Source organism: Actinoplanes sp. GCM10030250 (assembly GCF_042666575.1).
Taxonomy (GTDB): domain Bacteria; phylum Actinomycetota; class Actinomycetes; order Mycobacteriales; family Micromonosporaceae; genus Actinoplanes.
The window spans coordinates 56318-112655 of the sequence record NZ_JBHTDO010000019.1 but is presented as its reverse complement, the minus strand read 5'-3'; the positions used below and the strand labels follow the sequence as shown (position 1 = coordinate 112655).

Below are 56338 nucleotides of genomic sequence, written 5' to 3'. Positions count from 1 at the left end.
GGTTCCAGCCGATCGCCGAGTACCAGCCGTTCACGCCCGCCATCGAGACCCTCCGGGGTCTGCTGCTCGGCAGCGGGATCGGCCACAGCGGGTGGCTGGCGGTCGCCTGGTGCGCCGGCCTCGCGGTGCTGGGCTACTTCTGGTCGACCGCCAGGTTCAACGGCGACCCGTCGTAGCGGTGGGGCGAGGCCGGCCCCAAATGCCGGCCTCGCCCCGGTGCAGGGTCATTCAACAACGCAGGCAGCGCCGTTCAGGGTGAACGCGGCCGGCCGCGGGTTGGTGCCCGGGTGTGAGCCGTTGAAGCCGAAGCTGACCGTCGCACCCGCGGCGAGCGTGGCGCTCCAGGTCTCACCGGTCGCGGTGACCGCCGGGCCGCTCTGGGTGACCCGAGCGGACCACGCCTGGGTGACGGTCTGACCGCCGGTGAAACTCCAGGTCAGCGTCCACGGGGTGATGGCCGTCGTGCCGGTGTTGGTGAGTGCGACAGTGCCGGTGAAGCCCGACGTCCAGTCGTTCGTGGTGTAGCGCACCCGGCACGACGCGGCGGGTGTGCCGCCGGTCGCGGTGGTCACCGCCAGGGCCGGTGAGCGGGCGGAGCGGTTGCCGGCCGTGTCGCGGGCCGCCACGGAGAACTCGTACCGCGTGGCGGAGCTCAGGCCGGTGACGGCGTAGGTGGCGGCGCTGGTGGAGCCGATCAGGGTGCCGTCACGGTAGACGTCGTAACCGGCGAGCCCGCTGCCGCCGGTGTCGGTCGACGGCGGCCAGGTGAGGGTCAGGCCGGTGGCTGTCACCGCGGTCGCGGTGGGGGCGGCGGGCACGGTGGGTGCGGTGGTGTCGGTCGGGGTGGTGTCCGAATATGTCAGCCCGTAGCCGTACCCGAAAAGGGGTGTCTTGCCGTCACCGTCGTTGATCGGTTGCTGTGCGGCAGACTGCATCCACGTCACCGGCAGCTTGCCGGTCGGCGCGTGGTCACCGAAGAGCACGTCGGCGACGCCGGCGCCCTCGCTGCCGGGCAGCCAGGCCGCGACCAGGGCGTTCCAGTTGCCGATCTCGGCGGCGACGTCCAGCGGGCGACCGGACACGAGCACAACGATCACGGGTACGCCTGTCGCGCGCAGCCGCGACAGAGTCGCCAGATCCGCCGAGTCCAGGCTCATCGAACCGGGCCGGTCGCCCTCCCCCTCGGCATAGGGCGTCTCGCCGACGACCGCGATTGCCGCCCGGTAGGTGTTGTCGACCCCAGTGCCGTCACGGTTGTAGGTCACCGTGGTGCCGCTGCCAGCGACAGCGCGGATGCCCGCCAGGATCGACGTGCCCGGCACCGTGTTGCCGCTCGCGCCCTGCCAGGAGAGTGTCCAGCCGCCGCTCTGGTTACCGATGTCGTCGGCGCTCTTGCCGGCCACGAAGATCTTGCCACCGGTCTTGGCGAGCGGCAGGATCCCGCCGGCGTTCTTCAGCAGCACCTGCGACTGGCGGACGGCCTGCCGGGCCAGCGTGCGGTGCTCGGCGCTGCCGATCGTGGAGGCATAGCTGCGGTCCGCGTACGGATGCTCGAAGAGCCCCATCTCGAATTTCTTGGTGAGGATGCGGCGGTTGGCGTCGTCGATCCGCGCCTGCGGGATCTGCCCGGCCTGCACGGCGGCGCGCAGATATCCGACGAAGACCTTCCAGTCGGTCGGGACCATGATCATGTCGAGCCCGGCGTTGACCGCGGTGGCGACCTCGGCCTGGGTGAAGCCGCGCTGGCCGTCGAGCTGGTCGATGGCCGCCCAGTCCGAGACGACGAAGCCGGTGAACCCCAGCTCGCCCTTGAGCAGGTCGGTGATGAGGTATTTGTGGCCGTGCAGCTTGGCGCCGTTGAAGCTGCTGTAGGAGATCATCACCGAGCCCACGCCACGCTGGATCGCGGCGGCGAACGGCGGAAGGTGAACGGCACGCAGCTCGGCCTCGGTGATCTGCGTGTTGCCCTGGTCCGTGCCGCCGGTGGTGCCGCCGTCGCCGATGTAGTGCTTGGCGGTGGCCAGTACGGAGGCGGGCCCGTCCAGCCGGGTGCCCTGGAGACCGTCCACGATCGTCGTCATCGAGGTGGCGATCTCCGGCTTCTCACCGAACGACTCGTAGGTGCGGCCCCACCTGTCGTTGCGGGCGACGCACAGGCACGGCGCGAAGGTCCAGTCCTGGCCGGCGCCGGTGACCTCCTCGGCCGTGGCGCGCCCGATCCGCTCCACCAGGGCGGGGTCGCGGGTGGCGCCGAGGCCGATGTTGTGCGGGAAGATGGTCGAGCCGGGCACGTTGTTGTTGCCGTGCACGGCGTCGATGCCGTAAAGGATCGGGATCTGCAGCGGTGTGGCGAGGGCGCCCCGCTGGTAACTGTCGTACATGTCGGCCCAGCCGGCCGGTGTGTTCGGCGACGGCGCGGAGCCGCCGCCGGAGAGCACCGAACCGACCCGGAAGGACGTGATGTCCGCGGCGGTGGTGGTGCCCCGCTCGGACTGCGTCATCTGGCCGATCTTGTCGTCGAGGCTCATCCGGCCGAGCAGGTCGGTGACCCGGGTGGCGACCGGTAACGACGGGTCCTGGTAGGGCAGCACCGCGGCGGCCGCGGGACCGGTCAGCGGTGGCACGACGCCGGCGAGCAGCCCGGCCAATCCTGAAAGCACAACGGCCGTCCTTGAGCGCATGACTCATCGTCACATGGGAGCGCTCCCATTACAACGCCGTGTCCGGCGTGTGAACAATGCCCGGTCTACGGTGGCTCCTATGACGACTCCGGCTGACGACGCCGCACGCTGCGCCCTCGCGCTGGTGGCCACACTGGACAGTGATCAGCTCGCGCTGGTTCGCGGTGGCCTCGCCGATGCGGGCCTGCGGCGCTGGACCTACCTGCCGGGCGACCGGCCCGGACTGCCGATGGAGCATCTCACCGCGGCCCAGCACGATCTCGCCGTCGAGTTGCTCCGCTCCGCCCACTCCCCCGGCGGCGGTGATCTCGCCGTCGGTGCCATCGAGGTCGAGCGGGTCCGGCGGGGCTTGACGAGCGGCTCCCCGCCGGACGGTGACCGTTACTGGTTACGGGTGCTCGGTGATCCGGAGTCCGGCGAGCCGTGGGGCTGGCGGATCAACGGGCACCACCTCGCGGTGCACGTCGTGGTGGCGCCGGACGGCACCACCACTTTCACGCCGCACTTCGTGGGCTCCGAGCCCGCCGTCGTCCGTCACGGGCCGGCGGCCGGGCGCCGCATTCTCGGTCCCGAGGAGGACCTGGCCCGGGAGCTCGCCGGGAGCCTCGACGCTGACCAGCGCACGCTGGGCATCAGCGCCGAGGTGGCTCCCGACGACATCCTCACCCGGTACGACCCGGTGGCCGACCCGGCGGTGCTGCCCGAGGGCATCGGCCGGGACCTGCTGCGGCCGGACCAGCGGAACACCCTGGACCGGCTAGTGCGCCGCTACCTCGACCGGGCGCCTCGGGCATATGCCGGGGCCTGCTGGCGTGAGGCCGAGGCCGCCGGGCTCGATCGGATCCGGTTCGCGTGGGCCGGGCCGACCGATCCCGGTCAGGGTCACTACTACTGCGTACGCGGCACGGACTTCCTGATCGAGTACGACAACACCCAGGACAACGCGAACCACGCGCACTCCGTGTGGCGGCATCTGCGTGACGACTTCGGCGGGGATCCGCTCCGCGGCCATTACGCACGGCACCACTGATCACTGAGCCTTTTTCAACGTGGCGAGGGCCTCGGCCGCCGGCGCTGGACAACGGCCCGGCAGCTTCAGGCCCGATGTCAGGTTGAAAATTGCTCACTGGAGGCTCACGGCGTACACCAGGATGCGTTGATCGTTGGGCAGCGTGACCGATCGGATCTCCCTGTTCCGGTCGGCGGCGACGGTGTAGCCGAAGAGGCTCACCCCGGGCCCGTCGACGCCCTGGCCGGCCTTGATCCGGTGCGGCATGGTCAGCACCGCGGGGCTGGTGGCCGACGGTGTCGCGCACCAGTCCGCCACCGAGATCGGTGCCGAGGTGACGCTGCCGTCGGCGTAGGTGACGGTGACGGTCCCGGACACCGGCCCGTGGTGGGCGGTCGCCACCAGCCGCACCGCCTCCCGGCGGCCGGCGGGCACCCGGATCTCCTGGCCGCGGGCCCGGACGAAGGTGAGTGCGGTCCCGCCGGGGTCGGGGGCGCTGTAGGTGATGCCGCCCCACGAGACCGGCCCGGCCGGGGGTAGCAGCGCCGCGTCGTAGCTCCAGCCGCCGCCGTCGAAGTTGCCGGCGCTGCTGGCCGCGGTGGTGGCGGTGCCGTCGGTGGTGCGGGCCGCGCCGATGTCGACAGCGCACTGTCCGCTGGTGGTCGCGGCACAGGGCAGCGGGGCCGGGGTGTTCACCGAGGGCGGCTGGTCCGCGGCGGCCGTACCCCAGCCGGAGGGTTCGGTGCCGAGGGTGTGCTCGATCGTGCCGCCCCGGGCGATCGCCGGCCAGTCGAGCCAGTTGCGGGTGTGGTCCGCCCCGTTGAGCCGGACCTGCCGCACGTAGCGGTTGGTGTCGCTCGCGTCCGGTGCGGTGATCGTCAGGGTTCCGCCCTGCCGGTCGGCGTACCCGCCGATGCGCACGGTGGCCGACGGGAACTGCGGGCTGGACAGCGCCAGGAAACCGGCACCGCTCATCGTCGGATAGACGCCCAGCGAGGACAGCACGTACCAGGCGCTCATCGTGCCGAGGTCGTCGTTGCCGGTCATGCCGTCCGGGCCGGTGGTGAACAGGGTCATCGCCGCTCGGACCACTGTCGCGGTCTTCGCCGGGGCACCGGCCCAATGGTACATGTACGGGGCGTGCAGGTCGGGTTCGTTGTTCGGGTTGTAGGTTGCCTTGCCGTAGTAGTCGTAGGGCTTGCTGATCCACGCGTTGCGGGCGGTGCCGGCCGGGTCGGTGAGCAGTTGGGCGTACGCAAAAAAGTCATCAAGTCTCTGTTGCGCCGCCGCCCGGCCGCCCATCAGGGTGACAAGACCCGCCGGGTCCTGCGGCACGAGCCATTGGTACTGGTAGGCGCCACCCTCGTGGAACTGCTTGCCGGCCTCCACCGGGTCGTAGGGGCTCACCCAGGCACCGGTCGTCGTGCGCGGCCGGAAGTGCTTGATCGACGGATCCCACAGCGCGCGGTACGACTGCCCGCGAGCGGCGAACATCCGGGCATCCTCGGTGTGCCCGAGCGCGGCGGCCATCAGTGCGAGCGACGCGTCAGCCGCGGCGTACTCCAGCGTCGACGAGGCCGGATGCTTGCAGTCGTTGTCACCGCCCTTGTGCCGGCAGGTCGTCCCCAGCACCAGCCCGGACGGGATGTAACCGCGATCGACGTAGTAGTCCACACCGGTACGGCCGTTGTACTGCGAACCGGCCGGCGGCTGGCTCGTCGCGTTCGCCCGCAGCAGGGCGTACGCCTCCTCCTCCTGCCCCGCGAGCAGCCCCTTGGAGAACGCCTCGACCAGGAACGGCGTCACCGGGTCACCGGTCATGATGTTCGTCTCGCTGTTCGCCAGCGCCCACCGGGGCAGCCAGCCACCGTCGCGGCCCACCGCCACCACCGATCGCGCGACATCCCGCGCCACCTGCGGCACGAGCATCTGCAACAGCTGGTTCTGCGGCCGGTAGGTGTCCCACAGGGAGAAGTTCTGGTACGGCGTGTACCCGTCAGCGGTGTGGACCCGGTCGTCGAAGCCCATGTACCGGCCGTCCACGTCGCCGGCCACGTTGGGATGCATCAGCGAGTGGTAGAGCGAGGTGTAGAAGGCACTCTGCCGGTCGGCCGTACCGCCGGTGATCCGGATCGCGTCCAGCTGCTGCGCCCACGTGGTGCGCAGCGAGGCGCGGGTGGCGTCGAAGTCGTACGACGTACCGGTCTCGGCGGTGAGGTTGCGCCGGGCGCCCTCGACGCCGGTGTAGGAGAGCGCCACCTTGGCCACCACGTCCCGGTCAGCGGTGGTGTCGAAGGTGACCCACGCGCCGTTGCCGCCGGTGCCCGCCGCGTCCCGGACGCCGGAGCTGCGGGTGGTACCGCGCCAGGTGCCGTAACCGGTGAACGGCCGGTCGAAGCTCGCGGTGAAGTAGACGGTGTGGTCGTCACGGCCGGCGCAGAAGTTCCCGGCGCGGACGCGGCCCTCCACGGTACGGTCGCCGACCACGTGGATCTCCGAGTCCAGGACGGTCTGGTTCGCCTTGCCGGTGTTGAACAGCAGGTTGGCGGCGGTGGTCGAGGGGAACGTGTGCCGCTGCCAGCCGGTGCGCGGCGTGGCGGTGAGCTCGGCACGCACGCCGTACTTGGACAGCCCGACCCGGTAGTAGCCGGGGGTCGCCTGCTCGTCGGTGTGCGCGTAAGCCGACCGGTAGACCGCCGGGTCGACGCTGGTCACCGCACCGGTGGTCGGCATGATCGGCAGCTCGCCGGCCACCTCGCACCCGACTCCGGACAGGTGGGTCTGGCTGAAGCCGTAGATGGTGTTCTGCAGGTAGTCGTAGCCGCCCTGGCCGCCGGTGTCCGGACTGACCTGGACCATCCCGAACGGCGCCGCCGCGCCGGGGAAGGTGTTACCGAAGTTCTGCGTACCCACGAACGGCCGGACGAGATCGACCGGGGCCTCGGCGGCGGCTGCCGGAGAGGCCGGGACAAGCAGAACGGCGGCGAGCAAGCTCGCCGCCGCCAGAGATACCCGGAAGTACGACGATGGCATGGGACCTCCCGTTGACGCCCGGACCGACAACGTTGTCATCAGCACGAACCGCGGCCACGCTGACCAAGGGTTTTGGAAGATGACAACGTTGCCATCGGATCTCATCGATGCTTCGATGTCAACGGCTTGGGGTCGGCTGAAATGAGGATTCCTCGCTTCTTGAACCTGAGGCAGAATCCTGCGCCATGGACTCGCCATTGACGGCTGTCGGTCTGCCGATCGCGCTCGGCATCATCATGCTCGGCCTGGGCCTCGGACTGACCGTCGCCGACTTCCGCCGCGTCGTGCGCTACCCCAGGCCGGCACTGATCGCGCTCGGCTGTCAGGCGCTGCTGCTGCCGGTGCTCTGCTTCGGCCTGGTCGTCGCGCTGGACCTGCCGCCCGCCCTCGCGGTCGGCATGATGCTGCTCGCGGCGTCACCCGGCGGCACCACGGCGAACCTGTACAGCCACCTCTTCGGCGGGCACGTGGCGCTCAACGTGACGCTCACCGCCGTCAACTCGGTGCTCGCGGTGGTCACGCTTCCGCTGGTCGTGAACCTCTCCGCGGCGTACTTCCTCCCCGACAGCGGATCCATCGGCCTGCAGTTCGACAAGGTACTCCAGGTCTTCGCGATCGTCCTCGTACCGGTCGCGATCGGCATGGCACTGCGGGCACGCTTCCCGGGCCTCGCCGACCGCCTGTCCCGCCCCGTCAAGATCGTGTCTGTCGTGGTGCTGGTCGCGGTGATCGCCGGCACCGTGCTCAAGGAACGCGACAACGTCGCGGACTACTTCATCGCCGTCGGCCTCGCGGTTCTCCTCTTCAACATCACAAGCCTTGCCATCGGGTACGGCGCGCCGAGGCTGGCCGGCGTCGGCAGGCGCGAGTCGATCGCCGCCGGGATGGAGATCGGCATCCACAACAGCACCCTGGCGATCACCGTCGCGGTCAGCCCCACGCTGTTGAACAGCACCGAGATGGCAATCCCCGCCGCCGTCTACGGCATCGTCATGTTCTTCACCGCCGCCGCCTTCGGCTTCCTCGTCACCCGCCGCCGCGAGCCCGCCGAAGTCCCCGCCGCCTGATCCCCGCTCCGGCACTCGCCCAGCTGAATCTTCGCGGCTGGCTCCCGGTGCTGCCTCACGGCTGTTTGAGGCAGCACCCACGGCCGGCCGGAGCCGCGTCAGCCCGCGCTCTAACCCCAGCGGAAGCTACGTTGCGACCGGCTGGACCGCCGCCGCATCGGGGCGCCGAAAGATCTCCTCGAGCGCCTGCTCGCCGAAGTCCGGCGGATTGTTGACGAAACTCTGGTTCACCCGCGGCGACCACATCGACCCGAACCGCATCCAGAACGTCTGGAAATACGGGCTGTGGTCATAAACGTACGCGAAGTAGCTTTCCCAATCACCCGCGTATTCACCGAGCACGTCCTCACTGGTGACGCACATTTCCGCCATGTTGGCCATCATCACCGACATGCATGCCAGCTCCGCGCACGTCTTCGAGTCGTCCGGCACCGGCTCATCGGCGTGAAAATAGGGCCAGAGATCGGCCCGCTCGATCAGCAGCTTGTCGAACTCCAGCCACCGCACAGTGATGTTCTGGTAGAAGTGGGCACTATTGATCTTCCCGTTCTGCGCGATCTGCCTGCGTAGCAGCGTCCCCTGCCAGAAGGTGGCCCCGAATGCGGCCACCGCCACGATCAATCCGACGATGCCAACCTGCAAGGCGGACATGAATGATCCTCTCCATTGAGGCGCCCGTGCGTTTCCCGGCCGCCTTAAGAGGATGGGGCACGAAGTCAAATCTGTCAGTGCCAATTTGCATTTAACCCATTGCAGTGGATCATTCTCGAATGAGTGATTAAGCGGCGCTTAAGAAAGGGGCCTCGCTTGCGGTCACCGGGCGCACCTTCGGCGCCAGTACGAGGGTAGCCACTATGGAGATCACTGCCATGACGGTGATGGCGGCAGCTGGTGAGAGCGCCTCGGCGGTGAGGCCGGCGAGACCCGCGCCGACCGCCTGCATCGCCATCAGGCCGGAGCCCTGCAACCCGAGCGCCTGCCCGCGGATGTTGTCAGGGCCGAGGGCGACCAGCCGTTCCTGGAGCACCAGCGAGCCCGAGTAGCCGACGGAGGCCAGCGCGACCGCGACCGCCGCGAGGGCGAGGGGTGGGTGAAAGGCGAAGATGACGTACGGGACGGCGAGCAGCAGCCGCAAAAATACCGCGGCACGTTGCCGCCAGACCGGTGGGAGGAAGCGTCCGGTGAGTACGTCACCGGCGAGCATGCCACCCCCGGCTGCGGCGAGCAGAACACCGGCGCGCTGTGGGTCGTACGGGACAAAAAGCGCCTCGCAGCCCACGATGAAGCCGTTGGGCACCCACAGAGCGAGGTACAGGTAGCGGTGTCGTGGCGAGGTGAGCAGCAGCTTGTTGACCCGCCACGTCTCCCGCGGTGTCGGGCGCCCGATCGCGCGCGCCGGCCGGGCGGTCAGGCCGGTACGCGCGAGTACCGCACCGACCAGGTACAGCGCACTTGCCAGCAGCAGCGTCTCGCGTGGCGACATGATCGCGAGCAACAGGCCACCGGCGGCGAACCCGGCGATCTGCATCGTGCCGGTCGCGATGTTGAGTGTCGAGCGGCCGAGCACAAAACCGTCCGGGCCGAGGATGTCGGTCAGCAGGCCGTACCGCACACCGCCGGCGATCGAACCGACCACACCCTGCACGAGCAGCACCGCGACGATGGCGAGAGCCGGCAGCCCCGGTGCCGCCAGGGTCGCGGCACAGAGCGCGAAGATCAGGCTGGTGCCGGTCAGCGCGGCGCGGGGCGGCAGCCGGTCGGCCGCGGAGCCGAGCAGCAGCGCGCCGGCCAGCTGCGCCAGCTGGGGACCGAACATGCTCAGTGCCGACAGCAGCGGCGAACCGGTCGAGGAGAAGACCGTCGTGGCCAGTGCCAGCCCGCCGACGGTGGTCGCGGCGTTCTGGGCACAGGTCAGCGCGAACAACGGAGTGAACTCCGCGGTGGCGAACAGGCGTGCGTACGTGGACATGACGGCGAGCCTGACGGTCGTACGCCTGCCTGTCGTAATGTTTCGCAGGTGCGCGAAAGGTGGTGCTGACGGTGACCTGGTGGCGCGTCGACGCGGAAACGGTCGCGACCAGCCGTTTCGTCGTCTCCGAGCTGGCCGAGGCGACCGCCGCGCTGATCCTTCTGCACCGTGACCGGGCCGCGCTCCCCCACGAGCGGGAGTGGCTGCGCGCCCACCGCCCGGCCTACCTGACCATGATCGCCGCCGACCCACCGGTCGCCGCACTGGTCCGCGCCGCCCTCGGCCGCCAATGGCTCGCCGACTTCCTCAGCCCTCCCCCAGCCGCCGGCCCGGCCCCGTTCGCCACGGCGGTCGAGGCCGTCCGCTCGGCCCCACCAGACCGGGCCCGCCACGACATCCGGGTCACCCTTGACCGAGAACTACCACCAGAACTCGACCGCGACGACCTTCCGGAGCTCGGCGCCCGCCTGCTCGAGTGGGTCTGGCACCACACGGTCCAGCCCACGTGGCACCGGCGCCGCCAACTCGTCGAGGCGGACATCGTGGCCCGCACCCGCCAGCTGAGCCTCGCCGGCTGGGCAGCGGCAGTCGCCGACCTACGCGGCGAGATGCGCTGGCTGGGCGACGGGCGCCTGCAGATCAACGCGTACGACTACCCAGTCCGCGACATCTCGGGCGCCCCGCTACTGTTCGTACCGGTCACCATCCGCGCCGGCTGGGTAAGCTGGCACGACCCCCACCCCGACCGATATGCAGTGATCTATCCCTGCGCGGCCCCCTTGTCCGAGGCCGACCACACAGTCCCCCCGGACGCCCTGGCCCGCCTCCTGGGCCCCGCCCGCGCCCGCGTCCTGCTGCTGCTGGAGACCCCCAAGACCACCACCCAACTGACAGCGGTAACCGGCCAGGTCCTCGGCTCCATCGGCCGCCACCTGACCATCCTCCACGACGCCGGCCTGGTACTACGCCGCCGCACCGGCCGCACCGTGCTGTACTCCCGAACGGCGGTGGGCGACGCACTCACCACCGCGAGCGCCCCACCCCCACCCCCACCCTGAACTGCCCCTACCCCAACACTTTCGCTCCACCAATTTCCACCTTTCCCACAGCGTGGTGACCCACGCGAACCCGGCCATTTCCGCCAACACCGAGTAACACCTCGACCACCTTCCTGCGGCGCCCACCTGAATTCAGTAAGAGCCCAGAACGAGCCATTCGCGGCGGGCGCCGGGGGTGACGTTGTAGCCGCGGGCGCCGTGGCTGGCGCAGGAGCCGTGGCCGACGCGGGTAACGCTGCTGGCGTAGATGCCGCGGCCGGCGCAGGCAGGACCGGCGGCGCAGGTCGCGCAGGCGGGGCGGCCGGCGCAGGCAGGACCGGCGGCGCAGGTCGCGCAGGCGGGGCGGCCGGCGCAGGCGGGACCGGTGGCGCGACTGCTGCGGGAGAGTTCGCAACGGCAGGCGCTGTCACCAGCCCCGCTCTGCTCCGCGCGATGCGTCGAAGCTTCAGGGCATGGCGCTGCTGCAAGCCCCACGCACGATGCCTTTCGTGCACACGGCGAAATTCGTCACGGGAGGCAGAATAATTGCGAGAAGCGGTCCGATCACGCATATCCGCGATTTCTGACCTACTGAAGAACGATGCCTGCCCCATACAAATAATTCTTCCGCACTCGCGCCCCGAGGTGTAAGCAGTCGATCATGCCACCTGCATTTCTGGCACATCTCATCCACAGGTCACGGAAACGATTATCGAACGACCCTCAAGCAATGAGCCTTTTCCAAGCTGATCTTGCAGCTCAGGGCGGGTGTGGCGGACCCGATGATCGAGGGGTGCGAGGCTTCAGATAGGACAGCTCTCGACCAAGACCCGAAGCCCCGACCGGGAGCCTCGCCATGCTGTCCTACCCCGCCACGATTCCGTTGTCCAGCCGGACCCTGAACCACCTCGCCGACCGCATCCGCAGCCACCGCCAGCAGCGCCGATCCCGATGGCGGCGCCTCGAGCCCGGCCGCCAAGCCCTGCTCGCCCTGGCCCACCTGCGCAACGGCGACACCTACACCCGCCTCGCGGCAGGCTTCCAGATCGGCGTCGCCACCGCCTGGCGCTACGTGCAGGAAGCCATCGCCCTGCTCAGCGCAGCCGCCGACGACCTGAACACCGCCATGGCACGCATCCGGCCGCTCGCGTACGCGATCCTGGACGGCACGCTGATCCCGATCGACCGGGTCGCCGGCCAGAAGCCCTACCACTCCGGAAAACACCAACGCCACGGCGTGAACGTGCAGGTCATCGCCGACGCCGCCGGCCGGCTCATCTGGGCATCACCGGCACTCCCCGGCTCGGCGCATGATCTGACCGCCGCCCGCACCCACGGCATCATCGACGCCCTGGCCAGCGAGAAGGTGATGACCTTCGCCGACAAGGGATATCAGGGCGCCCGCGGCAGCGTGCGGACCCCGTTCAAGCGGCGCCGATTCCGGCCCAAGCTGTCCCGCCGGCAGAAGGCCGTCAACCGCGCCCACGCGAAGATCCGCGCCCGCGGCGAACGGGCCATCGCCACCCTCAAGACCTGGAAAATCCTGGTCAAGCTGCGCTGCTGCCCGCGTCGAGCCACCGCAATCGTGCAGGCCATCCTCGTCCTGCACCACGTCGAGTCACCGCATTACGCAGGATGAAAACGGCTCAATATCTATACCGCTGCGGCCACTGGACACGAGCGGATCGAGTGGCTGCTCGTGATGGAGGACAAAGCGGGCTGAAGGACAAAGCGGGCTGAAGGACAAGGCGGGCTGAAGGACGGGGCACGGGCTGAATGAGGAGCGCGGGCTGGAGGAGGGCACGAAGCTCAAGGAACACAGTCAGCTCGGCAGGATGGCCGGCACTCCGTAGAGCGCAACACCTGTGGCAGGATCCCACCCCGGCATCCCGCAAGGAGAGACGCATGACCACCTGGCTGCAGGGCAGCTCCGAAGCGCTCCGTTCCTTGATGGCCGGAGTGCGAGACACCAAATGGTCCTGGCAGACCTCCGACGTCGAAGACCTCTGCCGGCGGATGGGCTGGACCCTGCTCGAGGTCACCAAACGCGGCTCCGCCTTCGCCGACGCCGGCCTGGGTGTGCCCGGAGACCAGGTCCGGATGCTGGCCAGCGACGGCCACGTCGACGACATCAGCATCCGGATCACCCAGACCGTCAGCGACGGCGGACCCGAGAGGGACCGCTTCATCGCCGACGCCTTCGCCGGCGCCGTTGCCAAGGGTGTAGCGGCACTGGGTGAACCCACCGATAGGCAGCACACGGAACCGCCGACAGTGCGCTGGCGCCTGGACGAGTCCACGGTCCTCGTCAAGAACCTCGAGGTCGCCGTAACGGTGACGTGGGCGAGCAACAGGTTCCAGGACGACTGGGACCGGATCGAAGAAGCGCTGTCCTGAGAGGGGCGCCGGCGAGAGCGTTCAGCGGCGCGACAGAGAAGGCACCGAGCGGAGTCCCCGCCACAGCGCGACCGCCCCGATGACGCAGGCGAACAGGCCGGCGACGAGATCGGCCAGCACGTAGTACTGGACGTCTTTGAAGATGCCGTCGACGGCCTCGATGAGAAGGGCCACGCCGCCCAGTCCGAAAGGGATCCCGAATGCCAGGCCAATGGCTCTGCGGGACGGCGTCCAGGATGGTGCGCCGAGCGCGGTCGTACGCCGGAGGATCAACAACGCAGCGATGAGAGCCACCCCAATGCCGGCGGTGAGCTGGTAGGGGAAGCCGTTGTCCACCCCGGGAAGCAGGCTGGTCTCCTGCTGATACGCGTGCACGCAGTCGATCGGCAACGGTGGCATCCACGCGCCCTCGCACATGGGCTGCCCACCGAACCGGTCCGTCGCTATGAGGAGCCGGGTCCACGGCCAGCTGAGCATCCAGGTGGCGGCGCCGCTCAGCCCGTACCATGAAATTGCCGTTGCACTGAACGCCCAACCCCCGGTCAGCAACCGGCGCGGGGAGACGCGCAAGGTGCCGGCGCTTGCCGGAACGCGACGGACGATGGTGGCCGCGGCGCCGAAGCGGCTGACCGCCTCCCGCTCGGCCACCTCGGCGTCAAGGCCGCGGGCACGTCCCTCGGCGGCGGCCTCGGTGAGGTGCTCCTCGGTCTCGATCAGCAATCGCCGACCGTTTCCGCCCGTGCCGGCGAGCAGGTCGAACATCTCGTCGAGGTACTGATCGACGGGCCCCTCGCCGTTTCCGGCCGCGGCGGTCACGCGGGGCTCCCGGCAGCCATCGGACCGATAATGGCCTGAACGCCGACCACGAAGCCGCGCCATTCCTGCTTCTTGGTGGCGCGGGCGCGGTGGCCCTCGTCGGTCAGCTCGTAGACCCGGCGCCGGCGCGGCGCCTTCTCGTCCCACCGGCTGGCCACCAGGCCGGCGCGCTCCAGACGCTGCAGTGCCGGATAGACGGTGCCCTCGGGAAGGTCGAACGTGCCGTCCGATCGGTCGCGCAGGGCGGTGATCACGGCATATCCGTGCACCGGGCCGGCGTCGTGCAGCACCGACAGCAGGAGGAGATCGAGATGACCGCGAATGTCCATGCCCAGGAACCCTAGGCATAGCTGATCTAGGTGTCAACGCTCGGCTGACGGTGAGTGCACGATCGGCTCATCGCCTCCCCACATCTCCACCACCGTCCCGCCGCCTCCCGCCCGGACGAGGTCCACGATGACCGCCAGGCAGCACCATCGGAGCGATGAGATTGAGGTTGATCGTCGCTGCCCGCTCCGCGGCACTCGCCTGCGGATACTGTCGCTGCGGTGTCCAGCCGCCGGCATTGTTGACCAGCACCCGAAGATCACCGAGTTCGTGCGCGGCCGCCACGATGTCCGTCGCGGCCGCAGGCTCCCGAACGTCCAAGCACAACGCGCGAGCGGGCACCCCCAACTCCTCGATCAACCGCACACAAGCCCGAGCGGCCGACTCGTCAGCGTCGACAACAACGATGCCGTAACCAGCGTGAGCCAGGCCGAGCGAGATCTCGCGCCCCAGCCCATTGCCGCCGCCGGTGACGATCGCAAAACCAACCACAATCACATCCTTTCCGGTACGGTCAGAGCCCGCTGAAGGCCCGGATCAGCGCTGATCAGAGCCTGCTGAACGTTCGGGTCAGCGCCGCCGCGACGGCCGTGAACAGTAGCCAGCCGAGCGCGATCAACAAACAAGCCAGCCATGACGCGCCCCCGCCGACACCGAATGCGACCTCCTGCCCGAAGTTGGCGATCGGAATCAGCAGATCAAGGGTGTAGACCACCGGATTGAACGCCACACCCGGGCGCCCGCCGCTGGGCGGATTGAAACCGAAAACGGTAGCCGCACCCGACCACTTCGGCGCCACGCAAACGCAATGCCGCCTGATGCCCGGGCTCGGCCGGTCGAGCGCCGAGCAGCAGCGCCCGGAGCACCGAGGCACGCACCACGCGGAAGCTGTCCCCGGTCAGTTCCACTCTCCGCCCGGCCGGAAAGGCGTCCCACATCTGCTGTTCAGCTGCGGACAAGGTCCCGAGCTCGGCTGGAATCATGCGGGAACTCTGCCGTGCGGGCACGCCGCAGGACAAGCGACATGATCACAAGTGGACAGTCGCGAGCGTAGGCAGTCAGGCACCATCCGACGGGTTCGTCCGGCCGGAACCGGGGTCCGGCAGCACGCGGGCTTTTGTGGCGACGCTGTTCACCAGGCTCTGCGCCCGCTGATCCAGGAATTGGGTGAACACCTGTTGGGCGAACCCGAACACGATCGCGTACGCCAGAATTTGTATCGGCTTGTCGATGGCGCTGAAACCGGGAACGAATTCGCCGGCCAGCAGAATGATGCCGACAAGACCCGTGAGAGCGCCGGCGGGAAGTTTCAACAACGTGATCGGTATGGAGACGTTGTACGGGGTCGCATTGAGGTAGAGGTCCCGGAGGAACAACGCCGCGGACACCGCGCCGCCCACCAGGCCGAGCGCCGCGACAATGAAGAGGTCGAGCCGGGACGGCACGGTGTGCAGTTGGGTGATTTCGTCCAGTCGCACTGCCTTCACGGGGCAGGCCACGTTGGGTGCGGTGAGGTCCAGCGGCGGCGGATTCTGCACGAAGCACAATGGCACCAGGTTCGGCCGCCAGGCCGTGATCCCGATCAGGGTGCACAGCAGCAACGTGGTGACGAAGATCCCGATGATCAGAACGTTCCGGAACGTGCGAAGCCTTGATCGCTGCCGATCGGCCGCAGCGTGGCCCGCCTCGATCACCTTGCTGAGAGTTGCCGTGGAGACCGCGTCGCCCCGGTCGCCGCGTCGCCGAAGCCGTTGAGCGACGTCCCGCATCGGATTCTCGGCGCTGAGGGACTCCAGCGCCCTCCGTGCCGCCTCCGGGACCTCAGCTCTGGTCTCCTCCTCGCTGTAGAGGACTGCCAGCCTCGCCTCAGCGTTATGGGTGTATCTGAACGCCGCCTCGACGCAGTTCCCCGACCACCAGCTCTGGATCCGCCGGTATTTCGGGATCTCACCGTGCGCCGCGGAAGTGGCCAGGTCCAGCAGTTTCTGCACGGCATCGAACGCCGCCTGCGCCTCCCGCTTGGCTTGCTCGGCCGCAGCAACGCGAGCCTCTCGTCCCGACCACAACCACGTTCTGCGCCGCCTGAACTCGCCGGAGTCGACTGCGGACGACGATTCCGGCGACAATTCGCCGCCGCTTCCCGTGGATCGCAATCCGAGGCGGGTGCAGATTACGTGCGACTTCGCTCTAAGAAGATCAATTTCGGCCATCGCGTCCTGCGCCCACAACTTGTCGCGGGCGGCACCCGGCGGCCCCTGACGAGAGTCATCGACCCTGGTAACCATCAGGACCTCCGTAACGATACGGACGCTCAAAGTACAGGCTCGACCCAGCGCATTGGGCGATATATCAGCCTAGCCGTCCGGAGTAACGACTCCCGGCGCACTGATCTTCGCGCCAGCAGCCCGCGAGGCCGCCACCGTCAGCTACCCACCCCGCATCCGAACCGCAACGGACCGCCACCCTGATGGGTGCCTGAATCAGCAGGCGCGCGCGGTGAGGTTGCGTGAGAGCTGGTTGTCGCTCCGGCGTGGGTAGAAGCGCACGGTCGGGTTGAGCTCCGGGACGACGTGATAAACCGGGTGCCCCACCGACCACCGTGCTGGTATCACTGCAAGCATGGCCCAGCTCGGCACACCGACCGTTCTCGTCCACGCGTCCTTCCTCGCCGCCATGGCCGAGTTCGCCGACGAGGCACGGGGGTCGGCCGCCGACGCGACCGAGATCGGCCGTGAGATCCGCACCTTCGGTGCTTCCTGGGAGACATCCGAGGGGTTCGCTGACTACGTGCGGTGGCTCACCGATCAGGTACGGGAGGACGCTCCCCGGCCCGAGGGACATGTCCCGGCGACGAACCTCTGGCTGACCGACGGCGACGAGTATCTCGGCCGCATCGCGATCCGGCACCGCCTCACCGACCAGCTGCGCCTGTTCGGCGGGCACATCGGCTACGACGTCCGCCCGTCGGCCCGCCGCCGGGGTCACGCGACCACGATGCTGAGGGGAGCACTGACCGTCGCGCACGGCCTCGGCATCACCACCGCGTTGCTGACCTGCGACATCGACAACGTGGCATCTCGCCGGGTGATCGAGCGCAACGGCGGCGTGCTCCAGGACCAGTACGAGAACAAGTGGCGCTACTGGGTTCCGACAGCTTGACCGGCGGGGTTCACGTGCCGCGTCTCAGATCCTCCTCGCCGGAACCGATATCCCTGTCGTGGCGACTTCCGGTATCCGCCGGCTGTGGACCGGCTACTGCGCCGTCAGTGTAGTTCTGACGGTGGTCCGCATCATCGTGCCCGAAGGGTCGGCACCGGCATCGCTGATCACCTTCTGCTACCCCGTGTTGACCATCGCCGCGATCGCCCTCGGTGTCCGGTTCAACGGGCCGCCGCGGAAACTGCCGTGGGTCCTGCTGCTGATCATGACGATCTGCGGTGGAGTGGGCAACGTCGTCATATCGGTCTACCTGGTCAAGGGCGGGGTGCCGTTCCCGTCCCCGGCGGACGTCCTGTTCCTGGCCTGTTATCCGCTCCTGCTCGCCGGGTTGATGCTGCTGGTCGACGGGATGTCCTGGCGCCGGGACCGGGCCGGGATCCTGGACACGCTGATGGTCACCGTGGGTCTGGGGCTGGGCATCTGGCTGCTGTTCCTGCGTGACCTGATCGGGCCGGCCATGCCCCTGGAGACCCGGGTGGTCACCATGGCGTACCCGCTGGCGGATCTGCTCCTGCTCGCCGGGGTGATCCGGATGTTCACGTCCTCGGTCCGGCACGGCCCGGCCTTCTGGCAGCTGGTCGGTTCCCTCGCGGTCCAGGGCCTGGCCCATGTCGCCTGGGTCTGGCAGTCGTCGCACGGAACGAACCACAACGAGCTGGCACCCGCGTTCGTGCTGAGCGCTCTGCTGCTCGGTGGCGCCGCCCTGCACCCGTCGATGGCGAAGGTCGGCGGCGAGGGCATCCGGCCGTCCGCCGGCGTCACCACGCGCCGGGTGCTGCTGATCAGCTCGGGATGTCTGCTCAGCCCGGTGCAGCTGATCGTCAACGGGGTGACCGCCCACGGAGGGGTCGACTGGCTGGCCGCGTCGATCTGCTCGATCCTGGTCTTCCTCCTGCTCATCGTCCGCATCCTCGGGTTGGTCCGCACCGTTCAGGAACAGGCCGACCAGCTGGAGTCGATCGCGTACCTGGACGGGCTCACCGGCATTCCCAACCGCCGCGCCTGGGACGCCGAGCTCGAGCGCCGGCTCGCCGCCGCGAAGCGCGCCGGTGACACGCTTGTCGTCGGCCTGATCGACCTCGACCACTTCAAGCGCTACAACGACCTGCACGGCCATCCGGCCGGTGACGAGCTGTTGCGGACCGCGAGTTCGCTCTGGCAGGAGCAGCTGAGGGCCGGTGATCTGATCGCCCGCTACGGCGGTGAGGAGTTCGGGCTCATCCTGCACTGCCGGCTGAAGGACGCGGCGATCATCATGGACCGGCTGCAGGAGGTCACCCCCGAGACGCAGACCTTCTCCGCCGGCCTCGCCCAGTGGACCGGCCAGGAGTCGGCCGAACAGCTCAGCGCGCGTGCCGACGAGGCCCTCTACGCGGCCAAGCGGGACGGCCGTGACCAGTTCTGCGTCTGCGGCCACCCGGCACTCACCGACCAGCACACCGATTTCCTGAGTGGCGCCTTCACACGCTGACGCGCCCAAGAAAGAGCAGGATCTCATCGTACGATCGACGCGCTCGGCCCTCCGAAAAACGTGACGGTCGCCGTTCCGGATCGTGACCACGTTGCGCACGGGCCGTAACGTCGGAACCGTGACCAGTTTCGATGGTGGCGCCTCCGCGCGGAGCGACCCCCCGATCGACGGAACAGCCCAGGACAGCCGCCACGACGCCGACGATCCGGTACGCCGGACCCCGCCCGCCGACCCGTGGCTGACCGAGGCACACACCTCGGTCCTCGGCGACGCCACGTCGCTGCATGACCTCACCGCGACCGGCGAAGCACCACCCACCGCCGAGCCGCCACCGACCGACACGACACCCTTCGCCGCCCCCGCACCGTTAGCCACCGCACCATTCGCTGCCCACGCGCCGTACAACGAACCGCCGTACAACGAACCGCCGCGCCGTCGCGCGGGCCGATGGATGGTGGCGATCCTCGCCGCATGCGCGTTGTTCATCGCCGGAATGCTGGCCCTCGACCAGTTCGGACCCGGCGACGACGACGCCAAGCAATCGGCTCCGTCCACCGGAACGAAAACCGTGCCCACCGATGCCGCCACCGCGCAGGTAAGGGCACCCACCACCGGCGCTCGCGTTACCCCGTCAGCCGGCGTGGCAGCTGCTACCCCGTCGGCTGCCGTGGCGGCGGCGAACGCCGGCGCACCGGAAGTGGTCTACGAGGTGACAGCCAGCGGTTCGCGCAACCGGGGCAGCGTGAGCTACACCGACCAGGACGGCGACATCATCCGCCGCAACGGCATCCCGTTGCCATGGCGCGTCACGTTCCCGGCGTCGGCCGACTACAAGCCGCTCGTCCTCATCGCACAGCGCACCGGCGGCGGCGACGCGGGCCCGGTGACCTGCACCATCACCCTGGACGGCAAACTGCTCGCCTCCACCACCGCGGACGGAAAATACGCCGCACCCCAATGCAGCGGGTGAACCGCGGGCAACGAAGAACCGGACCTGCCAGGCGGCAGGTCCGGTTCCGTATCGAAAATACTCAGGCAGCCGGGTTGACGGTGAAGGACACCTGGGCGGCCGAACCGGCCAGGCCGGCACCGCTCAGGGCGGTCACCTTCACTGCCACCGGTGTGGGCCGGACCGCGGTCACGCTGACCGGGGCCTGGAAGGTGGACCCGTCGACGGTGGCGACGATCTTCCCGTTGACCTCCACCCGGTAACCGCTGATGCCCGAGCGACCCGCGGCCGGAGCCGTCCAGCCGACGGTGAACGACGTGCCGGTGGTTCCCTTGGCGACGGGGCTGGTGATGACCGGCGCCGCCGGCTTGGCCGAGTCGACCAGGACGGTGCCCGCGGGCGCGTCGGTGGTCAGGCCAGCCTGGTTGACCGCCTGGACGGCGACCGCCCAGGATCCGTCCTCCGGCACCGTCACGGTGGCCGTTGTGGCGGTCGCCGTGGCGGTCGTCTTGATCGTCCTGATCCCGTTCGAAGCGATCACCACGTAGCTCCTGATGCCCGACTCGAGGTCGGCGGCGGGCGTCCACGTGACCTTGACGGCCCGGGCCGCCTGGACGGCCGGCAGCGTCACCGGCTGGGCGGCGACCGGCGCGGTCGTGTCGAACCAGAGCGCACCGGCCGACGCGGCGGCGCTGCTGTTGCCCGCGATGTCGACGGCCGTGACCGTCCAGGTGTGCCTGCCTGCCGGGGTGGTCACGGTCGCTGTCGTCGCTGTCGCCGGGACGGTGGTGACCGGGGTTCCGTCGAGGGAGAGCACGTATTCGGCGACGCCGCTGGTGCGGTCGGTGGCCGCCGTCCACCGCAGCACGGTCTCGCTGCCGGCGCCGGACACCGTCACCCTGGTGGCGGCGGTGGGTGCGGTCTTGTCGTACGTGTAGGCGACGGACGCGGCGGTGGAGCTGAGCCCGGCACCGTTGACCGCGGCGACGCTGACGGTCTGCCGGCCGTCGGCCGGCTGGTACGAGTAGCTGGTCGCCGTGCCCGGCACGGTCGTCCTCCGGGTGCCCACCGTCACCACGTACGAAGTGATGCCGGAGTCGCCGTCGGCTGCCGCGGTCCAGGTGACGGTGACCGGGCCGGTCCGGGTGGCGCTGTCGGCCGACGGTGTCAGGATGGCCGGCTCCGACGGGGCGGTCTGGTCGGTCCACGCCGTGTACTGGACGGCCGGTCCGACATTGCCGGCGGCGTCGACCGGGGTGATCGTCCACGTCTGCCGCCCGCCGGAGGCCGTCACCGGGGCCTCGGGCTTGGTGACGGCGACCGCGGCGCCGCCGTCGGCCTGTACCCGCCACGACACCGGCGAGCCGGAGCCGGTGGCAGCGGCCCAGGTGAGCTTCGACTTGTCGGCGGACAGTTTGATCGTCGTCGCCGCCGGCGGTGCGACCGTGTCGACCTTCACCGCGGCGGTGGCGACCTTCGAGGCCACGCCGGCGAGGTTCTTCGCGACCACGCTCACCGTGTGGGTGCCGTCGGCGGGCACTGTCATCGTCGCCGAGGTGGTGTTCCCGTCGACGGTAGTCGACTTGCCGCCGGCGGTCACGGTGTAGGAGGCGATCCCGGAGCCGGGCGCTGACGCGGGGTCCCAGGTGACGCTCACCTGCCGGCTGTTCTGCCAGGTGCCGTCGGGAGAGGTGAGTGCCGGCGGTACCGGAGCGGTCGGGTCGATCCACAACGTGGCCTCGGTGGCGGTGCCGGCGTTACCGGCCGCGTCCGACGGTGTGACCGACACGGTCCGCTGACCGGCCGTGATGCTCACCTTCGCCGTCGTGGTGGTCACCGTGGCGGCGAGCGCGCCGTCGATGCGCACCGCGTACGAGCGGGCGGTGCCCTTGTCCGCCGCGGCGGTCCAGGTCACGGACTTGCCGTCGGCGGAGACCTTCAGGCCGGTGACGGGTGCCGGTGCGATCGAGTCGCGCGGGAAGACCTTCGCCGTGCTGCTCTTGACCAGGCCGGAACCGTTGACCGCGACCACCACGACCGAGTTGTTCCCCTCGGCCAGCGGCACGTCGGCGGTCAGCGTGTCGCCGTCCGTCTCGGCAGCGAGGGTGCCGTTGACCATCACCCGGTACGCGGAGATCCCGGACTCCTTGTCGGCGGCCGCGGTCCACGTGATCGTCTGCGACGCCGCGTTCGTCGGGCCCGCCGCCGTCACGATGACCGGGGCGGCCGACGGGGCCGTGGTGTCCTTCACGCCCGACACCTCGACCGTGGCCTTCGTCGGGCTGATCGAGGTCACCTTCACCGACTGGCTGGTGCCGGGGACCTGCCACACGCTGTTGACCGGCAGGTTCGCCGCCGAGAACGCCGTCCTGGTGCCGGGCTGCATGTCCAGCAGCTGGGTGGTGGGAGGGTTCGTCGCCGTCCGCAGGCGTACCTGCACTCCGGCCCAGCCCGGTGACCGGGTGTCCCGGCCGGCGGCCGGCCGGAAGTCGACGAACACCGTGCCGACCGTCGTCGCGATCCGCAGGCCGCTCGTGCCCGAGTGCGCCGACAGCGCGGACAGGTCGACAGTGGTCTTCTGCGACGCGGGCGCCGTGACCGTCTGCTGCAGGCCCAGGTAGTCACCGAACGCCGCGTTCAGGTTGCCCGACGCCATGCCCTGCCGGGCGAAGCCCATCACGTCGGAGGTGTCGTAGTACTGCTCCACGGTGCACGAGCTCGACAGCGGGACGCGGGCGCCGGACGCCGTACACGTCGCCCTGTTTGCGTGTCCCAGGCCGAGGTTGTGGCCGAATTCGTGGGTGAGCACGTCCTCCCACGGGTAGCCGTTGATCCAGATCATCGAACCGTTCACGGATCCCAGACCGGCCCACGAGCAGCCCGACTGCTGCGGGAAGTACACCGCGACGTGCTCGTTCACCCTGTTCGGGGCGGATACGGCGTGCTCGGCGAGCGCGGCCTGGAAGATCGCGGTGTAGTTGCAGCTCCCGGAGGGCGCCGACACCTGCTTCCAGTCGCGGACGTCCACGCTGATGTCGATGCCGCCGTTTGACTGCTCGTCCCAGTAGTCCTTCGCCTGGTTCGCGAGGCCGGTGAGCGATGCCTGGGTCGCGGTGTCCTTCGCCGACCAGAACACCGGCAGCACGGTCAGCCTGTGCGCACCGACCGCCGCCTCCTGCGTCTCCGCCGACTGCGCCCGCGCCGCCGCCTGGTTGGACGTCACCGGCCCGGTCAGCCGGGCGGCGACGACAGCCGCCGAACTCTGCCCCAGCGCCCTGGCAGTGCTCACCGCCGGCACCGGCATGGTCTCCGCCGCGTCGGTCAGCGCCGCCGTCCGGCTGGTGCCGGGCCGTACGCGCAGCTGAACCGTGGCCCGCTGACCCGACTCCGCTCCGGACAGGTATCCGGCGGGAACCGGCAGCAGCAGGTCGTTGACCCGTACGAATGCCTGCTTCTGCTCGGTGTGCGAGGTCAGCGCACCGGGCTCCGGATCCACGATGACCGACTCCACAGTTCCGTCGACCGACAGGGTCTCGGTGGCGGTGGCCGCGAACGCGGTGCCCGGCGCGAGCCAGGCGGCCGCGACCGCTGATGTGAGAAACGCGCCACCAAGACTGTGGGCGAACAACCGACTGGGTGCCATGCGCTCAGACATCGACCGTGCCGGGCGCGACCTGAAGGGAACCCCGCGAAGATCATCGAGCCCGCCACTTGAGGGTTTCCAGGCCCTGGTCGCTACAGTTCGCGATCATGGGACACGTCTTCGCCCGCCTCGCCGGTCACGGCCTGGTGCTGACACCGCAGTGGCCGTACACCTTCGAGCGCCCCGACGCTGCGAGCGACGCTGTGCTGGTGACGCATTGGCGGGACGACGGCCCGGCGCAGGCAGTCGTCGACCCGGCGGACGCACACGGTGTGCCCGGGATCGTGGACGTGACCCCCGGCCCGGACTACGCGTTCTGGGTCATCGAGACCTCGGCCTTCGACACCGTCTGGCCACCCGGCTGGGCCGTCGAGTCGTCCCTCGCCCCCTACTGCCTGACCGGCGAGCACGACGCGTCGATCTCCGTGCAGGGCCCGGCGGAGATCACCGACCCGGACTCGATGATCGCCCCGGGCCAGACGGTCGTCGCCCGCCGCAGGATGGGCGATGACGTTCAGGTCCTCGAGCTCGCGTACGAACACGACGGCGAACCGTGGTGGCAGGGCGTGTACCTGTACCCGCGCAAGAACGGTCGCGTGCTCGTCTTCACCGCGCAGTCCCGTGAGCCGGGGACCACCGCTGCCCGCCACGGTGTGGAGTGGATGCTAGGCCTGGTGTGAGCGGCTTCGGCGATCCCGCACTGGTCACAGCCTGGCCGCCCCGTCCTGGACCGTGCGATCCCCGCCCCGCACCGATAGCGGCATCTCAGGGGCACGCGTCGACCACCCGGGTCCACGGCCGGAAGATGCCGTGGTCGCGTCGCCCGGTCAGGCGATCCGCCTGCTTTGCCGCCTCCATCAGTTGCTCGGTGGTGAGCGGTACGGCGGCGAGGTACACCCGGCCGACGTGGTGACAGAGCTCCGAGCAGTCGTTGAAGGGCCCTAGCGGTTCACCGGCCAGGGCCGCCAGATCTTCGAACTACCATCCCAGCGCTCCGGACACGCCCTTGATCTGTTGCAGGTTGTGCCAGGCACCGTCCAACATCCCCGCGATCGTGCTCCTGGACAGCCCGGTGAACGGCAGCTGTCGCAGGCTGAGGCCGCGATTGCGCAGGTCGGCGGCCACACCGAGAAGGCGCTCGGCGCCCTGGGTGAGGAAATCCCGAAGCGCCTCGGCCCGGGTCACGGGGTGTAGACCTCGGCCATCGCGATCATCGCGCCGTCGACGGTCTTCACCTCGGCCAGTCCGCCCTCGCCGATCCGCTCGGCGAGCTTCGCGGCGCTGATCGGGCAGGTGCCGACGGTGACGGGAGTGCCGGCGCAGCGCTCGGGATCGTCGAACGTGCTGGCGAGTTTGGGCTTGGCCGAGGTCGGCAGGGTCACGACCATGCGGCTGTCCTCGGTCACCCAGGCCTGTTCGCAGGGCGCGTCCGGCGAAGCCGTCACCTCGAACGTCCTGCAGTATTCGTCGCCGGTCAGGAACAGCACCGGCTCCACCACGATCGACCGCGATTTCGGGTAGTACGCCCGGACCTTGACGATCGACGTGCTGTTTCCCCGCCGCAGGTCGGCGAAGGAGGGCACGGACGCGGCCGGTGACGGCGGGACATCCTCGATCGGCCTGATCTCGGCGTTCGTGACGACCGCCTTGGCCGTCACCTCGTCGATCTTCGCCGGGTCGGCGTGGCCGACGCCGAAGGCCACCTTGCCGGCGAGCAGGCTCGGGTCGGTCAGCGTCGCGTCCAGTACGGCCGTGCCGTCGACCGTGACCGACGCGACGTCGCCCCGCAGGCTGAGCACGACGGTGCGGCGGCGGCCGGGCTCGAACAGGTCCGAGGTCACCGAGCCGAGCGTGGTGATCCGGACGGCGCCGTCGTGGCGGATCCGGATGTCGCGCGGGCAGAGGTCGAGCCAGTAGGAGCTGTCGCCCGCGGACCGGAATTCGACCTCGGCGCAGGAGTCGACGCTGGCGACGGTGACGTCCGCGGAGATCGACTGGTCGCCGGCGAACGTCTCCTTGGTGCCGGGGCACACCAGCGTGACGCTGGGCGCCGTCATGACCAGGCCGTCCTTGAAGGAGCAGCGGCCACCGTACGCGTCGGTGGTGGCCTTCCACTGCCCGGGCCGGTCCAGGGCGTCGACCACCCACGGGCCCCGCACCGCGCCGGGTACCGGCAGGACGGCCTGCTCGATCGGGGCCGCTGTGGAGATACTTGGTGTGGCCTGGTCACGGCTGTACAGGCCGGCGGCACCCATGAGCAGCGTGGTGACGGCGGTGACTGCGATGACCGTACGCAAGCGCCTGCGCCTCTGGGGCACCGGCGCGACCGGAACACCTGGCCGTCGGCCGCCGCCGGAGGCGTACCGGCCGGAGAGCTGTGCCGCTTCCGCGGCCTCGCGCAATCGCGGGTCGAGCGTAGGTGGCCGGCTGATCACGCGCGGGTCGGTGTTCTGTGCGAGCAGCAGGTCGAGCAGCTCGTGCGCGGTGGGCCGCTCCTCCGGATCCTTCGCCAGGGCGAGCGCCACGAGGTCGGCGAGCGTCCCGGTCAGGCCGGTCAGGTCCGGCGGCTGGGTGAGGATCCGGGCTGCGGTGGCGGCCGGCGAGTCGGCCCGGAAGGGGGTGCGGCCGGTGCCCGCGTACGCGATGACCGCGCCCCACGCGAACACGTCGGCGGCCGGGGTGATGTCGCGGTGCACACCGTCGAACCGTTCCGGCGCCATGTACGCGACGGTCCCGACCATCTGGTCGGGATGCGTGTGCTGGCTGGTCACCTCGAGCGCCCGGGCAATCCCGAAGTCGATGACCTTCGGCGAGCCGAGCGCGAACAGCACGTTGCGCGGCTTGAGGTCGCGGTGGATCACACCGGCGCCGTGGATCGCGGTCAGCGCGGTGGCCACCCCGACCGCGACGCCGTGCAGGCGGCTGTCGGCCAGCGGGCCCTCGCGCGCCACCACCTCGTCCAGGCTCGGGCCGTCGACGTACTCCACGACCAGGTAGGGCGTGCGGTGCTCGGGGTCGGCGTCGAGGACCGCGGCGGTGCAGAACGGCGGCACCTGCCGGGCACGTTTGACCTCGCTGCGGAACCGTCCGCGGAACTCCTCCTCGTGGGCGTACTCCGGCTTGATGATCTTGATGGCCACCAGCGGGCCGTCGTCGCGCCGGCCGAGGAAGACCGCGCCCATGCCGCCCTCGCCGAGCCGGGCCAGCAGCTCGTAACCGCCCAGCGAGTGCGGGTCGCCGGGTCGCAGCGGGCTCTTCATCGATCAACCCATCGAAGTTCGGATCATGACCGGCATACAGTACGCAGTCGGTCCGCCTGGTGCGATGACCGCATACGTTCACCGGGTGGCCGGCCGCGCGTCGCGGGTGGAGAAGTACTGGTGAGTGGCTCACCGCGCGGACTCTCGCGGCTCTCGCGGACTCGCGCGGGGATGAGCGGGTGGCGGCGGCAGGGGCGGCGCAAGCGACGGTGGGCGCGCACGCAACGCGACCGTGCGCTTCCACACCCGCCCCTGCGCCCTGGGCGGAACCGGTCTCGGTCTGATAGGCGTTGACGATGACCAACGCTCTGGTGGTACGCGGCGGCTGGGAAGGTCATCGGCCGGTCGAGGCCACCGAACTCTTCCTCCCGTTCCTGGCTGACAACGGCTTCGAGGTCCGGATCGCCGACTCGGCGGCGATCTATGCCGACGGGCCGGTGATGGCCGAAACCGATCTGATCGTGCAGTGCGTGACGATGTCGTCGATCGAGCCGGAAGCGCTGGCCGGCCTGCGGTCCGCCGTCGCCGCGGGCACCGGTTTCACCGGCTGGCACGGCGGCATCGCCGACTCGTTCCGCGCCTCGTCGGACTATCTGCAACTGGTCGGAGGCCAGTTCGCCACCCACCCCGGAAAGGACCCGGCCGCGCGCACCGGGGACGAGACCGACAACTTCCTGGCGCACACCGTCGAGTTCACCGCGCTCGGCCGGGAGCACCCGATCACCTCCGGGCTCGACGACTTCGCGCTGACCACCGAGCAGTACTGGGTGCTGCACGACCATCTGATCGATGTCCTCGCCACCACCACCCACCCCGTCCAGCCGTGGCATCCGTGGCACCGCCCGATCACCTCGCCGGCCATCTGGACGAGGCAGTGGGGCGAGGGCCGGATCGTCGTGACCACACCCGGTCACAGCCTCGACATCCTCGAGGACCGCACCGTACGCACCGTGATCGAAAGGGGCATGCTGTGGGCGAGCCGCACCGCATCGGCATCGTAGGGACCGGGTGGATCTCCGGCGCGTACCTGCGGACCCTGCGTGACCACCCGGCCGTGACCATCGCGGCGGTGGCCGATCTCGACGCCTCCCGCGCGGCGTCGGTCGCCGAGGGCATCACCGGCTGCCGCGCCCTGCCTGTCGACAGCCTTCTGCGGGACGACTCCATCACCACGATCCTCAACCTCACGGTCCCCGCGGCGCACGCTTCGGTCGCGCTGAGTGCCATCACGAACAACAAGCAGGTGTACGGCGAAAAGCCCCTCACCTCGGACATGTCCTCGGCACGGTCCCTTCTGGAGCGGGCCGCCACTGCCGGCGTCGCTGTCGGCTGCGCCCCCGACACCGTCCTCGGCACCGGCGTGCAGACCGCCCGCGCCGCCGTCGACGCCGGTGCGATCGGCCGCCCGCTGTCCGCCGTGGCGGTGATGGCGACACCCGGCCACGAGCGCTGGCACCACCACCCCGACTTCTACTACGTGCCCGGCGGCGGCCCGCTGCTCGACATGGGCCCCTACTACCTGACCGCCCTCGTGCACCTGCTCGGCCCGGTCGCCGCCGTCACCGGCGCCTCCTCCCGCCTGCGCGCCACGCGCGTGATCGGCTCCGGCCCGCGGGAGGGTGAGCGGATCCCGGTCTCGGTGGACACGCACGTGACGGGAGTCCTGCACCACGCGAGCGGTGCCCTCTCCACGATCACGACCAGCTTCGACGCGGTCCGCACCACTGCCGCCCCGATCGAGGTGCACGGCGAGACCGGCACGCTCGCTGTGCCCGACCCCAACCTGTTCGCCGGCGACGTCCGGCTCTTCGCACTGGGCGCATCCGAGTGGCAGACCGTGCGGCCGTCCGCCGGATACGCGGATGCGAGCCGGGGCATCGGGCTGCTCGACATGCTGACCGCGCCGGCGCCGCGGGCGAGCGGCACCCTGGCCCTGCACGTCCTCGACGCCATGACGTCCCTGCTGCGCTCGGCCGGCGAGGGGCGCCGCATCGAGCTGACCACGACGACCGAACGTCCCGACCCGATGCCGCTGGTCCCAGCCGCGACGTGGCGGTCCCGGCCCTGACCACGCCCTGCCCCGACCACGCCCTGCCCTGACCACGCCCTGCCCTGACCACGCGCGGCTCACCGAAGAAAGCGCTTCCCCAGAGTTTGCGCACGTTTCCGCATATGACGGTGATCGCCGTGCGCCCATATTGAGAAAGCGCTCTCTCGCGCCTGATACTCCTCGAACCCGATCCCATGCTTCGAGGAGCGTCGATGCCTTCACCCCCGCGCGTCCGCATGCTGTTCGCCGCGTTCCTCGCGGCGTCAGCGACCACGGTGATCCTTCCCCCGGGAACCGCCGAGGCCGCCACCGTCACCGTCCAGGCCGAGGCCTACGCCGCGCAGTCCGGCACGCAGGTCGAGGCGACAGCCGACACCGGCGGCGGGCAGAACGTCGCCTACCTCGCCAACGGCGACTGGCTCCGCTACGACAACGTCGACCTCGGCGCCGCCGGCGCGCTGACCATCCAGGCCCGGGTGGCGTCCGCGGTCGGCACCGGCAGCGTCGAGCTGCGCACCGGGTCGGCGACCGGGCCAGTCCTCGCGCAGCTGGCCATCACCGCGACCGGCGGCTGGCAGAGCTGGCGGACCCTGACCGCGACCGCCGCCAGCCACCCGGCCGGTGCGCAGACCGTGTTCGCGGTTCTGCGCAACACGACCGGCGGGGACTTCGTCAACATCAACTGGTTCTCGTTCGGCGACGGCCGGCCCGCCGACCCCGGCCAGGGCTGGATCCCGATCGACCAGGCCGCGTGGAACGCGCAGCTCGCCCAGTTCAACGCGCTCGTGCCCCGGGCAGTGCCGGCCGACACGGTCCGGGTGCCGGAGTTCAACGCGACCTGCGCATACAGCCACTCGCGCCCGGACGACCCGATCATCTTCCCGGGCCTGCCGGGTGCCTCGCACATGCACTCGTTCCTCGGCAACGACCGCACCGACGCGAACACCACCACCGGCACGCTGCTGGCCAACGCGGGCACCACCTGCCGGCCGGCTCCGGACCTGTCCGCGTACTGGATCCCGACCCTTTACCAGGGCGACCGGGCGATCGAGCCGAAGGACGTCGTCGTCTACTACGGATCCCGGCTCACCGACCCGTCGGTGACCAAGCCGTTCCCGCAGGGCTTCCGGATGATCGCCGGTGACGCCAAGTCGCAGACGCCCACGCCGGCCGGCTCGGTGAACGCGTTCTACTGCGCCGGCCCCGGCGGGGAGATCGGCCGCAGCGCGGACGGCAACTGGCCGGTCTGCGCGCCCACCGCCGTCCTCATGTTCCACCTGGTGTTCCAGGACTGCTGGGACGGCAGGAACCTGGACAGCCCGACGCACAAGGCACACATCTCGTACAGCTATGACGGCACGTGCAAGGGCGAGTATCCGGTCGCCATCCCCAACCTGTCGTTCCTCATCTCGTACCCGACGAGCGGCACCACGGCCGGCTTCCGGCTCGCTTCGGGCATGGCGTCGTCGATGCACGGCGACGCGTTCTTCGCCTGGGACAACCGGGCGCTGGGCGAACGCGTGAAGAACTGCCTCGTACAGAAAGCCAAGTGCAACACCGAGGGCAACTTCTGAGATCCGTACGCGAGCGCGCGGGGCCGGCCGGTCCCGCGCGCTCGCTCTTGACCGCCTCCGGAACGACGCATAGATTCCTATCGTTACTTCCGGAAGTGGTCCGAAAGTTTCGGACGCGCTTCACCGTACTCGTTCAGGGAGTTCCCGTGCGCCGTCCTTGGCTTCCCCTCGCCGTCATCAGCGCCACCGCACTGCTGGGCGGACAGCTCACCTTTGCCGGCTCCGCCGCGGCAGGCGGTTCCGGCCCGGTGGCCGCCAGGCCATCACCGAGCCCGGCCTATCCGGCCGACTCGCTGCGGGCGCTCGCCGCGCGGGTGGGCCTGCGCATCGGCACCGCCGTCAACGCGGACCAGCTCGGCACCAACGAGAAGTACACGCAGATCACCGCGCAGCAGTTCTCCAGCGTCACCGCGGAGAACGTCATGAAGTGGGCGGAGGTCGAGCCCACCCGCGGCACCTACACCTGGGAGAAAGCGGACCAGCTCGTCGCGTTCGCGAAGAAGAACCGGCAGTTGGTGCGTGGCCACACGCTGCTCTGGCACAACCAGCTCCCCGCCTGGCTGTCGTCCGACGGATACACCACCACGCTGCCCGACGACGAGGTGAAAGCGGTCCTGAAGAAGCACATCCAGGCTCAGATGCGCCACTTCAAGGGCGACATCTGGCAGTGGGACGTGGTCAACGAGGCCTTCGACGACAACGGGAAGCCCCGCGAGACGATCTGGTACAAGGCCTGGGGCGGCACCGGTTACATCGCTGACGCCTTCCGCTGGGCGCACCAGGCCGACCCCAAGGCCCTGCTCATCTACAACGACTACAACCTGGAGTTCACCGGACCCAAGAGCGACGCGGTCTACGCGCTGGTGCAGTCGCTGAAGGCCCAGCACGTGCCGATCCACGGCGTCGGGTTCCAGGGTCACCTGTCCACCCAGTACGGCTATCCCGACCTGCGCAACAACCTGGAGCGTTTCGCCGCACTCGGCCAGAAGGTCGCCCTGACCGAGGTCGACGTCCGCACTCAGACCAAACCGGACGCCGTCAACGAGCCGGTCAACGCGCTGGCCCCGTACGCACAGGAGAGCTACTGGTCCCGGACGCTGCAGGCGTGCCTGGCCGTACCCGCCTGCATCTCGTTCACCCCGTGGGGCTTCGGCGACGCCTACTCCTGGGTGCCCGGCTGGTTCTCCGACCCGCAGGAGGGTGCTGCCCTGATCTACGACGAGCAGCTGAACCCGAAGGGGCAGTACCACGTGCTCCAGCAGGACCTGGAGCTTGCCGCGGGTGCACCGCACCGTCACGGGCACCGCTGAGCGCTGTCGCATGCCGGCGCCCCGGACGGGGCGCCGGCTCTCAGCCCTTCACCGCCCCCGCGGTAAGGCCCTCGGTCAGGAAGCGCTGCCCGAAGGCGTACATGACCACCACGGGAATGCTGACCAGCAGCGACGCCGCGGCGAGCTGGCCCTGCGGTACGACGTCACCGGCGATCATCGACTGCATCCCGACCGGAAGTGTCTTGTACTCGTCCTTGGTGAGGAACACGAAGGCGAAGAGGAACTCGTTCCAGGCGTTGGTCAGGGTGAACAGCGCGACCGCCAGCAGGCCCGGCTTGGCCAGCGGCAGCACCACCCGGCGGAACGCCTGGACGCGGCTGCAACCGTCGACGAGCGCGGCCTCCTCCAGCTCGACGGGGATCGACGCGAAGTACCCGGCCAGCAGCCAGGTGGCGAACGGCAGCGTGAAGGTCGGGTAGGTCAGCACCAGCGACCACAGCGAGTCGGTGAGCCGCACCCCGATGAGCAGCTGATACAGCGGGATGAACAGCAGCGCACCCGGCATCACGTAGGTGAGCAGCACCGTGACGGTGAAGCCCTGCGCACCGCGGAACCGCAGGCGGGCCAGCGCGTATCCACCCAGCGCGGCGCAGACCATCGCCACCGCTGTTGACGCCGCCGACACCAGCATGGTGTTGAGGTACCAGCGGCCGAACGGCTGGTCGGTGAAGAGGGCACCGAACTGGTCCAGGGTCCACGGCGTCGGCCACAGGTCGTGGTCGCGCATGACGACCTGGTTCTCGGACTTGAAGGCCGTGACGGCGATCCAGTACAGCGGTCCCAGCACGAAGGCGAGCAGCCCGGCCAGCGCGACACCGGACCCCACGCTCGACACGGCCGACGACGCTCGGCGGCCGCCCCGGTCCTGGAATCCGGTGACCACCCGGCCGACCGCCGCCGCGATCAGCATGATCACGCCGAGGACCACCGCCGCCTTCCAGAAGATCTGCGGCGACGCCCAGGCCAGCAGACCGGTGACCGCCGCGGCGACGACCCACCCGAGCACCTTGCGATCCGGGCCGGCCCGCGCCCCGCGGTGCCGCCGGGACGGCTTGATGCTCCCGTCCTGGCGCAGCAACCGCACCAGGAAGAACACCAGCCCGCCGATGACCGGCAGCATGACGAGCGTGACCGCCGCTCCGGCGCCGTACTGCAGTTGCAGGATCGCCTTCGAATAGGCGACCAGCACGTACGGCGCGGTCAGGTCACCCGGGCCGCCCTGCGTCAGCAGCCAGATCAGGTCGAAGTTGTTGAACGTCCAGATCGACGACAGGGTCACCGTCACGGTGATCACGTGGCGCAGTCCGGGCAGCGTCACGTGGGCGAACCGCTGCCACGACGAGGCGCCGTCGATGGTCGCCGCCTCGTACTGGTCGGCCGGGATGGCCTTCAGGCCGGCGAGGAAGCAGATGGTGAAGAACGGCACCCCCTTCCACACGTTGACGAGGATCACCGACGGCATGGCCAGCGACGCGTCGGACAGCCAGCCGGCGGGCCAGCTGCCGACCAGATGCGTGGTGGCCAGCAGCGGGCCGATCCCCGAGGCGGTGAGCAGCGTGTTGACGCTGCCGAAGATCGGGTCGAGCAGCGAGCGCCAGCTGAACGCCGTCACCACGGTCGGGACCACCCACGGCACCAGGAGCAGTCCGGTCAGCAGGGCCCGCCCGCGGCGCCGATGGTGCAGCAGCAGGGCCGCGGCCAGACCCAGGACCACTTTGAACACTTCGGCGTACGCGGTGAAGACGAACGAGTTCACCACACCCGTACGGAATTGCTGGTCGCCACCGAGGGCGCGATAGTTGCCCAGGCCGACGAACACGCTCTCGGCGCCGTGCCGTTCCGTGGTGCTGGTGACGACCGACCACAGGATCGGCGCCAGCACAAGCCCGCCGACCAGGATCGCGGTCGGCGCCAGGAACAGTGCCGCCAGCCGCCAGTCGCGACCCAGCCGCCGCTGGGTCGGCGTGAGGGAACCGGGCCCCGGTGGCGCGGGTGCCTGCGTCACCGGGGCCCGCTCGGTGCGGACCGAGCTCACTGCGGCAGCCCCTGCTGGCCGAAGATCTGCACCATTTTCGCGTGGGCGGCCGTCACCGCCTGCGCGGGAGCCGCTCCCTGGACGACCTGCTGCATCATGTCGGTGAGTACGTAGGCGGCGACGACTGCCTGCTGCCCGGCGCTGGCCTTCTGCGGGAAGCTCAGGCCGTTCTTGGTGGACAGCGGCAGCGGCTGCTGGGACATCGTGCGCAGCATGGCGAACGCCGGGTCGCCGCCGGTGAAGAACGGGTCGGCGTCCCAGACCTTCTCCCAGGCGGGCATCGCCAGGCCGGGAGCCTCCTTCGCCACACCGACGAGAGCGGGCGCACTGACCAGGTACTGCGCCAGGACCTTGGCGAGCGCGGCGTTCTTGGCGCCCTTGAAGACGACAAAACCCTGGGATTGGCCGAGCAGCAGGGATTTGTCGGTAGCCGGTCCGATGCAATCCGAGAAAACGTGCGTGTTCCCGTACACCGGATTCTTCTTGGTCTTGGAATCGGCGTAGACGCTGAAGCTGTTGCGGGTGTAGCCCAGGATCCCGGCCAGCCAGTTCTCGTTGTTGCTGGTATCGGTCCAGCTGGCCACTCCCGGCGGGAGCATCGGCTGGTACTTGGGGTTGGTGTAGATGTCGCCCAGGAAGGTCACCGCCTGCACGGTCTCGGGCGAGTCGAAGGTGACCTTCCGGCCGTCGTTGGAGGCGATCGCCCCGCCGTAGGAGTTGATCAGCGCTTCGATCATGCCGTTGCCGTCGCCGGACCGGTTGATCATCATGCCCCAGCCGAACCGGCGCTTGCCCGGGTCGGAGATCGCCAGGCACAGGTCCCGCAGTTCCTCCCAGCTGTAGACGTCCTTGGTGGCGATGCCCTTCTCCTGCATCCAGTCCTTGCGCAGGAACGACCCGATCCCGATGAAGTGGTAGGGAATCGCGTACCACTTGCCGTCGAAGACGCAGAAGTTCTTGGCCTCCGCGCAGGGCTCGCCATACTTCGCCGTCAGCAGCTCGACGACGTCCGTCACGTCCTCCAGGTCGCCCAGCGCCTGGAACTGCGCGACGAACCGCGAGTCGGTCATGAACGCCAGGTCACGCGCCACGCCGCCCTTGACCTCGGCATCGATCTTGGCCACCACGTCACCGGCGTCGGCCTGGACCAGGCTGTTCTCGATCTTCGTACCGGTGGCCTCGGCGAACTTCCTGATCGAGCCGTCGAGCGCCTCGTTCGCCGCTGTCGAGTACAGCTTCTGCGACAGCATCCCCATCGACGAGCCCTTCAACGACACAGCGGCGTCGAGCAGCTCCTTCGGAACCTCCGGCTGCACCGCGGTGGGCGACTCGGAGTTGCTACCGCACGCGGCCAGACCGGCTGCGCCGAGCACCCCCACCCCCATCCCCAGAAAGCCGCGCCGGGACCACAACGGGTTGTCCTCCATGGCAATTCGTCTCCCGCCGTTCGAAATATCGAACTCAGTTCGAAATATCGTATTGGGTGGACGCGACGGTAGAGGACACCCGTTATGGGTGTCAATGTTTCGATGCGATTGCGGGGCCGGGCTAGCGGGGTTGCGACACGTAACCCATGCGGGCGGACAGTGTGGCCGCGCCCTCGCGGACCAGCTCGGCCCACTCCACATGCGCCTGCGGGGTCCAGCGGATGATCGGTGCGGAGAGGCTCATCGCGGCGATGATCGTGCCGGAGTGGTCCCGGACCGCCGCGGCGACACAGCGCATGGCACTGTCGGACTCGCCGATGTCGACCGCGACGCTCTCCGCCCGGACCCGTTCGAGGTGCGCCCGCAGGCTGTCCGGGTCGGTGATGCTGTCCGGTGTCATGCCCGCCAGCGGACCCTTCGACAGGACGGCGTCCAGGCCCGCCTGGTCGAGGCCCGACAGCAGGACCTTGCCGACCGCCGTGCAGTGCGCCGGCAGCCGCCGCCCCACCGCGGAGACCATCCGGACGGGATGCGTGCTGTCGACCTTGGCCAGGTAGATGACGTCGGCGCCGTCGAGCACGGCCACATGGACCGCCTCGTCGCACGCGGCGGCGACGTCCCGCGTGACGCTCTGCGCCTCACGAACCAGGTCGAGGCGGCCGGAGAACGCTGCGCCGAGCTGGAACAGGGGCATGCCAAGCCGATACCGCACCGGCTGGCCCGGTACGGAGATCAGGTACGAGCGGTCCACGAGCGTGACGAGCAGCTCGTGAACGGTGGTGCGGGGCAGGTCGAGCCGCTCGGTCACCTCCCGCGCCGACAGTTCGGGCCGGTCCAGGAACAACTCGAGGATGTCGAGTGCGCGGATGACCGCCGGTACCACACGGGGCATGTCGATAGTCCTTTCCCAATACCGGCCCGCGTCGACGATCTCCACCGGGGACCGGCACCTGAACAGGGTAACGGCCCCGCTGTCCCGCGGCCTCGCCGTCCCGCGGCCCTACCGTCCCGCGGCCTCGCCGTCCCGCCGCCACGCTGTCCCGCCTTGGGGCGCCGACCCCGTACGCTGGCGCGGTGATCGATTTTCGCACCGCGGTGGAAGCACGCGACCCCGAAGCCATCACGGCCACCCTTGCCGACACCGTGGTGTTCCGCAGCCCGGTGGCGTTCAAGCCCTACCCGGGCAAGGCGATCACCGCGGCGATCCTGCGCGGCGTGCTGCGGGTGTTCGAGGACTTCCGGTACGTCCGCGAACTCAGCGGCGACGGCGGCCGCGACCACGCACTGGTCTTCGAGGCCCGGATCGGCGACGTCGCCGTCGAGGGCTGCGACTTCCTGCACCTGGACGAGAACGGCCTGATCGACGAGTTCACGGTCATGGTCCGCCCGCTGTCCGCCGCGCAGACCCTGGCCTCCGCGATGGCCGCCCAGTTCGACCAGATCCAGCGCGAGGCCACCGCCGCCTGACAACCCCTTTTCGTACGCGGCTCTCGCATGTGCGCCGCGCCGGTCGCATACTCAGGCCATGGGCACAACTGTCAGGCCCGCCTTCACGAGGCTAGGCGCGGCAATCACCGGATTCGCGGCGTTCGTGGTCTTCTCGCCGGCCATCGGCGCCACCCAGCACAACTGGAACACCGGCCTCTCGGCCGGCGTAATGATCGGCCTCTGCGTCTTCGTCGCTCACTGGTTCGCCGCGCAGCCCCGCCGCCGCTGCTGAGGCCGTTTCGCCGGTGTGCGCCCGGTCATGGCTGCCGGCGGCACCCGCCGTTATCGTCACCGCCATGCCGGAAACCGCCTCGCTCCCGTTCGACGCCGTGCTCTTCGACTGCGACGGGGTGCTCGTCGACTCCGAACGCATCACGAACACCGTGCTCCGAACGATGCTGCACGAACTCGGCTGGCAGCTCTCCGAGGCGGACTGCTTCCGGCTCTTCGTCGGCCGCGCGCTCAGCGACGAGGCTCATGTGATCACCGCACACACCGGCTTCACCGTGACCGCCGAGTGGCTCGGCGAGTTCCGCAAGCGCCGCAACGACGCCCTCACCCTCGACCTGCTGCCGATCCCCGGCGCGGTGGCCGCCGCCCACGAGATCAACCGCGCCTACCGCGGCAACCTGGCCTGCGCCAGCGGCGCCGACCGCCACAAGGTCGAGCTGCAGCTCACCAAGGTCGGCCTCGACACGGTCTTCGCCGGCAAGATCTTCAGCGGCATGGAGACACCCCGGAGCAAGCCCGCCCCCGACGTCTACCTGGCCGCCGCGTCCGCCCTCGGCGTCGACCCGTCCCGCACCGCGGTGATCGAGGACACCCCGACCGGCGTCCGCGCCGGAGTAGCCGCCGGCGCCACAGTCCTCGGCTACTGCCCACCGGGAAGTCCGTCCCACAATCCCCCGCAGGTCCTGCTGGACGCCGGCGCCACCCACACCTTCACCGACATGGCCGACCTGCCCACGCTCCTGGCAACCCTGCCCACCTCCCACGCCACCCGCTGACCACACCACCCCTCACCGCCAGCCGAACCACCCAGCTGGGCGTGAGGGGCCCTTTCCGAGCCCCAACACCCCCCTCACCGCCAGCCGAACCACCCAGCTGGACGTGAGCGGCCCTTTCCGAGCCCCAACACCCCCCTCACCGCCAGCCGAACCACCCAGCTGGACGTGAGCGGCCCTTTCCGAGCCCCAACACCCCCCTCACCGCCAGCCGAACCACCCAGCCACGTCCCGCGGCGGACGGCAGTGGCAAGACGCTGCTCGCCGCGTCCATGAGGAACCGGCCGCGAATCCGCGTAGTCGTCTGCCGTACGGGGATATCTTCGCCGTTGGTAGTTGACTTTTACAGGAGGCCAGAATGCGCATCGCCGTCACCGGAGGCACCGGCAAGCTCGGGCGGGCCGTGGTCGCCGATCTCCGGGAACACGGCAATGAGGTGGTCAACCTGGACGCGGCGGCGCAGAGGCCGGACATCCGGATCGATCTGACCGATTATGGGCAGACAGTCGAGGCGTTCACCGCCATCGACGACCGTTACGACGGGATCGACGCGGTCGTGCACCTCGCGGCGATTCCCGCGCCCGGGCTGACGGCCAATGCGGCTACTTTTCAGAACAACATCACCGCCACGTACAACGTTTTCGCCGCGGCCAAGGCGGCCCGGATCACCAACGTGGTCTGGGCGTCCAGCGAGACGCTGCTCGGCATCCCGTTCGACACGCCGCCGCCCTACATTCCGCTGGACGAGGAGTACCCGGCGCGCCCGGAGTCACGGTATGCCCTGGTCAAGCTTCTGGAGGAGACCATGGCGGCGCAGTTCTGCCGGTGGGATCCGGCGCTGAAGATGGTCGGGCTGCGGTTCTCGAACGTCATGGACCCGGAGGACTACGAGCAGTTTCCCTCCTTCGATGACGACCCGCACCTGCGCAAGTGGAACCTGTGGGGTTACATCGACGCCCGCGACGGTGCGCAGGCGGTGCGTAAGGCACTCGCCTACCAGGCCACCGGCGTGGACATCTTCATCATCGCGAACGCGGACACGGTGATGAGCCGCTCGTCGGCGAGCCTGGCGGCCGAGGTCTATCCGGACGTACCGGTGACCAGGGAGCTCGGCGAGCACGAGACCCTGCTCTCGATCACCAAGGCGCGGCGCCTTCTCGGGTACGACCCTCAGCACTCCTGGCGCTGAGATCCTCGTCGGTGATGCCTCGGACGACTCGGCAGGGAACTCCGACGGCGACCGTCATGGCCGGGATGTCGTGGGTGACGACGCTGCCCGCGCCGATGACGGAGCCGTACCCGATGCGGACGCCGGGGAGCACGACGGCGTTGCTGCCGATCCAGACCCGGTCCTCGATCACGATGGGTTCGGAGAACCGCCGGAAGTCCTCCCGCAGGTCCGGGTGGATCGGGTGCCCGGTGGTGGTCAGGGTGACGCTCGGGGCGATCATGACGCCGTTGCCGATCCGGATCTCCACGTCGTCGACGAACGTCAGGTTGACGTTGCCGAAGAAGTCGTCGCCGATGTGCACGTTGCTGCCGAACCCGGCGTGGAACGGCGACAGCAGCACGGTGCGCTCCCCCACCGACCCGAGGATCGCCTCCAGCAGGGACCGGCGCCGTGCGGTGTCACCCGGGCGCACCTGGTTGTATTCGAAGACCAGGTCCGCGCGGCGCCGGGGGTTCTGGAAGGCCGCTTCCGACTCGGTGTAGAGAAGCCCCCGCCGGATTTTGTCCAGCACGTCCTCATCGGTCATCCCCGGCTCCCTCGCACTCTTCGTACTCGGCGTCCATCAGATCTTGGAGGTTACTGCCGGCCTGCTCGGAGCGGACAGTCGGCGCGGTCTCCCGGTGGCTAAGCGGCCTCGCCGCCGAGGGCCGCGTCGCGGATCGAGGAGTGCAGGGCGGGCGCGATCGGTCCACTGAGGTGGGTCAGGTCACGGATGCGCCGTTTCTCGGCCCGTCTGGTCCTGCGGTCGAGGGCAAGACCGAGGTTTCCCGCGGCGACGACGGCCACCAGGGCGGCGTCGGCGGGATCGACTCGGCCGACGGGGGTTTTCAGGGCAGCGCTGACCCGGGCGAGGAGTTCCTTGCGTACGCCGGGATCGCGGAGGAACACCCTCGTCACGGGGAACAGCCCGAGGACACGGTGTGGTTCTAGGCGAACCCAGCCGCCGTAGCTGAGTTGTAGGCGTACCGCGCTGATCGCGGCGTTCTGCCGGGTGTCCACCCAGGACTGCCAGGTGCGCGGCCGGGAGCCGGCGATCTCCTCGAGGAGGGCCTCGAGAACGGGATCGTGGCAGCTGTGCCGGATCTTGATGACCACCCGGCCGCCGTCGTCGGTGAGGTGGCCGGTGACATAGAGCTCGGCGAGGGCCGCGGCGCGCAGCATGGCGCCGAGGTTCGTGCCGATCCGGGCCCTGCCCTTGTCCGGGTCCAGGGCCAATAGGAAGACGCGCTGAGGGAGGCTGCCGGGTACTGCCATGTCATTCTTCTTCCGGCTCGGGTGTTGCTTCTTCCGGCTCGGGGGTTGCGGGTGGCCGGCCGGGTCCGCGCATCCGGCCGACTCCGCCGGGCAGGCGGCCCGCGTCGGTGAGGGCCTTGCGCAGGAGATACTCGATCTGCGCGTTCGTGCTGCGAAGCTCGTCCCCGGCCCACCGTGCAAGAGCGTCATGCACGGCGGGATCAAGACGGAGAAGGAGCTTTTTCCGTACGGTAGCCATGTGCCTAGGAGTAAAGGGTGCCCGCGTTGACCACGGGCTGGGCGTCCCTGTCGCCGCACAGGACCACCAGCAGGTTGCTCACCATCGCGGCCTTACGCTCCTCGTCGAGGTCGACGACGTGGTTGTCGGCGAGACGGATCAGGGCCATCTCCACCATGCCGACGGCGCCTTCGACGATCCGGGCGCGGGCCGCGACGATGGCGTTCGCCTGCTGCCGGCGCAGCATGGCGTGCGCGATCTCGGGTGCGTAGGCGAGGCGAGTCAGCCTCGACTCGATGATCTTCACACCGGCGGCGGCGACCCGCACGCCGATCTCCTCGGACAGCCGCGCGGTGATCTCGTCGGCGTTGTCGCGCAGTGACATCCGGGCGGTGTCGTGGGAGTCGTACGAATAGCTGTTGGCGATGTGCCGCACCGCGGTCTCGGTCTGGATGGCGACGAACTCGATGAAGTCATCCACCTCGAAGACGGCACGGGCGGTGTCCTCGACCTGCCAGACGACGACGGCGGCGATCTCGATGGGGTTGCCGTCGGCGTCGTTGACCTTGAGCACGTCGGTCTCGTGGTTGCGGATACGGGTGGAGACCTTGCGCCTGGCGGTGAGCGGGTTGACCCAGCGGAGCCCGTCGGTGCGCACGGTCCCGGTGTAGCGCCCGAGCAGCTGAAGGACGCGGGCCTCGCCGGGCGCGACGGGAGTGAGGCCGGCCAGGGCGATCAGGGCGGCCAGAGCGATCAGGATGCTGACGCCGACGATGCTGATGACGACGACGGCGTCACCCTGCTGCACGCCGAAGATGAAGACGGCAGCGGCGACGAGGAGCACCAGGAGGGACAGGGAGAGGACCGGCCAGCCGGAGGCGTCGCGGGCGAGGCGCTCGCGCACCTGCGGTGCGGGCAGGTCGAGGTGTTCCGTCATGTGGGGCTCCCTCACAGTAGCGATGTCTTGAGGGTAGCAATGTGATATCACTTTTCCAAGTCCGCGGGCCCGAACCGTCTGCCGCGGACAGGTGCTAGGCCACGGACTCGAACCCCGCGGGTGTGTCGGCCGCCGCACCGTCGCGCAGGATGGCCGCGATGTCGGAGCGGGACCGGACCAGGCGTTCGATCTCGGCCACGAGCTTGGCGTCCACCTGCCGCAGTGCTTCCGGGGAAAGGTTTCCGTCCGCGCCGGCTTCGCCGATCCAGGCGAGGGGTACGCCCAGCCCGACCAGCCGCCGGATACGCAGCAGACGTACGAGTTCCGGAGTTCCGTACTGCTTGTAGCCGTTGTGCCGCCGCTCGGGCTCGTCCAGCAGGCCGAGCCGGTGATAGTGCCTGATGGTGTTCACTGTCGTGCCGGCGAGTTCCGCGAGTTCGCGCGTACTCCAGGCCACATCGTCTCCTCTTGCCTGCGGTTCGGACTTCACGCTGACGGGCCGCCCGAGAGCTCAGGCCCGTGGCTGGACCAGGCCGTTGTCGTACGCGAAAATCACTGCTTGGATTCGGTCTCTCGCCCCGATCTTGGCCAGTACGCGTCCGACGTGCTTCTTCACCGTCGACTCGGTCAGCGTGAAGCGTTCGGCGATCTCGGTGTTGGTGGCACCCTGGCCGATCGCCTCGAGGACCTCGCGCTCCCGCTCGCTCAGTGCCGCCAGCCGGTGATCCTCGGCGGCGACCGGCGCCGCGTCCTGGAGATAGGCGTCCATCAGTTTGCGGGTCAGGCTGGGCGCCACCACCGAGTCGCCGCTCGCGACGGCCAGGATGCCGGCGATCAGCTCCTCGGGGCGGGCGTCCTTGAGGAGGAAGCCGCTCGCACCGGCTCGCAGGCCGGCGTAGACGTATTCGTCCAGGTCGAAAGTGGTCAGGATCAGGACGTGGGTGCGTGATCCGGCCGCGGTGATGCGGCGGGTGGCCTCGATGCCGTCCATGCCGGGCATCCGTACGTCCATCAGCACCACGTCGGGCCGGGTCTGCTCGACCGCTCGCACTGCCTCGGCGCCGGTGGAGGCCTCGCCGACCACGACCATGCCGGGGGTGCCGTCCAGCAGCATCTTGAAGCCCATCCGCTGCAACGGCTGGTCGTCGGCGATCAGCACGGTGGTCATCCGGGCTCCTTGAGTACGACGTCGATGAGCCAGCCACTCTCGGCCGGACCGGCGGTCACCACCCCGCCGTACATGGCGGCGCGTTCGCGCATGCCGAGCAGGCCGTGGCTCGGGGCGGCGGGTTTGCCACGGCCGTTGTCGTGGACGCGTACGCGTACCTCTCCAGCGGAAGCAGCGAGAGTGACGTCCGCGACCGCACCGCGCCCCGCGTGTTTGAGGGTGTTGGTGAGTGCCTCCTGAACGATGCGATAGACCGCGAGCTGCACGCCTCTGCCGAGTTTGTGCAGGTCACCCGTGGTGGAGTAGGTGACCGGCAGTCCCGCGGCCCGCACACTCGGCAGCAGCCGGTCGAGATCGTCGATGCCGGGCTGCGGGCTCAGCTGCGGATCGGCGTCCTCCCCGCGCAGCACGCCGAGCACCCGGCGCAGCTCGGCGAGCGCCTGCCGGCCGGTCTCCCCGATCAACAGCAGTGGCTCAGCGGTCTGTTCGTCGCGCGACTTCGCCAGCGTGGCTCCACCGTCGGCGAGGCCCACGATCACCGACACGTGATGGCCGACGATGTCGTGCATCTCGCGGGCCACCCGGGCCCGCTCGTCGGCGACGGCGAGGCGGGCGCGCTGGTCACGCTCGATTTCCAGGCGGGCTGCTCGATCCTCAAGAGCGATGAGGTACGCGCGGCGGGTGCGCACCGCGACGCCGGACGCGACCACGGCCGCCCACATGCCGAGAGCCAGGAACAACGTGAGGGTACGGTTCTCGAGCACCTCTTCGAACAGATAGATCTCGGCGAGCAGCGATGCGACAGTGATGCCGGATGCCAAGGCCAGCGCCCGCCACGAACCGCGGGAGACCACCGCGAAGAGCATCACGAGCAGGATCACCCCGGCGCCGACCTCGACGCTCAGCCATCCCTGTACCAGTACGGTGGCCGCGGTGACCAGGAACGCCGGGAACGGCTGTCGCCGCCGCCAGTACAGCGGTGGTAGCAGGACCAGAGTCGCGATGGTGGCCGGCAGCGGCGACTCGATCAGGTCCGGGAGGCCGAAGAGCACGATCGGGACGGCCACGAGGGAGTCGGTGACCCACGGCCGGCGGCGGTCGAACGTCCGCAGCCATGCCTGCCGGTCCACCAGCCAGCTCTGCGCGCTCATCAGACGATTGTCTCCTTACGCGTCGGTCTTCTTGAGCCGATACGCCGCGGCCGCGAGCGTCACGAGCACGTAACCCGCGAAGACGGCGAGACCGGTCCACGGCGCCAGCATGCTGTCCCCCTGGGTCAGCGCCATCACGGCGCTGCCCGCGTTGCTCGGCAGGTAGGGGGTGATCGCCTCGGAGATCGAGTCCGGCAGCAGCACGGCCAGACCGGGCACGATCAGCAGCCCGCCGGCCAGAATCGCGATCGCGCCGGCGGCGGCGCGAACGAGCATGCCCAGCGCGACACCCAGCACCGCGACCAGGCCCAGGTAGAGGCCGGCGCCGAACAGGGCCCGCGGCACACCGTCGTCGCCGAGGCTCAGGCCACCGACGTCGTCGTTGAGGACGGCCGACCCCAGGGCGAAGGCAGCGAACGCTCCGGCAGTCATCACGATGAACGCGGCCAGACCGGCAACCAGGCTCTTCGACCACAGCACCGGCAACCGGCGCGGCACCGCGGCCAGCGTCGCCCGGATCATGCCGGTGGTGTACTCGCTTGCACCCAGCAGCACGCCGAGCACTCCGACGGCGAGGGAGGCCAGGGTGCTGCCGGACAGGGCCAGGTCGACCGCCGACATGCCGGTGCCCGAGAGGGACGCCGAAGCGATCATGCCGAACGCGATCAGGAGGACGACGGATACGCCGGTCGTGATCCAGGTGGAGCGGAGCGAGGAGAACTTGATCCATTCGGCGGCGACGACGCCACCAGGGGTGATCTTCATCGGGCGGCCTCGTATTCGACGGCGTCACGGGTCAGGTCCATGAACGCCTCTTCCAGCGAGGCGTTCTGCGGTGTGAGTTCGAACAGCGGGATTCCGCGCGTGGCAGCGGCCAGCCCGATCTCCCGGGCGGTGGTTCCGGTGACGAACAGCTCCTCGGCGCCGGTCGAGGTGACCGTGACGCCCGATCCGCCGATCAGCGCGCGCAGCGCGTCGGGGGCGGCGGTGACCACCCGGACGCCCTCGGCTGTCACCAGGTCGGCAACGGTGGTGTCGGCGAGCAGCCTGCCCCGGCCGACGATGACCAGGTGATCGGCGATCAGCGAGACCTCGCTCATCAGGTGCGACGACAACATCACCGTGCGCCCCTCGGCGGCCAGGCCGGCGAGCAGGGTGCGCACCCAGAGGACACCCTCGGGGTCGAGGCCGTTGACCGGCTCGTCGAGCATCACCACGGCCGGATCGCCGAGCAGCGCGGCGGCGATGCCGAGCCGCTGACCCATGCCGAGGGAGAAGGCGCCGACCCGCTTGTTGGCGACGGCCGAGAGACCGGCCAGGCTGAGCACCTCGTCGACGCGGGAACGCGGGATGCCGTGGGTGCGGGCCAGCGCGAGAAGGTGGCTGACCGCGGTACGGCCGGGGTGCACCGCCTTGGCGTCGAGCAGCACGCCGATCTCGCGCAGCGGTGCCTTCGACGACGCGTACGGCTTGCCGTTGACCAGCACGTCACCCGAGGTCGGTGCGTCGAGGCCGACGATCATCCGCATGGTGGTCGACTTGCCGGCGCCGTTCGGCCCGAGGAAGCCGGTGACCTGACCCGGCTTCGCGGTGAACGACAGGCGGTCGACGACCGTCTTCGCACCGTACCGCTTGGTTACTTCGCGTACCTGAATCATGCTCACAACGCTAGGAGTGCGTGGCGCCAAGATCGTGGTACCGCGGTCGGCACTTCCGCGCCGCCGGTGGTACCTGGGTACCACCGGCGGCCTTCTGTTGTTTTCCATTGTTTCCGTTGTTTCCGTTGTTTTCCGGAGCGGTCAAGCTTTCAGGAGCGGCAGGTGACGTCCCTGGCCGGCATCGTTCCGTCGACCAGATAGGCGGTGGTCAGGTTCAGCGCGCAGGCGTTGCCGCCGAGGACGTAGACACCGTGGCCGCTGTCGTCGGCGGTCACCAGCTTGGCCCGCTGGCCGAACTTCCGGCGCAGCAGCTCGGCGTTGATCGCCGGGGTGACCGGGTCGCGCCGGTTCTGCAGCATCAGCACGCCGGCCGGCCCCTCCCTGTCGACCTTGACCGGCGGTTCGGACGGCTCGTGCTTCCAGTAGGCACACGGGGTGATGTTGGCGGTCGCCGCGCCGAACATCGGGTACCGCCTGCGGTCCTCGGCGACACCCCGCCGGTAGGTCGCCAGATCCTCGGGCCAGTTGACGTCGTTGCAGGTGACGGCGAGGAACACGGTCAGCGCGTTGTCGACCGGGGCAGCCGCGGTGGCCGCGGTGGCCGCGGTGGCCGCGGTGGCCGCGGAGGCCGGGGTGGCCGCGGAGGCCGGGGTGGCCGCGGAGGCCGGGGTGGCCGCGGAGGCCGATGACGTCGCGGTCGCGCCGGGGTTCAGCAGCGACTGCCAGATCCGGGCCAGAGCCCCGTACTGGATGTCACCGTAGAGGTGGGCGAAGGTGAGGAACCGGAAGATGGCGCCGGTGGTTCCGTCGGGGGCCGGCGTCTTGTCGAGCCGCTCGGCGAGGGCGAAATAGGTCCTGCGTACCTGCGCGGGCGTACGGCCCAGGCCGTAGGAGCCGTGCCGCGCCGCCGCCCACCTCGCGAAGTCCGGGAACGTCTCCTCGACGCCGCGCGCGAACCGGCGCAGGCTGTCCCGATCGAGGTGGGTGTCCGCGAGGTTGCTGTCGACCACGATGCGGTCGGTGGTGTCCGGGAACAGCGACACGTAGGCCGCACCGAGCGCCGAACCGTAGGACGCACCGTAGAAGCTGGCCTTCCGCTCGCCGAGGGCGGCGCGGATCCGGTCCAGGTCGCGGGCCATGTTCGCTGTCGTCAGGTGCCGCAGCTGCCCCTGTTCGTCATGCGCCGCGCACCGCTCCGCGACCTTCTCGGCGATCTTCGCCTGTGCGGTCACGGCCGCGTCGTCCGCCGCGTACGGCGGCACGTTGGCCCAATAGCCGATCTCCTCCGTCAAGCCGCAGCTCATCGGCGTCGAGTGCCCGACGCCGCGGGTGTCCATGCCGATCAGGTCGTACGAGTCCATCACGCTCACCGGCAGGCCCTTGTTGGCCAGGAATCCCGGCTGGTCCAGCCCGGATCCGCCCGGCCCGCCCGGATTGAACAGCAGGATGCCGCGCCTCTTCTCCGGCTTGGTGCTCGCGATTCGCGACACCAGCAGTGAGATCTGGGCGCCGCCGGGGTCGCTGTAGTCCAGTGGGACCGGCAAGGACGCGCACTGGGCCGTCAGCGGCGCCGTCTTCGCGTTCACCTCCGCGGGGCAGGCGGCCCACTTCAGTTCGGCCGCCGCGGGTTCCCCCGCTTTCGCCGGCATCACCGCGATCAGTGCACCGACCAGGCTGAGCACCCCGATCAGGGCAGCGCCACGCCGTCGACTCATATCCAGCCTCCATCGCTCGTCCACTTCGCGGTCCGAGCCATGTGACGTCATGTTCCCGGCACACAGTCAAGGCCTCACCGGTCCTGCCGGTCCTCGTCTCGACCGTGTCTCCGCGGATGCAGTTTCCGGGCCGTGCGGATGTGCGAACAGTGCCGCCATGTCATGTGACGGCGTGACATGGCGGCACTGACGGGCGGCTGCGGCAGGTGGTCGGATGAGGAACCGCGATAGAGGAGTCCACAACGTGATCAGAACGACCAGCGGTAGGCCCGTCCCCAGCATCGAACTCACGTTGCTCCGCCTGAAACCGTCTGACCTGGGAAGATGCATGACGCCGTTATCGATTCAGCCAGGAGTGCTCACATGAACCTGCCGGTGAACCATGGGCCCGCGCCGCGGCTGATCGCGGTTGAGGAGTTCTTCGCTGATCCAGCATTCGCGAATCCCTCGATGTCACCGGACGGGACGAGGATCGCCTACCTCGCGCCGGCGTACGGCCGGAGAAACGTCTGGGTCCGTGGAATCGACGAGGAGCACGCGGACGCGGTCTGCGTCACCCACGACGCGCGACGTGGCATCACGACCTACTACTGGCCCGACGACTCGCGCTGGTTGCTGTATCTGCAGGACACCGACGGCAACGAGGACTGGCATCTGTACCGGGTGGACCTCGACGCGCTCGACCAAGGCGCGGTCGACCTGACCCCCATGCCGCCCGGATCGCGCGTGTTCGGAGCCGACGCGCTGCCCTCCCACCCCGGAAGCATGCTCGTCGCGATGAACAAGCGGCCTCTCGCGATCGACCTGTTCCGGATCGATGTCGCCACCGGCGAGACGACGCTCCACTTCGAACAAATCGACCCGACAGAGAACGTGCTGCTGGACCAGGGCGGCGAACCGGCGTTCTCCTCACGGCTGGCAGCAGACGGCACCCTCGAGCTCTCCGCGATCGACCGCGCCGGCGGCGAGCGGCGACTGCTGCGCCGTCTCGGAGGTGCGGCATACCCCGTGGGTGTGCAGCCGCAACTGGTGACACCCGACGGGGCCGCCCTGCTGATCGGCGCCTACACCGACTCCGACGACCTGCGGCTGCTCCGTCTCGACCGCGAGACCGGTGCCGAGACCGTAGTCGCCGCGGTCGAGGGACACAGCCTCGACATCCTCGGCACGATGGCACCCGGGGTTCTCCCGCCCACGGTCTTCACCAGCCGCCGCACCGGGGAGGTCATCGCCGCCCGCTTCGTCGACGACAAGCCGCGCATCGAGGTGCTGGACCAGAACTTCGCCAAGGTCTACGCCGAACTGTCAGCGCTCTCCGACGGCGTTCTCGGCACCCTCTCCTCAGATCGATCCGAACAACGCTGGATCGCCACCTTCATCCACGACCGCGATCCCGCCGTCACCTGGCTCTACGACCACTCGACGCGGGAGAGCCGCGTGCTGTTCCGGCCCTACCCCCACCTGGACCCGGCCGACCTGGCAACGATGGACCCGGTGACGTTCGCCGCCCGCGACGGCCTGCCACTGCACGGCTTCCTCACCCTCCCGGCCGGTGTCGCACAGAAAGGACTACCCCTCGTCCTCCTCGTGCACGGCGGACCGTGGCAACACGACACGTGGGGCTACAACCCACAGGCCCAGCTCCTGGCGAACCGTGGCTATGCCGTCCTACAGGTCAACTTCCGCGGCTCGACCGGCTACGGCAAACGCCACACGACGGCCGCGATCGGCGAGTTCGCCCGTGCCATGCACACCGACCTCATCGACGCCGCCGACTGGGCAGTCGCGCAGGGCTATGCCGACCCGGCTCGGATCGGCATCATGGGCGGCTCCTACGGTGGCTACGCCGCACTCGTGGGAACCGCGCTGTCTCCCGACTACTTCGCCGCCGCGGTCGACTACGTCGGCGTCTCCGACCTCGCGAACTTCCTGCGGACCCTGCCGCCCTTCACCAGGCCCTACAACGTGAACAGCTGGTACGCCTACGTCGGAGATCCCGACGATCCCGACGCCGAGGCAGACATGCGCTCGCGCTCCCCAATCACCATGATCGACCGGATCAACACGCCCCTGCTGGTCGCCCAAGGCGCCAACGACGCCCGCGTCATCCAAGCCGAATCCGACAACATCGTCGCCCCACTCCGAGAACGCGGCGTCCCGGTCGAATACCTCCTCGCCACCGACGAGGGCCACGGCTTCGACAACACCGAAAACCAGATCCGCCTGCACCGTGCGATCGAGCAGCACTTCGCCCAACACCTCGCCACCAGCCGACCCACCTGATCAGTCCGCGCAGCCGCACACCCGCCCACAGCGAGCCGAACCGGGACGGCCCAGCGCGGGGCGGGCCGGCACGGGGCGGGCCAGCGCGAGGCGACACGGCACGGGGCGGGCCAGCGCGAGGCGACACGGGCCGGCACGGGGGGCGGCCCAGCGCGGGGCGGCCCAGCGCGACGCGGCCCAGCGCGACGCGACACGGGGCCTGCGCAGCCCGGCGCGGCGCAGCCCGGGCCAGCGCAGCGCGGCCTGGTGCGGCGCGGCCTCGTGCGGCGCGGCCTCGTGCGGCGCGGCCCAGCGCGACGCGGCCCAGCGCGACGCGGCCCAGCGCGGCCCGGCCCAGCGCGGCCCGGCCCGGCCTGGCCCGGCCCGGGGGCGCCGGGCGCGAGGACGGCGCGGCGCGGCTTCAGGACGAATGGGCGCACACGTTGACGTTGCGTGCGATCTGGCTGCGCCCATAGGCAGACGCACACGGTCGCGTTGTGTGTGCGCCTACTCCGGCGCCACGACGCCACGCCCCGGGCGCCACGCCTCGGCCCCGTGCCTCCGTGCCACCGCCCTGCCGCGCAACGAACTGCGATGACGATCTCCGGCTGGCGTGCTAGAAGGAGAACGAGTCGTAGCCGGTGTTGTTGCAGGTCCGGCGCTGGGCGATGCAGTTTCGGACGCGCTGGTTCATGGCGTCGGGGTCCCACATCAGGAAGGCGTCGCCGTGCATCGACGAGGCGCTTTTGCCGGTCGGGTCGGAGGAGAGGTAGTAGCCGGCTTTTGAGCCTTTCGCGCCGTAGGCGATGTCGAAGGTGAGGGCTGGGATGCGGACGGGGTGAGTTGTCGGGCAGCCGTCGTTCGTACCGAATGCGATGTGGTCTTTGTGATTGGGGCTGTCCAGGTTTTTGCCGTCCCAGCAGTCCGGGAATTGGAGCATGAAATGCAGGCTCGCCGGATCGCCGCAGATGGGCCAGTTGCCGTTGTGGCTGCGTGCGTAACCGTCGATGTCGCCGGGGCCGTAGAAGGCGCAGTAGAATTGGCCCTGGGCGCCGCGCGGGGTCGGCTTTCTCTTTTTGGCGTCGCCGGCGATCATGCGCAGGCCGTTCGGCATCGGCTTGATTCCTGTCGAATTCGTCCGGAGCGAACGGTAGTAGACCCGGAAACCCGTGGTCTCGACCGGCTTTCGGGTGGCGGCTTCGTAGAGCGTCGGCACCCAGTAGGCGGAATGGTCCACCGTCGGTTTGCACGTGGTCGCGGTGAACTTCATCAGGTCGTCGGCAGTCGTGCCGGCGTCGACAGCCTTGTTACCGACGAACGAATGCATGTGCGAGGCGCCCGGCAGGCCTGGGGCCACGATCGGGTCGTCCGGTTTCCGGTGGCTGTACTTGCAGTCGGCCCGGAACTCCGGCAGGTTGCCCGCATTGCCGGGCGGATCGGCCTTGGTGGCCTGGTAATCGGCGACCTGCGCGGCCCAGGCGGCCCGATCGACGGGAATCCAGCCGCCCTTGGTAATGGGCTGGGCGGCCCCAGCGGAGGCACTGGCGGAAGCCCCTGCGGCCCCTTTCGCAGCGGACGACAGTGGCATTCCCGACGCGTCCGGAGGCAGCGATCCCGGGGCGCCCGGCTGCAGAGATCCCGGCGCGCCCGGCTGCGACGTTTCCGGGGCGCTTGACTGCGGGGACAACGGCCGATTCACGCCCGCGCCGTGCAACCGCTGCCGAGCGACGGCATCATCCCCACTCCCGCATGCGGCCACCCCGCCGATCAGGACGACAGCAACGCCGGCCGCGGCGAGGACCGAGCCCCGTGGTCGCCCGGCGTTTCGCTCGCGGAACATCGAAGACGGCACGACTCACTCCCCAAACCTGCGGTACACGGCCACCGGAATGGTAGGCAGTCACCGTGCGCCCGGGACAGCCACTTAAAGCGAAGGAAAGAATAAATGACCGAGGGTACGGAATTGGAATGCACGCCGAAAAAGTGTTATTCAGCGCTCGCCGGCTTGCGGTATCGTGAAGGCCGTCCTGACCGGCGTTCGTTTCACGGAGGTGACCGCGGTGCACCCGATCTTGTGACGGCCCCACTACGGGGCTGCACGGAGCCGAAAGGTGCCCGTTGATGAGTAGGACCGACAAGACTCGGCCTTGGTGGGTGCAGGTTGTCGACGCACCGGGGTCGACCTGCAAGCCTGTGCACGACCACCGTTGGGGCCCGTGCTCCCTGCCCCGCGAGATCACCGCCGAGCGCGCCCTCCCCCGCACTCGCCGCGGCGGCTGCCACTGGGCCGGCACCTCCGCCTACTGGGTGCGGCGCTGCGAGAGCCACGGCGCTCGCGAGTGGAACTACATCGCCCGCGAGGAACGCCGCCGCGACCGCCACCAGACCCGCCACGGTCTGCGCACCTGGAACGGCGACGACTGAACTCCTTTCAACGTGGCGAGGCCACACCCGGATGGCGCCGGGAAACGCCCCGGCGCCCTCGGGCTCAACGCCGCGTTGAAAAGGTTCATCGCCGATGTGCCGGCCCGACCGGGATGTGAAGCTGTCACATGGCGAGCTTTCGATGCACGATGTGCGGAACGCGCTGAGCATCCCGCAGATCGCCGCCTGTGGCCGGTCAGGATCTGGCGCGAAGCTTCCCCGGTATCCCCTGTTCCTTCGATACTGACCTGATGACCAACGCCGATGCGCCACGGCACAGTAAAAGTTTGATCAGTATCCCGATCGATCGGGACGGCCACCAGATTCTTGATGTTCTTTGCGAGAATCTCCAGGTCGATCAGGACACGGCGATTTGGACGGCTTTGTGCGCCGCCGCGAACATCACCCTGTACTCGCCGCAGGGGGCTCAGGCGGTCGTGCAACTGGCCGGGGAGCGGGCAGCAGCAGAGGCCGTGGGCCGGCAGCGAAGGTCCTGGGCGATCGGAGTTTCTGTCCTGCTCACCGTGGTATTCGGCATCGGGTTCTTCCTGGGTCACCTCCTCTGGTGACGATCACATGCGTTCGCGGAAGTACCGCATTGTCACAACGGCCGAGCGGCTCAACAACCGCCTGACCCGCTTCGCCCTGCGCAAAGGCATTGCACCCCGAGCGTTCGCTCTGCTGGAGACCACCGGCCGGCGCACCGGGCTCCCCCGGCACACACCTGTCGGCAACGGTCGTATCGGAGACACGTTCTGGTTGGTTGCCGCGCACGGAACCCAATCGGACTTCGTCCGCAACCTGCAAGCCCATCCGGTGGTACGGGTGAAGCTCGGACGCAAATGGCGCACCGGTACGGCAGTGGTGCTCCCCGACGACGACCCGGCTGCTCGTTCGCGCACCCTGCCCCACCAGTGGGACGCCGCGCTCGGAAGACTCATGGCGTCAAGCCCGTTGACCATTCGCATCGACCTTGATCGGGAGGATTGAGGTGGCGAAAACGCGGCGCGAAAGGGTTACCAGCGCAGCGATGCGGCACGGGGCGGACAGACGCCCACAATCCGGGTATGGTCCCCGCCATGGCGGCAATTAAACCGTGGCAGCTGCTGATTTGCCTCATCGTTGTGCTGGTGATTGTTGGCGCTGTTGTGGCCGCCGTCAGAGCCGGGCGTCGTAGATGAAGGTCAATCGCTCCATGCCGGCGGCGACGGTGATTCCGGTCCTGACCTATCCCGACGTTCGGGAGGCGGTTGCGTGGCTGTCGGCGGCCTTCGGGTTCGAGGAGCGGGTGCGCATCGGGGAGGATCACCGTGCGCAACTCCGTTTCGGTGGCGGTGGGCTGATTGTCGCCGATGCGGGCGGGAGTCGTCGCCCGCCGCGTGACGGTGAGGTCACGCACGCGGTGATGGTGCGGGTGGATGATGTGCGGGGGCACTGCGAGCGGGCCCGGGCGCGCGGTGCGCGCATTCTTATGGAGCCGACCGATTTTGAGTACGGGGAACGGCAATATCAGGCAACGGACCTGGCCGGTCACCACTGGACGTTTTCCGAGACGCTCGACGATGTCGCCCCCGAGGAATGGGGCGGCCAGTCCGTCGGATCGGACTGACCGAGGGCTTTACCGCGCGGATTCTCGCCACCCGGGCTGAGGCAACGAACCCCGAGCGCGAGCGGGGCTGAGGCAACGAACCCGAGCGCGAGCCGGGCTGAGGCCCGACGAGCCGAGCGCGAGCCGGAACACCGCCGACCAGCCGCACGAGCGCGCGGCCTGGGTAGGGTCTCGATCATGGACGTTGTCGTGGTGGGTGCGGGGATCGCCGGGCTGTCGTGTGCGCGGGCGTTGACCGACGGCGGTGCCCGGGTGCGTGTTGTCGAGCGGGGCCGGGTGGTCGGTGGCCGGCTGGCGAGCAAACGCTTCAACGGCCGGTACGCCGACATCGGCGCCGCCTATCTGGTGGCCGACGACCCGGATTTCAGCGCGCAGGTCGCGTCGTGGGAGTCCCGTGGTCTCGCCCGGCTGTGGACCGACACCCTGCGGGTCTTCCCGGGCGGGGAGGACAGCACCGGTCCCGTACGGTGGGCGGCTCCCGCCGGGCTCCGATCCCTGGCCGCCGACCTCGCCGACGGTCTGGACGTGCGCCTGTCGACCCGGCTCGACGCGTTGCCCGAGGATGCGGATGCTGTCGTGCTCGCCATGCCCGGTCCGCAGGCCCTGCGCCTGTCACCGCCACCGGCAATCGCCGCGGCGGCGAACGCGCAGAGCTGGCAGCCGGTGATCGCCGCCGTCCTCACGTACCCCGCTCGGGAGTGGGGTGAGTTGCACGGCGCCTTCGTCAACGACCACCCCGTCCTCGCCACCGTCTGCGACGACGGCGACCGCCGGGGCGACGGTGCCCCGGTGCTGGTCGCCCATTCGACCGCCGCGCTGGCCGCACAGCACCTGGACTCCCCCGAGACCGCCGGGCCGATTCTCGCCGCAGCGGTCGGTGAGCTGCTGAGCCTCCGCTCGGAGCCCGAGGTGAACGTGCACCGCTGGACCTACGCCCAGCCCGAACCCACCGACGCCCCGTACGCCGCCGACGGCCGCGTTTGGCTCTGCGGCGACGCCTTCGGCCGCCCCCGAGTCCAAACCGCCTGGCTCTCCGGCCGCGCCGTAGCCCGCGCCCTGCTCACCTGACGAACTCTGACGAGGCCTGACGAGGCCTTCCGGAGCGTGGCAAAGGCATCAAAGACGACGAAACCGCCGGACAGCGTCAATCCTGAGGCTTGCAAGCCGCAGCCAGCGCCACCAACTCCAGCATCAACCGCTCCGTACGCTCCGCGCCGAACGCCGCCGCCACCTCCGAGTGATGCTCCGCCGCCCGCCGATCCAGCCGGGCGACCAGGTCACGGCCCAGGTCCGACAGATACACCGCGACCCGACGGCGGTCGGCCGTGTCCTGGCGGCGATAGATCACCGCGCTGTCGACAAGGCGGTCGACGGCCTTGGTGAGGGTGGGGTGCGGCATCAGCACCGCCTCGGCCAGGTCGGTCATCGAGTGGCCGCGCCCGTCGGAGAGGGCCCGCACGATCCGCCACTGCTCGACGCTGACGCCCTCGGCGGCCAGGCCGGCCGCGAGCTGCCGGTTTATCTGGCGCTCGGTTTCGCTGAGCAGGTACGACAGGTGTGAACGCAGTCCCGTTTCGGCCAACTCCGTCGCCCCCTTTTTCATTCGCCTGACAGCGAAGATACTCGGCGCATGCCCGACGACGTCGTTCTCGTCACCGATCCGCTGGAGGCCCGGCTGCTCGCGCCCGCTCCGGGTGAGGCCGTGCGGATCGGCATCGTGGTGCCGACGTCCGGCCCGCTCGGGCTGCTCGCGCCGTCGGCGGTGAACTGCGCCGTGCTCGCGGCGGCCGAGCTGAACGCCGCCGGTGGCATCCTGGGCCGGCCGGTGGAGCTGACCCTGGTGGACGGCGGGCGGCCGCCGGGCGCGGTGGCGGCGGAGGTGGCCGGGCTGGTCCGGGCGAACGCGCTCGCGGCGGTGGTGGGCACGCACGCCAGCGACGTGCGGGTGCCGCTGATGCGCGTACTGGGTGGCCGTGTCCCGTACGTCTTCACTCCGCCTTATGAGGGCGGTGACCGTACCCCCGGAGTTTTTGCTCTTGGCGAGACACCGCAGCGTCAGTTGCGCCCGGCGCTGGATCGGCTCCTGGCCGGGCACGCCCGCCGGTGGCTGCTGCTGGGCAACGACTACGTGTGGCCGCGCCGGGTGCACGAGGAGGCCCGCCGCTATCTGACCCAGGCCGGTGCCGACGTGGTGGGTGAGCGGTATGTGCCGCTGGGTGGCGCGGACGCGGCGGCCCTGGTGGACGACGTGATCGCGGCCCGGGTCGACGCGGTGTTGCTGACGCTCGTCGGCAGCGACCTGGTGACGTTCAACCGGATGTTCGCCGAGTCGGCGGGCGCCGGGCGGGTGGCCCGGGTGTGCGCGGCGCTGGAGGAGAACGGCCTGCTGGGCGCGGGTGGCGACGGCTCCGGCGAGCTGTACGCGGCGATGGGCTATTTCGCCGCGCTCTCCACCGACGCGGCGCTGGACTTCGCGCAGCGTTACACCGCGCGGTTCGGCGTGGACGCTCCGGTGCTCAACGGGCACGGCGAGGGTACCTACGACGGGGTGCGGCTGCTGGCGGCTCTCGCCGCGCGGGCCGGCTGCCTGGCCGCACCGGCTCTGGACGCGGTGGCCGAGGGCACCCGGGTGACCGGCGGGCGCGGCCCGTTCGTGCTGCGTGATCGGCATGCCGTGCAGCCGGTCTACGTGGCCCGCGCCAACGGTCTGGACTTCGAGGTCCTCACCACCGGATAGGTCCTCCCGCCACCGGGCCAAAAATCCTTCCGATAGAAACCTTTTCTGTTTCAAGCTTTTGGATTAGCGTCCCCCTGCACACCGCAGAAGGAGGACCGCATGGCTCAGCAACCGGAGGGACCGGCCACCGCAAACCTCGAGCAGTACGGCTACCGGCAGGAACTCAGCCGCTCGCTCACCTTCACCGA

54 protein-coding genes (2 of these 54 cut by a window edge) are annotated in these 56338 nt (G+C 69.6%); 26 read left to right on the top strand and 28 right to left on the bottom strand.

The features are described 5' to 3' along the window. Positions 1–176: the final stretch of an ABC transporter permease gene (locus tag ACFQV6_RS23930; RefSeq protein ID WP_378029800.1), read on the top strand. The gene continues 610 nt to the left of window position 1, outside the view; only the last 176 of its 786 coding nucleotides appear in the window; its start codon lies beyond the left edge, outside the window; the stop codon is at positions 174–176. Between the two features lie 48 nt (positions 177–224). On the opposite strand, the gene ACFQV6_RS23925 is transcribed toward ACFQV6_RS23930, so the two are convergent. After that, a complete protein-coding gene (locus ACFQV6_RS23925) occupies positions 225–2660 on the bottom strand; it encodes a glycoside hydrolase family 3 N-terminal domain-containing protein (protein WP_378029799.1) in 2436 nt (811 codons plus the stop codon). Between the two features lie 100 nt (positions 2661–2760). Between ACFQV6_RS23925 and ACFQV6_RS23920 the strand changes: the two genes are divergently transcribed. Then, a complete protein-coding gene (locus ACFQV6_RS23920; protein ID WP_378029798.1) occupies positions 2761–3711 on the top strand; it encodes a DUF3500 domain-containing protein in 951 nt (316 codons plus the stop codon). Between the two features lie 93 nt (positions 3712–3804). Here the strand turns inward: ACFQV6_RS23920 and ACFQV6_RS23915 are convergent, their stop codons facing one another. Next, positions 3805–6723 carry a GH92 family glycosyl hydrolase gene (locus ACFQV6_RS23915; RefSeq protein WP_378029797.1) on the bottom strand — a complete coding sequence of 973 codons (2919 nt, stop codon included), beginning with the start codon at positions 6721–6723 and terminating at the stop codon, positions 3805–3807. A gap of 185 nt (positions 6724–6908) precedes the next feature. On the opposite strand from ACFQV6_RS23915, the gene ACFQV6_RS23910 reads away from it, so the two are divergent. After that, positions 6909–7790 carry a bile acid:sodium symporter family protein gene (locus ACFQV6_RS23910; protein ID WP_378029796.1) on the top strand — a complete coding sequence of 294 codons (882 nt, stop codon included), beginning with the start codon at positions 6909–6911 and terminating at the stop codon, positions 7788–7790. A gap of 126 nt (positions 7791–7916) precedes the next feature. Here ACFQV6_RS23910 and ACFQV6_RS23905 read toward each other — a convergent pair whose 3' ends face one another. Together ACFQV6_RS23905 and ACFQV6_RS23900 are read right to left on the bottom strand one after the other, a co-directional pair. Then, on the bottom strand, positions 7917–8441 hold the full coding sequence (locus ACFQV6_RS23905) for a hypothetical protein (protein ID WP_378029795.1): 525 nt from the start codon (positions 8439–8441) through the stop codon (positions 7917–7919). A gap of 127 nt (positions 8442–8568) precedes the next feature. Further along, positions 8569–9759: an MFS transporter gene (locus tag ACFQV6_RS23900; protein WP_378029794.1), complete on the bottom strand. Its 1191-nt coding sequence runs from the start codon at positions 9757–9759 to the stop codon at positions 8569–8571. 59 nt (positions 9760–9818) lie between these two features. On the opposite strand from ACFQV6_RS23900, the gene ACFQV6_RS23895 reads away from it, so the two are divergent. The 3 genes from ACFQV6_RS23895 (at position 9819) to ACFQV6_RS23885 (ending at position 13193) form a co-directional block, all read left to right on the top strand. Then, complete coding sequence (locus ACFQV6_RS23895) at positions 9819–10817, top strand: ArsR/SmtB family transcription factor (RefSeq protein ID WP_378029793.1); 999 nt, start codon at positions 9819–9821, stop codon at positions 10815–10817. 835 nt (positions 10818–11652) lie between these two features. Continuing rightward, positions 11653–12435: a transposase family protein gene (locus tag ACFQV6_RS23890; RefSeq protein WP_378029792.1), complete on the top strand. Its 783-nt coding sequence runs from the start codon at positions 11653–11655 to the stop codon at positions 12433–12435. Positions 12436–12701: 266 nt separating this feature from the next. Beyond that, positions 12702–13193 (top strand): DUF6301 family protein, encoded by a 492-nt coding sequence (locus ACFQV6_RS23885; protein ID WP_378029791.1) that lies wholly within the window; start codon positions 12702–12704, stop codon positions 13191–13193. A 21-nt stretch (positions 13194–13214) separates the two neighbouring features. On the opposite strand, the gene ACFQV6_RS23880 is transcribed toward ACFQV6_RS23885, so the two are convergent. The 5 genes from ACFQV6_RS23880 to ACFQV6_RS23860 all read right to left on the bottom strand — a co-directional run bounded on the left by ACFQV6_RS23880 (position 13215) and on the right by ACFQV6_RS23860 (position 16651). Then, the gene (locus ACFQV6_RS23880; RefSeq protein WP_378029790.1) at positions 13215–14009 is read right to left on the bottom strand and encodes a hypothetical protein; all 795 of its coding nucleotides are present in this window, start codon (positions 14007–14009) and stop codon (positions 13215–13217) included. Beyond that, positions 14006–14338, bottom strand: coding sequence for a PadR family transcriptional regulator (locus ACFQV6_RS23875; protein WP_378029789.1), 333 nt, complete (start codon positions 14336–14338; stop codon positions 14006–14008). The genes ACFQV6_RS23880 and ACFQV6_RS23875 overlap by 4 nt, the downstream gene beginning before the upstream one ends. Before the next feature lie 67 nt (positions 14339–14405). Beyond that, positions 14406–14834, bottom strand: coding sequence for an SDR family NAD(P)-dependent oxidoreductase (locus tag ACFQV6_RS23870; protein ID WP_378029788.1), 429 nt, complete (start codon positions 14832–14834; stop codon positions 14406–14408). 49 nt (positions 14835–14883) lie between these two features. Next, a complete protein-coding gene (locus ACFQV6_RS23865; protein ID WP_378029787.1) occupies positions 14884–15135 on the bottom strand; it encodes a hypothetical protein in 252 nt (83 codons plus the stop codon). 259 nt (positions 15136–15394) lie between these two features. Continuing rightward, positions 15395–16651, bottom strand: a complete 1257-nt coding sequence (locus ACFQV6_RS23860) for a hypothetical protein (RefSeq protein WP_378029786.1) — start codon at positions 16649–16651, stop codon at positions 15395–15397. Positions 16652–16955: 304 nt separating this feature from the next. Here ACFQV6_RS23860 and ACFQV6_RS23855 point away from each other — a divergent pair, with 304 nt between their 5' ends. The 3 genes from ACFQV6_RS23855 (at position 16956) to ACFQV6_RS23845 (ending at position 19996) form a co-directional block, all read left to right on the top strand. Further along, positions 16956–17495, top strand: coding sequence for a GNAT family N-acetyltransferase (locus ACFQV6_RS23855; protein WP_378029785.1), 540 nt, complete (start codon positions 16956–16958; stop codon positions 17493–17495). Positions 17496–17553: 58 nt separating this feature from the next. After that, complete coding sequence (locus tag ACFQV6_RS23850; protein ID WP_378029784.1) at positions 17554–19026, top strand: GGDEF domain-containing protein; 1473 nt, start codon at positions 17554–17556, stop codon at positions 19024–19026. 118 nt (positions 19027–19144) lie between these two features. After that, positions 19145–19996: an MmpS family transport accessory protein gene (locus ACFQV6_RS23845; RefSeq protein WP_378029783.1), complete on the top strand. Its 852-nt coding sequence runs from the start codon at positions 19145–19147 to the stop codon at positions 19994–19996. A 61-nt stretch (positions 19997–20057) separates the two neighbouring features. On the opposite strand, the gene ACFQV6_RS23840 is transcribed toward ACFQV6_RS23845, so the two are convergent. Next, complete coding sequence (locus ACFQV6_RS23840; protein ID WP_378029782.1) at positions 20058–23618, bottom strand: hypothetical protein; 3561 nt, start codon at positions 23616–23618, stop codon at positions 20058–20060. A 107-nt stretch (positions 23619–23725) separates the two neighbouring features. Here ACFQV6_RS23840 and ACFQV6_RS23835 point away from each other — a divergent pair, with 107 nt between their 5' ends. Next, the gene (locus tag ACFQV6_RS23835; protein ID WP_378029781.1) at positions 23726–24298 is read left to right on the top strand and encodes a hypothetical protein; all 573 of its coding nucleotides are present in this window, start codon (positions 23726–23728) and stop codon (positions 24296–24298) included. A gap of 85 nt (positions 24299–24383) precedes the next feature. Here ACFQV6_RS23835 and ACFQV6_RS23830 read toward each other — a convergent pair whose 3' ends face one another. The 3 genes from ACFQV6_RS23830 to ACFQV6_RS23820 form a co-directional block, all read right to left on the bottom strand. Continuing rightward, positions 24384–24515 (bottom strand): hypothetical protein, encoded by a 132-nt coding sequence (locus tag ACFQV6_RS23830; RefSeq protein WP_378029780.1) that lies wholly within the window; start codon positions 24513–24515, stop codon positions 24384–24386. A gap of 81 nt (positions 24516–24596) precedes the next feature. Beyond that, complete coding sequence (locus tag ACFQV6_RS23825; protein ID WP_378029779.1) at positions 24597–24803, bottom strand: hypothetical protein; 207 nt, start codon at positions 24801–24803, stop codon at positions 24597–24599. Beyond that, positions 24800–26878 carry a serine/threonine protein kinase gene (locus tag ACFQV6_RS23820; protein ID WP_378029778.1) on the bottom strand — a complete coding sequence of 693 codons (2079 nt, stop codon included), beginning with the start codon at positions 26876–26878 and terminating at the stop codon, positions 24800–24802. Before ACFQV6_RS23820 ends, ACFQV6_RS23825 begins: the two co-directional genes overlap by 4 nt. Before the next feature lie 296 nt (positions 26879–27174). On the opposite strand from ACFQV6_RS23820, the gene ACFQV6_RS23815 reads away from it, so the two are divergent. The 4 genes from ACFQV6_RS23815 to ACFQV6_RS23800 all read left to right on the top strand — a co-directional run bounded on the left by ACFQV6_RS23815 (position 27175) and on the right by ACFQV6_RS23800 (position 31812). Then, complete coding sequence (locus ACFQV6_RS23815; RefSeq protein ID WP_378029777.1) at positions 27175–27879, top strand: ThuA domain-containing protein; 705 nt, start codon at positions 27175–27177, stop codon at positions 27877–27879. After that, positions 27849–28946, top strand: a complete 1098-nt coding sequence (locus tag ACFQV6_RS23810) for a Gfo/Idh/MocA family protein (RefSeq protein ID WP_378029776.1) — start codon at positions 27849–27851, stop codon at positions 28944–28946. Before ACFQV6_RS23815 ends, ACFQV6_RS23810 begins: the two co-directional genes overlap by 31 nt. Before the next feature lie 194 nt (positions 28947–29140). Then, a complete protein-coding gene (locus ACFQV6_RS23805) occupies positions 29141–30502 on the top strand; it encodes a DUF1996 domain-containing protein (RefSeq protein ID WP_378029775.1) in 1362 nt (453 codons plus the stop codon). A gap of 146 nt (positions 30503–30648) precedes the next feature. Then, positions 30649–31812 (top strand): endo-1,4-beta-xylanase, encoded by a 1164-nt coding sequence (locus ACFQV6_RS23800; RefSeq protein ID WP_378029774.1) that lies wholly within the window; start codon positions 30649–30651, stop codon positions 31810–31812. A 40-nt stretch (positions 31813–31852) separates the two neighbouring features. On the opposite strand, the gene ACFQV6_RS23795 is transcribed toward ACFQV6_RS23800, so the two are convergent. The 3 genes from ACFQV6_RS23795 to ACFQV6_RS23785 form a co-directional block, all read right to left on the bottom strand. After that, positions 31853–33868, bottom strand: coding sequence for an ABC transporter permease subunit (locus tag ACFQV6_RS23795; protein WP_378029773.1), 2016 nt, complete (start codon positions 33866–33868; stop codon positions 31853–31855). Further along, on the bottom strand, positions 33865–35295 hold the full coding sequence (locus ACFQV6_RS23790; RefSeq protein WP_378029772.1) for an extracellular solute-binding protein: 1431 nt from the start codon (positions 35293–35295) through the stop codon (positions 33865–33867). The genes ACFQV6_RS23795 and ACFQV6_RS23790 overlap by 4 nt, the downstream gene beginning before the upstream one ends. A gap of 121 nt (positions 35296–35416) precedes the next feature. Continuing rightward, positions 35417–36187, bottom strand: a complete 771-nt coding sequence (locus tag ACFQV6_RS23785) for an IclR family transcriptional regulator (protein WP_378029771.1) — start codon at positions 36185–36187, stop codon at positions 35417–35419. 182 nt (positions 36188–36369) lie between these two features. Between ACFQV6_RS23785 and ACFQV6_RS23780 the strand changes: the two genes are divergently transcribed. The 4 genes from ACFQV6_RS23780 to ACFQV6_RS23765 all read left to right on the top strand — a co-directional run bounded on the left by ACFQV6_RS23780 (position 36370) and on the right by ACFQV6_RS23765 (position 38976). After that, positions 36370–36762 carry a nuclear transport factor 2 family protein gene (locus ACFQV6_RS23780; RefSeq protein ID WP_378029770.1) on the top strand — a complete coding sequence of 131 codons (393 nt, stop codon included), beginning with the start codon at positions 36370–36372 and terminating at the stop codon, positions 36760–36762. Positions 36763–36820: 58 nt separating this feature from the next. Next, entirely contained in the window at positions 36821–37015 is a 195-nt protein-coding gene (locus ACFQV6_RS23775) for a hypothetical protein (RefSeq protein ID WP_378029769.1), read from the top strand. A gap of 64 nt (positions 37016–37079) precedes the next feature. Then, positions 37080–37790, top strand: a complete 711-nt coding sequence (locus ACFQV6_RS23770; RefSeq protein ID WP_378029768.1) for an HAD family hydrolase — start codon at positions 37080–37082, stop codon at positions 37788–37790. 355 nt (positions 37791–38145) lie between these two features. Beyond that, on the top strand, positions 38146–38976 hold the full coding sequence (locus ACFQV6_RS23765) for an NAD-dependent epimerase/dehydratase family protein (RefSeq protein WP_378029767.1): 831 nt from the start codon (positions 38146–38148) through the stop codon (positions 38974–38976). Here the strand turns inward: ACFQV6_RS23765 and ACFQV6_RS23760 are convergent. The 10 genes from ACFQV6_RS23760 to ACFQV6_RS23715 all read right to left on the bottom strand — a co-directional run bounded on the left by ACFQV6_RS23760 (position 38924) and on the right by ACFQV6_RS23715 (position 47118). Beyond that, complete coding sequence (locus ACFQV6_RS23760) at positions 38924–39544, bottom strand: sugar O-acetyltransferase (protein ID WP_378029766.1); 621 nt, start codon at positions 39542–39544, stop codon at positions 38924–38926. The two genes, ACFQV6_RS23765 and ACFQV6_RS23760, sit on opposite strands and share 53 nt — an antisense overlap. 98 nt (positions 39545–39642) lie before the next feature. Continuing rightward, positions 39643–40272, bottom strand: a complete 630-nt coding sequence (locus ACFQV6_RS23755) for a GPP34 family phosphoprotein (protein WP_378029765.1) — start codon at positions 40270–40272, stop codon at positions 39643–39645. A 1-nt stretch (position 40273) separates the two neighbouring features. Beyond that, entirely contained in the window at positions 40274–40465 is a 192-nt protein-coding gene (locus tag ACFQV6_RS23750; protein ID WP_378029764.1) for a hypothetical protein, read from the bottom strand. 49 nt (positions 40466–40514) lie between these two features. Next, positions 40515–41426, bottom strand: a complete 912-nt coding sequence (locus ACFQV6_RS23745; RefSeq protein ID WP_378029763.1) for an SPFH domain-containing protein — start codon at positions 41424–41426, stop codon at positions 40515–40517. 94 nt (positions 41427–41520) lie between these two features. Next, positions 41521–41883: a MerR family transcriptional regulator gene (locus tag ACFQV6_RS23740; RefSeq protein WP_378029762.1), complete on the bottom strand. Its 363-nt coding sequence runs from the start codon at positions 41881–41883 to the stop codon at positions 41521–41523. A gap of 54 nt (positions 41884–41937) precedes the next feature. Continuing rightward, entirely contained in the window at positions 41938–42594 is a 657-nt protein-coding gene (locus tag ACFQV6_RS23735) for a response regulator (protein ID WP_378029761.1), read from the bottom strand. Further along, the gene (locus tag ACFQV6_RS23730) at positions 42591–43745 is read right to left on the bottom strand and encodes a sensor histidine kinase (protein WP_378029760.1); all 1155 of its coding nucleotides are present in this window, start codon (positions 43743–43745) and stop codon (positions 42591–42593) included. Before ACFQV6_RS23730 ends, ACFQV6_RS23735 begins: the two co-directional genes overlap by 4 nt. Positions 43746–43760: 15 nt before the next feature. Further along, complete coding sequence (locus ACFQV6_RS23725; RefSeq protein ID WP_378029759.1) at positions 43761–44510, bottom strand: ABC transporter permease; 750 nt, start codon at positions 44508–44510, stop codon at positions 43761–43763. Then, complete coding sequence (locus ACFQV6_RS23720; protein WP_378029758.1) at positions 44507–45403, bottom strand: ABC transporter ATP-binding protein; 897 nt, start codon at positions 45401–45403, stop codon at positions 44507–44509. The genes ACFQV6_RS23725 and ACFQV6_RS23720 overlap by 4 nt, the downstream gene beginning before the upstream one ends. Before the next feature lie 149 nt (positions 45404–45552). Then, positions 45553–47118, bottom strand: coding sequence for an alpha/beta hydrolase (locus ACFQV6_RS23715; protein ID WP_378029757.1), 1566 nt, complete (start codon positions 47116–47118; stop codon positions 45553–45555). A 363-nt stretch (positions 47119–47481) separates the two neighbouring features. Here ACFQV6_RS23715 and ACFQV6_RS23710 point away from each other — a divergent pair, with 363 nt between their 5' ends. Beyond that, the gene (locus tag ACFQV6_RS23710; protein WP_378029756.1) at positions 47482–49401 is read left to right on the top strand and encodes a S9 family peptidase; all 1920 of its coding nucleotides are present in this window, start codon (positions 47482–47484) and stop codon (positions 49399–49401) included. Positions 49402–49996: 595 nt separating this feature from the next. Here ACFQV6_RS23710 and ACFQV6_RS23705 read toward each other — a convergent pair. Further along, entirely contained in the window at positions 49997–51232 is a 1236-nt protein-coding gene (locus ACFQV6_RS23705) for a DUF1996 domain-containing protein (RefSeq protein WP_378029755.1), read from the bottom strand. Between the two features lie 269 nt (positions 51233–51501). Here ACFQV6_RS23705 and ACFQV6_RS23700 point away from each other — a divergent pair, with 269 nt between their 5' ends. From ACFQV6_RS23700 to ACFQV6_RS23680, 5 genes are all read left to right on the top strand, one after another. Further along, on the top strand, positions 51502–51804 hold the full coding sequence (locus tag ACFQV6_RS23700; protein ID WP_378029754.1) for a hypothetical protein: 303 nt from the start codon (positions 51502–51504) through the stop codon (positions 51802–51804). A 251-nt stretch (positions 51805–52055) separates the two neighbouring features. Then, the gene (locus ACFQV6_RS23695; protein ID WP_378029753.1) at positions 52056–52373 is read left to right on the top strand and encodes a hypothetical protein; all 318 of its coding nucleotides are present in this window, start codon (positions 52056–52058) and stop codon (positions 52371–52373) included. A gap of 7 nt (positions 52374–52380) precedes the next feature. Next, entirely contained in the window at positions 52381–52794 is a 414-nt protein-coding gene (locus ACFQV6_RS23690) for a nitroreductase/quinone reductase family protein (RefSeq protein WP_378029752.1), read from the top strand. 187 nt (positions 52795–52981) lie between these two features. Next, entirely contained in the window at positions 52982–53413 is a 432-nt protein-coding gene (locus ACFQV6_RS23685) for a VOC family protein (RefSeq protein ID WP_378029751.1), read from the top strand. Between the two features lie 177 nt (positions 53414–53590). Beyond that, positions 53591–54481 carry an NAD(P)/FAD-dependent oxidoreductase gene (locus tag ACFQV6_RS23680; protein ID WP_378029750.1) on the top strand — a complete coding sequence of 297 codons (891 nt, stop codon included), beginning with the start codon at positions 53591–53593 and terminating at the stop codon, positions 54479–54481. A gap of 76 nt (positions 54482–54557) precedes the next feature. Here the strand turns inward: ACFQV6_RS23680 and ACFQV6_RS23675 are convergent, their stop codons facing one another. Further along, positions 54558–54995, bottom strand: coding sequence for a MarR family winged helix-turn-helix transcriptional regulator (locus ACFQV6_RS23675; protein WP_378029749.1), 438 nt, complete (start codon positions 54993–54995; stop codon positions 54558–54560). A gap of 48 nt (positions 54996–55043) precedes the next feature. Here ACFQV6_RS23675 and ACFQV6_RS23670 point away from each other — a divergent pair, with 48 nt between their 5' ends. Next, the gene (locus ACFQV6_RS23670; protein WP_378029748.1) at positions 55044–56150 is read left to right on the top strand and encodes a substrate-binding domain-containing protein; all 1107 of its coding nucleotides are present in this window, start codon (positions 55044–55046) and stop codon (positions 56148–56150) included. Positions 56151–56249: 99 nt separating this feature from the next. Continuing rightward, on the top strand, positions 56250–56338 hold the 5' portion of the coding sequence (locus ACFQV6_RS23665) for an APC family permease (RefSeq protein ID WP_378029747.1). It continues 1318 nt past the right edge of the window; the window shows 89 of its 1407 coding nt (coding positions 1–89); it begins with the start codon at positions 56250–56252; its stop codon lies off the right edge, out of view.

Excerpts from the sequence above, each read along its gene's own strand:
- ACFQV6_RS23855 (WP_378029785.1), top strand. The coding sequence starts at position 16,956 with ATGGCCCAGCTCGGCACACCGACCGTTCTCGTCCACGCGTCCTTCCTC.
- ACFQV6_RS23905 (WP_378029795.1), bottom strand. The coding sequence starts at position 8,441 with ATGTCCGCCTTGCAGGTTGGCATCGTCGGATTGATCGTGGCGGTGGCC.
- ACFQV6_RS23785 (WP_378029771.1), bottom strand. The coding sequence starts at position 36,187 with ATGCCCCGTGTGGTACCGGCGGTCATCCGCGCACTCGACATCCTCGAG.
- ACFQV6_RS23760 (WP_378029766.1), bottom strand. The coding sequence starts at position 39,544 with ATGACCGATGAGGACGTGCTGGACAAAATCCGGCGGGGGCTTCTCTAC.
- ACFQV6_RS23730 (WP_378029760.1), bottom strand. The coding sequence starts at position 43,745 with ATGAGCGCGCAGAGCTGGCTGGTGGACCGGCAGGCATGGCTGCGGACG.
- ACFQV6_RS23700 (WP_378029754.1), top strand. The coding sequence starts at position 51,502 with ATGAGTAGGACCGACAAGACTCGGCCTTGGTGGGTGCAGGTTGTCGAC.
- ACFQV6_RS23815 (WP_378029777.1), top strand. The coding sequence starts at position 27,175 with ATGACCAACGCTCTGGTGGTACGCGGCGGCTGGGAAGGTCATCGGCCG.
- ACFQV6_RS23820 (WP_378029778.1), bottom strand. The coding sequence starts at position 26,878 with ATGAAGAGCCCGCTGCGACCCGGCGACCCGCACTCGCTGGGCGGTTAC.
- ACFQV6_RS23770 (WP_378029768.1), top strand. The coding sequence starts at position 37,080 with ATGCCGGAAACCGCCTCGCTCCCGTTCGACGCCGTGCTCTTCGACTGC.
- ACFQV6_RS23695 (WP_378029753.1), top strand. The coding sequence starts at position 52,056 with ATGACCAACGCCGATGCGCCACGGCACAGTAAAAGTTTGATCAGTATC.
- ACFQV6_RS23690 (WP_378029752.1), top strand. The coding sequence starts at position 52,381 with ATGCGTTCGCGGAAGTACCGCATTGTCACAACGGCCGAGCGGCTCAAC.
- ACFQV6_RS23680 (WP_378029750.1), top strand. The coding sequence starts at position 53,591 with ATGGACGTTGTCGTGGTGGGTGCGGGGATCGCCGGGCTGTCGTGTGCG.
- ACFQV6_RS23920 (WP_378029798.1), top strand. The coding sequence starts at position 2,761 with ATGACGACTCCGGCTGACGACGCCGCACGCTGCGCCCTCGCGCTGGTG.
- ACFQV6_RS23735 (WP_378029761.1), bottom strand. The coding sequence starts at position 42,594 with ATGACCACCGTGCTGATCGCCGACGACCAGCCGTTGCAGCGGATGGGC.
- ACFQV6_RS23720 (WP_378029758.1), bottom strand. The coding sequence starts at position 45,403 with ATGATTCAGGTACGCGAAGTAACCAAGCGGTACGGTGCGAAGACGGTC.
- ACFQV6_RS23765 (WP_378029767.1), top strand. The coding sequence starts at position 38,146 with ATGCGCATCGCCGTCACCGGAGGCACCGGCAAGCTCGGGCGGGCCGTG.
- ACFQV6_RS23840 (WP_378029782.1), bottom strand. The coding sequence starts at position 23,618 with ATGGCACCCAGTCGGTTGTTCGCCCACAGTCTTGGTGGCGCGTTTCTC.
- ACFQV6_RS23685 (WP_378029751.1), top strand. The coding sequence starts at position 52,982 with ATGAAGGTCAATCGCTCCATGCCGGCGGCGACGGTGATTCCGGTCCTG.
- ACFQV6_RS23755 (WP_378029765.1), bottom strand. The coding sequence starts at position 40,272 with ATGGCAGTACCCGGCAGCCTCCCTCAGCGCGTCTTCCTATTGGCCCTG.
- ACFQV6_RS23910 (WP_378029796.1), top strand. The coding sequence starts at position 6,909 with ATGGACTCGCCATTGACGGCTGTCGGTCTGCCGATCGCGCTCGGCATC.
- ACFQV6_RS23835 (WP_378029781.1), top strand. The coding sequence starts at position 23,726 with ATGGGACACGTCTTCGCCCGCCTCGCCGGTCACGGCCTGGTGCTGACA.
- ACFQV6_RS23875 (WP_378029789.1), bottom strand. The coding sequence starts at position 14,338 with ATGGACATTCGCGGTCATCTCGATCTCCTCCTGCTGTCGGTGCTGCAC.
- ACFQV6_RS23805 (WP_378029775.1), top strand. The coding sequence starts at position 29,141 with ATGCCTTCACCCCCGCGCGTCCGCATGCTGTTCGCCGCGTTCCTCGCG.
- ACFQV6_RS23715 (WP_378029757.1), bottom strand. The coding sequence starts at position 47,118 with ATGAGTCGACGGCGTGGCGCTGCCCTGATCGGGGTGCTCAGCCTGGTC.
- ACFQV6_RS23775 (WP_378029769.1), top strand. The coding sequence starts at position 36,821 with ATGGGCACAACTGTCAGGCCCGCCTTCACGAGGCTAGGCGCGGCAATC.
- ACFQV6_RS23725 (WP_378029759.1), bottom strand. The coding sequence starts at position 44,510 with ATGAAGATCACCCCTGGTGGCGTCGTCGCCGCCGAATGGATCAAGTTC.
- ACFQV6_RS23890 (WP_378029792.1), top strand. The coding sequence starts at position 11,653 with ATGCTGTCCTACCCCGCCACGATTCCGTTGTCCAGCCGGACCCTGAAC.
- ACFQV6_RS23885 (WP_378029791.1), top strand. The coding sequence starts at position 12,702 with ATGACCACCTGGCTGCAGGGCAGCTCCGAAGCGCTCCGTTCCTTGATG.
- ACFQV6_RS23745 (WP_378029763.1), bottom strand. The coding sequence starts at position 41,426 with ATGACGGAACACCTCGACCTGCCCGCACCGCAGGTGCGCGAGCGCCTC.
- ACFQV6_RS23915 (WP_378029797.1), bottom strand. The coding sequence starts at position 6,723 with ATGCCATCGTCGTACTTCCGGGTATCTCTGGCGGCGGCGAGCTTGCTC.
- ACFQV6_RS23900 (WP_378029794.1), bottom strand. The coding sequence starts at position 9,759 with ATGTCCACGTACGCACGCCTGTTCGCCACCGCGGAGTTCACTCCGTTG.
- ACFQV6_RS23670 (WP_378029748.1), top strand. The coding sequence starts at position 55,044 with ATGCCCGACGACGTCGTTCTCGTCACCGATCCGCTGGAGGCCCGGCTG.
- ACFQV6_RS23710 (WP_378029756.1), top strand. The coding sequence starts at position 47,482 with ATGAACCTGCCGGTGAACCATGGGCCCGCGCCGCGGCTGATCGCGGTT.
- ACFQV6_RS23790 (WP_378029772.1), bottom strand. The coding sequence starts at position 35,295 with ATGGAGGACAACCCGTTGTGGTCCCGGCGCGGCTTTCTGGGGATGGGG.